General features: G+C 71.3%; 60 protein-coding genes (2 of these 60 cut by a window edge). 23 read left to right on the top strand and 37 right to left on the bottom strand.

Annotation, left to right across the window (positions count from 1 at the left end):
- Window positions 1-145 carry the beginning of a WS/DGAT domain-containing protein gene (locus AC3DEV_RS01890; protein WP_488371135.1) on the bottom strand. The gene continues 1,346 nt to the left of window position 1, outside the view, so the window shows 145 of its 1,491 coding nt (coding positions 1-145); the start codon lies at window positions 143-145; its stop codon lies beyond the left edge, outside the window.
- A 159-nt stretch (window positions 146-304) separates the two neighbouring features.
- On the opposite strand from AC3DEV_RS01890, the gene AC3DEV_RS01885 reads away from it, so the two are divergent.
- Entirely contained in the window at window positions 305-895 is a 591-nt protein-coding gene (locus AC3DEV_RS01885; RefSeq protein WP_488371134.1) for a flavin reductase family protein, read from the top strand.
- Between the two features lie 219 nt (window positions 896-1,114).
- Here the strand turns inward: AC3DEV_RS01885 and AC3DEV_RS01880 are convergent, their stop codons facing one another.
- Window positions 1,115-2,212, bottom strand: a complete 1,098-nt coding sequence (locus AC3DEV_RS01880) for an o-succinylbenzoate synthase (protein ID WP_488371133.1) — start codon at window positions 2,210-2,212, stop codon at window positions 1,115-1,117.
- A gap of 23 nt (window positions 2,213-2,235) precedes the next feature.
- On the opposite strand from AC3DEV_RS01880, the gene AC3DEV_RS01875 reads away from it, so the two are divergent.
- The 3 genes from AC3DEV_RS01875 to AC3DEV_RS01865 are packed head-to-tail and all read left to right on the top strand — an operon-like array spanning window position 2,236 to window position 5,428.
- Window positions 2,236-3,222, top strand: a complete 987-nt coding sequence (locus AC3DEV_RS01875; RefSeq protein WP_488371132.1) for a 1,4-dihydroxy-2-naphthoyl-CoA synthase — start codon at window positions 2,236-2,238, stop codon at window positions 3,220-3,222.
- A gap of 20 nt (window positions 3,223-3,242) precedes the next feature.
- Window positions 3,243-4,478, top strand: a complete 1,236-nt coding sequence (gene menE, locus AC3DEV_RS01870) for an o-succinylbenzoate--CoA ligase (RefSeq protein WP_488371131.1) — start codon at window positions 3,243-3,245, stop codon at window positions 4,476-4,478.
- Window positions 4,475-5,428 carry a 1,4-dihydroxy-2-naphthoate polyprenyltransferase gene (locus AC3DEV_RS01865; RefSeq protein WP_488371130.1) on the top strand — a complete coding sequence of 318 codons (954 nt, stop codon included), beginning with the start codon at window positions 4,475-4,477 and terminating at the stop codon, window positions 5,426-5,428. Before menE ends, AC3DEV_RS01865 begins: the two co-directional genes overlap by 4 nt.
- A gap of 175 nt (window positions 5,429-5,603) precedes the next feature.
- Here AC3DEV_RS01865 and AC3DEV_RS01860 read toward each other — a convergent pair whose 3' ends face one another.
- The 4 genes from AC3DEV_RS01860 to AC3DEV_RS01845 all read right to left on the bottom strand — a co-directional run bounded on the left by AC3DEV_RS01860 (window position 5,604) and on the right by AC3DEV_RS01845 (window position 10,042).
- Window positions 5,604-6,233, bottom strand: a complete 630-nt coding sequence (locus AC3DEV_RS01860) for a hypothetical protein (protein ID WP_488371129.1) — start codon at window positions 6,231-6,233, stop codon at window positions 5,604-5,606.
- Between the two features lie 150 nt (window positions 6,234-6,383).
- On the bottom strand, window positions 6,384-7,733 hold the full coding sequence (locus AC3DEV_RS01855; RefSeq protein WP_488371128.1) for a hypothetical protein: 1,350 nt from the start codon (window positions 7,731-7,733) through the stop codon (window positions 6,384-6,386).
- A gap of 287 nt (window positions 7,734-8,020) precedes the next feature.
- Window positions 8,021-8,860, bottom strand: coding sequence for a hypothetical protein (locus tag AC3DEV_RS01850; RefSeq protein WP_488371127.1), 840 nt, complete (start codon window positions 8,858-8,860; stop codon window positions 8,021-8,023).
- A gap of 135 nt (window positions 8,861-8,995) precedes the next feature.
- Window positions 8,996-10,042, bottom strand: coding sequence for a hypothetical protein (locus AC3DEV_RS01845; protein WP_488371126.1), 1,047 nt, complete (start codon window positions 10,040-10,042; stop codon window positions 8,996-8,998).
- A 174-nt stretch (window positions 10,043-10,216) separates the two neighbouring features.
- Here AC3DEV_RS01845 and AC3DEV_RS01840 point away from each other — a divergent pair, with 174 nt between their 5' ends.
- The 4 genes from AC3DEV_RS01840 to AC3DEV_RS01825 all read left to right on the top strand — a co-directional run bounded on the left by AC3DEV_RS01840 (window position 10,217) and on the right by AC3DEV_RS01825 (window position 14,525).
- Window positions 10,217-10,972: an ABC transporter ATP-binding protein gene (locus tag AC3DEV_RS01840; RefSeq protein WP_488371125.1), complete on the top strand. Its 756-nt coding sequence runs from the start codon at window positions 10,217-10,219 to the stop codon at window positions 10,970-10,972.
- Window positions 10,969-12,021 carry an ABC transporter permease gene (locus AC3DEV_RS01835; RefSeq protein ID WP_488371124.1) on the top strand — a complete coding sequence of 351 codons (1,053 nt, stop codon included), beginning with the start codon at window positions 10,969-10,971 and terminating at the stop codon, window positions 12,019-12,021. The genes AC3DEV_RS01840 and AC3DEV_RS01835 overlap by 4 nt, the downstream gene beginning before the upstream one ends.
- Window positions 12,018-13,568 carry an FtsX-like permease family protein gene (locus AC3DEV_RS01830; protein ID WP_488371123.1) on the top strand — a complete coding sequence of 517 codons (1,551 nt, stop codon included), beginning with the start codon at window positions 12,018-12,020 and terminating at the stop codon, window positions 13,566-13,568. The genes AC3DEV_RS01835 and AC3DEV_RS01830 overlap by 4 nt, the downstream gene beginning before the upstream one ends.
- A 93-nt stretch (window positions 13,569-13,661) precedes the next feature.
- The gene (locus tag AC3DEV_RS01825) at window positions 13,662-14,525 is read left to right on the top strand and encodes a hypothetical protein (RefSeq protein ID WP_488371122.1); all 864 of its coding nucleotides are present in this window, start codon (window positions 13,662-13,664) and stop codon (window positions 14,523-14,525) included.
- 108 nt (window positions 14,526-14,633) lie between these two features.
- On the opposite strand, the gene AC3DEV_RS01820 is transcribed toward AC3DEV_RS01825, so the two are convergent.
- Complete coding sequence (locus AC3DEV_RS01820) at window positions 14,634-14,984, bottom strand: DUF4229 domain-containing protein (protein WP_120284207.1); 351 nt, start codon at window positions 14,982-14,984, stop codon at window positions 14,634-14,636.
- A 39-nt stretch (window positions 14,985-15,023) separates the two neighbouring features.
- On the opposite strand from AC3DEV_RS01820, the gene AC3DEV_RS01815 reads away from it, so the two are divergent.
- Window positions 15,024-15,185 (top strand): hypothetical protein, encoded by a 162-nt coding sequence (locus AC3DEV_RS01815; protein ID WP_167457827.1) that lies wholly within the window; start codon window positions 15,024-15,026, stop codon window positions 15,183-15,185.
- A gap of 72 nt (window positions 15,186-15,257) precedes the next feature.
- On the opposite strand, the gene AC3DEV_RS01810 is transcribed toward AC3DEV_RS01815, so the two are convergent.
- The 6 genes from AC3DEV_RS01810 to AC3DEV_RS01785 all read right to left on the bottom strand — a co-directional run bounded on the left by AC3DEV_RS01810 (window position 15,258) and on the right by AC3DEV_RS01785 (window position 19,053).
- A complete protein-coding gene (locus tag AC3DEV_RS01810; protein WP_488371121.1) occupies window positions 15,258-15,782 on the bottom strand; it encodes an arsenate reductase/protein-tyrosine-phosphatase family protein in 525 nt (174 codons plus the stop codon).
- A gap of 27 nt (window positions 15,783-15,809) precedes the next feature.
- Window positions 15,810-16,586: an enoyl-CoA hydratase gene (locus tag AC3DEV_RS01805; protein ID WP_182635517.1), complete on the bottom strand. Its 777-nt coding sequence runs from the start codon at window positions 16,584-16,586 to the stop codon at window positions 15,810-15,812.
- Between the two features lie 174 nt (window positions 16,587-16,760).
- A complete protein-coding gene (locus AC3DEV_RS01800) occupies window positions 16,761-16,895 on the bottom strand; it encodes a hypothetical protein (RefSeq protein WP_325770247.1) in 135 nt (44 codons plus the stop codon).
- A gap of 55 nt (window positions 16,896-16,950) precedes the next feature.
- Complete coding sequence (gene rfbC, locus AC3DEV_RS01795) at window positions 16,951-17,610, bottom strand: dTDP-4-dehydrorhamnose 3,5-epimerase (RefSeq protein ID WP_488371120.1); 660 nt, start codon at window positions 17,608-17,610, stop codon at window positions 16,951-16,953.
- A gap of 64 nt (window positions 17,611-17,674) precedes the next feature.
- Window positions 17,675-18,226: an LpqN/LpqT family lipoprotein gene (locus AC3DEV_RS01790; protein ID WP_067716929.1), complete on the bottom strand. Its 552-nt coding sequence runs from the start codon at window positions 18,224-18,226 to the stop codon at window positions 17,675-17,677.
- 20 nt (window positions 18,227-18,246) lie between these two features.
- Complete coding sequence (locus tag AC3DEV_RS01785) at window positions 18,247-19,053, bottom strand: SDR family oxidoreductase (RefSeq protein ID WP_082923945.1); 807 nt, start codon at window positions 19,051-19,053, stop codon at window positions 18,247-18,249.
- A 249-nt stretch (window positions 19,054-19,302) separates the two neighbouring features.
- Between AC3DEV_RS01785 and AC3DEV_RS01780 the strand changes: the two genes are divergently transcribed.
- Window positions 19,303-20,130, top strand: coding sequence for an oxygenase MpaB family protein (locus AC3DEV_RS01780; protein ID WP_488371119.1), 828 nt, complete (start codon window positions 19,303-19,305; stop codon window positions 20,128-20,130).
- Between the two features lie 588 nt (window positions 20,131-20,718).
- Here AC3DEV_RS01780 and rfbD read toward each other — a convergent pair.
- The 6 genes from rfbD to AC3DEV_RS01750 all read right to left on the bottom strand — a co-directional run bounded on the left by rfbD (window position 20,719) and on the right by AC3DEV_RS01750 (window position 26,832).
- Complete coding sequence (rfbD, locus tag AC3DEV_RS01775; RefSeq protein WP_488371118.1) at window positions 20,719-21,705, bottom strand: dTDP-4-dehydrorhamnose reductase; 987 nt, start codon at window positions 21,703-21,705, stop codon at window positions 20,719-20,721.
- On the bottom strand, window positions 21,702-22,583 hold the full coding sequence (gene rfbA / locus AC3DEV_RS01770; protein WP_488371117.1) for a glucose-1-phosphate thymidylyltransferase RfbA: 882 nt from the start codon (window positions 22,581-22,583) through the stop codon (window positions 21,702-21,704). The genes rfbD and rfbA overlap by 4 nt, the downstream gene beginning before the upstream one ends.
- Window positions 22,580-23,629, bottom strand: a complete 1,050-nt coding sequence (gene rfbB, locus AC3DEV_RS01765; protein WP_488371116.1) for a dTDP-glucose 4,6-dehydratase — start codon at window positions 23,627-23,629, stop codon at window positions 22,580-22,582. Before rfbB ends, rfbA begins: the two co-directional genes overlap by 4 nt.
- A 10-nt stretch (window positions 23,630-23,639) precedes the next feature.
- Window positions 23,640-24,593 carry a hypothetical protein gene (locus AC3DEV_RS01760; RefSeq protein ID WP_488371115.1) on the bottom strand — a complete coding sequence of 318 codons (954 nt, stop codon included), beginning with the start codon at window positions 24,591-24,593 and terminating at the stop codon, window positions 23,640-23,642.
- Window positions 24,594-24,621: 28 nt separating this feature from the next.
- Entirely contained in the window at window positions 24,622-25,680 is a 1,059-nt protein-coding gene (locus AC3DEV_RS01755) for a YihY/virulence factor BrkB family protein (RefSeq protein WP_488371114.1), read from the bottom strand.
- Window positions 25,681-25,758: 78 nt separating this feature from the next.
- On the bottom strand, window positions 25,759-26,832 hold the full coding sequence (locus AC3DEV_RS01750; RefSeq protein WP_182636011.1) for a YihY/virulence factor BrkB family protein: 1,074 nt from the start codon (window positions 26,830-26,832) through the stop codon (window positions 25,759-25,761).
- A gap of 168 nt (window positions 26,833-27,000) precedes the next feature.
- Between AC3DEV_RS01750 and AC3DEV_RS01745 the strand changes: the two genes are divergently transcribed.
- Together AC3DEV_RS01745 and AC3DEV_RS01740 are read left to right on the top strand one after the other, a co-directional pair.
- The gene (locus AC3DEV_RS01745; protein WP_119192591.1) at window positions 27,001-27,396 is read left to right on the top strand and encodes a hypothetical protein; all 396 of its coding nucleotides are present in this window, start codon (window positions 27,001-27,003) and stop codon (window positions 27,394-27,396) included.
- Window positions 27,397-27,592: 196 nt separating this feature from the next.
- The gene (locus AC3DEV_RS01740) at window positions 27,593-28,717 is read left to right on the top strand and encodes an NAD-dependent epimerase/dehydratase family protein (protein WP_488371113.1); all 1,125 of its coding nucleotides are present in this window, start codon (window positions 27,593-27,595) and stop codon (window positions 28,715-28,717) included.
- Window positions 28,718-28,769: 52 nt separating this feature from the next.
- Here AC3DEV_RS01740 and AC3DEV_RS01735 read toward each other — a convergent pair whose 3' ends face one another.
- On the bottom strand, window positions 28,770-29,597 hold the full coding sequence (locus AC3DEV_RS01735) for a 3'(2'),5'-bisphosphate nucleotidase CysQ (protein WP_488371112.1): 828 nt from the start codon (window positions 29,595-29,597) through the stop codon (window positions 28,770-28,772).
- A gap of 43 nt (window positions 29,598-29,640) precedes the next feature.
- On the bottom strand, window positions 29,641-29,856 hold the full coding sequence (locus AC3DEV_RS01730; RefSeq protein ID WP_488371111.1) for a hypothetical protein: 216 nt from the start codon (window positions 29,854-29,856) through the stop codon (window positions 29,641-29,643).
- A gap of 248 nt (window positions 29,857-30,104) precedes the next feature.
- Here AC3DEV_RS01730 and AC3DEV_RS01725 point away from each other — a divergent pair, with 248 nt between their 5' ends.
- Window positions 30,105-31,046, top strand: a complete 942-nt coding sequence (locus AC3DEV_RS01725) for a sulfite exporter TauE/SafE family protein (protein WP_488371235.1) — start codon at window positions 30,105-30,107, stop codon at window positions 31,044-31,046.
- Window positions 31,047-31,092: 46 nt separating this feature from the next.
- A complete protein-coding gene (locus AC3DEV_RS01720) occupies window positions 31,093-31,575 on the top strand; it encodes an RrF2 family transcriptional regulator (RefSeq protein ID WP_154830557.1) in 483 nt (160 codons plus the stop codon).
- Window positions 31,576-31,615: 40 nt separating this feature from the next.
- On the opposite strand, the gene AC3DEV_RS01715 is transcribed toward AC3DEV_RS01720, so the two are convergent.
- The 5 genes from AC3DEV_RS01715 to cysD are packed head-to-tail and all read right to left on the bottom strand — an operon-like array spanning window position 31,616 to window position 36,666.
- Window positions 31,616-32,302 carry a cation:proton antiporter domain-containing protein gene (locus AC3DEV_RS01715; protein ID WP_488371234.1) on the bottom strand — a complete coding sequence of 229 codons (687 nt, stop codon included), beginning with the start codon at window positions 32,300-32,302 and terminating at the stop codon, window positions 31,616-31,618.
- The gene (locus tag AC3DEV_RS01710) at window positions 32,236-32,883 is read right to left on the bottom strand and encodes a cation:proton antiporter domain-containing protein (protein ID WP_488371110.1); all 648 of its coding nucleotides are present in this window, start codon (window positions 32,881-32,883) and stop codon (window positions 32,236-32,238) included. Before AC3DEV_RS01710 ends, AC3DEV_RS01715 begins: the two co-directional genes overlap by 67 nt.
- A 57-nt stretch (window positions 32,884-32,940) precedes the next feature.
- Window positions 32,941-33,849 (bottom strand): sulfite exporter TauE/SafE family protein, encoded by a 909-nt coding sequence (locus AC3DEV_RS01705; protein WP_488371109.1) that lies wholly within the window; start codon window positions 33,847-33,849, stop codon window positions 32,941-32,943.
- A 4-nt stretch (window positions 33,850-33,853) separates the two neighbouring features.
- A complete protein-coding gene (cysC, locus tag AC3DEV_RS01700) occupies window positions 33,854-35,749 on the bottom strand; it encodes an adenylyl-sulfate kinase (protein ID WP_488371108.1) in 1,896 nt (631 codons plus the stop codon).
- Window positions 35,749-36,666 carry a sulfate adenylyltransferase subunit CysD gene (gene cysD / locus AC3DEV_RS01695; protein WP_488371107.1) on the bottom strand — a complete coding sequence of 306 codons (918 nt, stop codon included), beginning with the start codon at window positions 36,664-36,666 and terminating at the stop codon, window positions 35,749-35,751. Before cysD ends, cysC begins: the two co-directional genes overlap by 1 nt.
- 168 nt (window positions 36,667-36,834) lie before the next feature.
- On the opposite strand from cysD, the gene AC3DEV_RS01690 reads away from it, so the two are divergent.
- The 4 genes from AC3DEV_RS01690 to AC3DEV_RS01675 all read left to right on the top strand — a co-directional run bounded on the left by AC3DEV_RS01690 (window position 36,835) and on the right by AC3DEV_RS01675 (window position 42,495).
- Complete coding sequence (locus AC3DEV_RS01690) at window positions 36,835-37,773, top strand: helix-turn-helix domain-containing protein (RefSeq protein ID WP_488371106.1); 939 nt, start codon at window positions 36,835-36,837, stop codon at window positions 37,771-37,773.
- A gap of 90 nt (window positions 37,774-37,863) precedes the next feature.
- The gene (locus AC3DEV_RS01685; protein ID WP_488371105.1) at window positions 37,864-39,570 is read left to right on the top strand and encodes a helix-turn-helix domain-containing protein; all 1,707 of its coding nucleotides are present in this window, start codon (window positions 37,864-37,866) and stop codon (window positions 39,568-39,570) included.
- Window positions 39,571-39,748: 178 nt separating this feature from the next.
- On the top strand, window positions 39,749-41,278 hold the full coding sequence (locus tag AC3DEV_RS01680) for an aldehyde dehydrogenase family protein (protein ID WP_488371104.1): 1,530 nt from the start codon (window positions 39,749-39,751) through the stop codon (window positions 41,276-41,278).
- Window positions 41,279-41,382: 104 nt separating this feature from the next.
- Entirely contained in the window at window positions 41,383-42,495 is a 1,113-nt protein-coding gene (locus AC3DEV_RS01675) for an NDMA-dependent alcohol dehydrogenase (RefSeq protein WP_119192587.1), read from the top strand.
- A 116-nt stretch (window positions 42,496-42,611) separates the two neighbouring features.
- On the opposite strand, the gene AC3DEV_RS01670 is transcribed toward AC3DEV_RS01675, so the two are convergent.
- Window positions 42,612-43,550: an SDR family oxidoreductase gene (locus AC3DEV_RS01670; protein WP_488371103.1), complete on the bottom strand. Its 939-nt coding sequence runs from the start codon at window positions 43,548-43,550 to the stop codon at window positions 42,612-42,614.
- Between the two features lie 134 nt (window positions 43,551-43,684).
- On the opposite strand from AC3DEV_RS01670, the gene AC3DEV_RS01665 reads away from it, so the two are divergent.
- Window positions 43,685-43,909 (top strand): hypothetical protein, encoded by a 225-nt coding sequence (locus AC3DEV_RS01665; protein ID WP_067716967.1) that lies wholly within the window; start codon window positions 43,685-43,687, stop codon window positions 43,907-43,909.
- A 72-nt stretch (window positions 43,910-43,981) separates the two neighbouring features.
- On the opposite strand, the gene AC3DEV_RS01660 is transcribed toward AC3DEV_RS01665, so the two are convergent.
- The 3 genes from AC3DEV_RS01660 to AC3DEV_RS01650 all read right to left on the bottom strand — a co-directional run bounded on the left by AC3DEV_RS01660 (window position 43,982) and on the right by AC3DEV_RS01650 (window position 45,711).
- Entirely contained in the window at window positions 43,982-44,452 is a 471-nt protein-coding gene (locus tag AC3DEV_RS01660) for a hypothetical protein (protein ID WP_317468797.1), read from the bottom strand.
- A 75-nt stretch (window positions 44,453-44,527) separates the two neighbouring features.
- Window positions 44,528-44,893 carry a hypothetical protein gene (locus tag AC3DEV_RS01655; protein ID WP_488371102.1) on the bottom strand — a complete coding sequence of 122 codons (366 nt, stop codon included), beginning with the start codon at window positions 44,891-44,893 and terminating at the stop codon, window positions 44,528-44,530.
- A gap of 53 nt (window positions 44,894-44,946) precedes the next feature.
- Entirely contained in the window at window positions 44,947-45,711 is a 765-nt protein-coding gene (locus AC3DEV_RS01650; RefSeq protein ID WP_488371101.1) for a 3-oxoacyl-ACP reductase, read from the bottom strand.
- Between the two features lie 144 nt (window positions 45,712-45,855).
- On the opposite strand from AC3DEV_RS01650, the gene AC3DEV_RS01645 reads away from it, so the two are divergent.
- Window positions 45,856-47,490: a GMC oxidoreductase gene (locus AC3DEV_RS01645; protein WP_488371100.1), complete on the top strand. Its 1,635-nt coding sequence runs from the start codon at window positions 45,856-45,858 to the stop codon at window positions 47,488-47,490.
- A complete protein-coding gene (locus AC3DEV_RS01640) occupies window positions 47,487-47,942 on the top strand; it encodes a hypothetical protein (protein ID WP_488371099.1) in 456 nt (151 codons plus the stop codon). Before AC3DEV_RS01645 ends, AC3DEV_RS01640 begins: the two co-directional genes overlap by 4 nt.
- A gap of 49 nt (window positions 47,943-47,991) precedes the next feature.
- On the opposite strand, the gene fgd is transcribed toward AC3DEV_RS01640, so the two are convergent.
- The 3 genes from fgd to AC3DEV_RS01625 are packed head-to-tail and all read right to left on the bottom strand — an operon-like array spanning window position 47,992 to window position 50,781.
- Window positions 47,992-49,011: a glucose-6-phosphate dehydrogenase (coenzyme-F420) gene (gene fgd / locus AC3DEV_RS01635; RefSeq protein ID WP_488371098.1), complete on the bottom strand. Its 1,020-nt coding sequence runs from the start codon at window positions 49,009-49,011 to the stop codon at window positions 47,992-47,994.
- A gap of 46 nt (window positions 49,012-49,057) precedes the next feature.
- A complete protein-coding gene (locus tag AC3DEV_RS01630; RefSeq protein ID WP_488371097.1) occupies window positions 49,058-49,942 on the bottom strand; it encodes a TIGR03619 family F420-dependent LLM class oxidoreductase in 885 nt (294 codons plus the stop codon).
- A gap of 38 nt (window positions 49,943-49,980) precedes the next feature.
- Window positions 49,981-50,781: an SDR family NAD(P)-dependent oxidoreductase gene (locus AC3DEV_RS01625; RefSeq protein ID WP_488371096.1), complete on the bottom strand. Its 801-nt coding sequence runs from the start codon at window positions 50,779-50,781 to the stop codon at window positions 49,981-49,983.
- 155 nt (window positions 50,782-50,936) lie between these two features.
- Between AC3DEV_RS01625 and pgi the strand changes: the two genes are divergently transcribed.
- A complete protein-coding gene (gene pgi / locus AC3DEV_RS01620; protein ID WP_488371233.1) occupies window positions 50,937-52,619 on the top strand; it encodes a glucose-6-phosphate isomerase in 1,683 nt (560 codons plus the stop codon).
- On the opposite strand, the gene AC3DEV_RS01615 is transcribed toward pgi, so the two are convergent.
- Window positions 52,616-53,092, bottom strand: a complete 477-nt coding sequence (locus AC3DEV_RS01615; RefSeq protein WP_096906955.1) for an SRPBCC family protein — start codon at window positions 53,090-53,092, stop codon at window positions 52,616-52,618. The genes pgi and AC3DEV_RS01615 overlap by 4 nt on opposite strands.
- A 79-nt stretch (window positions 53,093-53,171) precedes the next feature.
- Window positions 53,172-53,387, bottom strand: coding sequence for a hypothetical protein (locus AC3DEV_RS01610; protein WP_488371095.1), 216 nt, complete (start codon window positions 53,385-53,387; stop codon window positions 53,172-53,174).
- 155 nt (window positions 53,388-53,542) lie between these two features.
- On the opposite strand from AC3DEV_RS01610, the gene AC3DEV_RS01605 reads away from it, so the two are divergent.
- The gene (locus AC3DEV_RS01605; protein WP_120282947.1) at window positions 53,543-53,842 is read left to right on the top strand and encodes an EthD family reductase; all 300 of its coding nucleotides are present in this window, start codon (window positions 53,543-53,545) and stop codon (window positions 53,840-53,842) included.
- Between the two features lie 65 nt (window positions 53,843-53,907).
- Here AC3DEV_RS01605 and AC3DEV_RS01600 read toward each other — a convergent pair whose 3' ends face one another.
- Both AC3DEV_RS01600 and AC3DEV_RS01595 read right to left on the bottom strand, forming a co-directional pair.
- Window positions 53,908-54,567: a TetR/AcrR family transcriptional regulator gene (locus AC3DEV_RS01600; RefSeq protein ID WP_268098446.1), complete on the bottom strand. Its 660-nt coding sequence runs from the start codon at window positions 54,565-54,567 to the stop codon at window positions 53,908-53,910.
- A 56-nt stretch (window positions 54,568-54,623) separates the two neighbouring features.
- Window positions 54,624-54,823, bottom strand: the end of a protein-coding gene (locus tag AC3DEV_RS01595; protein ID WP_488371094.1) for a flavin-containing monooxygenase. Its footprint extends 1,639 nt past the window's final position; only the last 200 of its 1,839 coding nucleotides appear in the window; its start codon lies off the right edge, out of view — the gene reads right to left on this strand; it ends in the stop codon at window positions 54,624-54,626.

Below are 54,823 nucleotides of genomic sequence, written 5' to 3'. Positions count from 1 at the left end.
TCTGGATGGCCCGGGTGACCTCATCCCAGTCGGGGATCTCGGCGAACCACACCAGACAGTTGATGTACATGAGGTTGTCCGGGCGGTCCATGAGCAGCCACAGCTGGTCGCGCAGGGGGATCCGGATCCCGTCGTTCGCCGCCATAGCCCCGGCTCCTCTCGCTCGCCGACCAGTCAATGCCGACCGCTCACCGCCGACCGCTCACTCTTGCACCCGTCGATTCGTCCCCACGCTAGAGCAGCGTCGACATGCCCCACCGGGCTATGACCGAAACGGCAACGCAGACGGCGGCACAATGGGCGGATGCGCATCGTTCACACCCCGGATGATCCCCCGGCCAACGGCATGTACGCCCTGCTCACCGCGTCGATCACACCGCGCCCGATCGCGTGGGTGTCGACGATCTCGGCCGACGGGGTGCCCAACCTCGCGCCGTATTCGTTCTTCACCGTCGCCTGCGCCGACCCGGCGATCCTGTCCGTGACCTCGATCGGGCGAAAGGACACCTATCGCAATGTCGTGGACACGGGCGAGTTCGTGGTGAACATCGGCACCGAGTCACTGATGGAGGTCATGAACGCCACCTCGGCGCCCGTCGGCCCGGAGGTCGACGAGTTCGAGATGCAGGGGCTGACCGCCGACCCCTCGGACGTCGTCGCGCCGCCACGGGTCGCCGAGGCGCCGATCGCGTTCGAGTGCGTGCGCCATGACGTGATCGACCTGGGCACCAGCGCAATGCTGCTCGGACGCGTGGTGAGCGTGACCATCGACGACGAGATGCTCGCCGACGACGGTCTGCCCGACTTCGGATCACTGCTGCCGCCGTCTCGGTTGGGCCGCCACCAGTGGGGATACGCCCCGCGCACGCGCGAACTGCCCCGGCCGCGGAAGTAGGGCGCGGCCAGCCCGTCTGCACCGAACCCGCCACCGTCCTCGAGCGCCCCGACGCAGCCGCGCGCAACTCCTGCACACGCTCAGGATATTTCGCGTGCGGCTGCAGTGATTGCGCGCGGCTGCAGTGGGAGATTGCTCGGAGCTGGGATGAGGCTGGGCAGGCGCCGGGGCCGGCGGGGCGGCTGCGGCGGAGCGGCGGGGCAGCTGCGGCGGGGCCGCTCAGAGGAGCTCGTGGCAGCGGCGGATCCGGTCCAGCCACCAGTCGCGGACCTCACCGCTCACACGCAGGCCCTCCAGTCTTGCCGGGTCCGGCGCCACCGGGCGGACCGGGAGACAGCCGTCCTCGAGGGCGAACGTGCCCGGTTCGACCACGTCCTCGACGAAGAACCCGCCGGTGCCCAGACCTGCGGCGGGAATCGCGTTGTCGTCGTCGTCGGGTCCGGGACGGCCACGCCCGGCACCACCGGGCATCGCGGCTGCCGCGGCGACCCCCGCGGCGACGCCCACCGCCGAGTCGAGGGCGCTGGACACGGTGACCGGCACCCCGAGCTCTGCGGCCACCGCGAGCAGGCAACGCGGCCCGCCCAGCGGCGCGACCTTGACCACCGCCCGGTCGGCGCCGCCCGCCCGCACGACGCGCAGGGGGTCAGAGGCGCGGCGGATGGACTCGTCGGCGGCGACGTCCACGTGCACCCCGTCGGCGGCCAGGCGCTCCCGCAATTGCACCAGCTCCTCGACGGTGGCGCAGGGCTGCTCGGCGTACTCCAGGCCCGGCCCGTCCAGTGAGACCGGGCCGGTGCCGGGGGCCCGCGCGACGTCGTCCGCGCGCACCGCCTGGTCCAGCACCCGGATCGCGTGGGCGGCCTCGGCGACCGACCACGCCCCGTTGGCGTCCACCCGCACGCGCGCGCCGGGTCGGGCCTGGAGGACGGCGGCGACGCGGGCGACGTCGTCGACGAGCTGCTGCCCGGACTCGGCCACCTTGACCTTGACCGTCATACAGTCCGGGAAGCGGTCGAGGATCGCCGCGACGTCCCCGGCCGCGACCGCCGGGACCGTGGCGTTGACCGGGACCCGGGAACGCAGCGCCGGCGGCGGGCCCTGCCACGCCATCTCCAGCGCGGAGGCCAGCCAGTGGGCGGACTCGAGATCGTCGTACTCTCCGAACGGGCCGAACTCGCCCCACCCGGCGGGGCCCTCGATCAGCGCGACCTCACGTTCGGTGATGCCGCGGAACCGCACCCGCATCGGCAGTGCCACCACGTGCACGCGGGCGAGCAGATCGTCGATCGACTCGGGGCCCGGTACGGATGTCATGGCTCCACGCTAACGTCGAACCCATGACCGAGAGCAGCGCACCGCAGGACCAGGCCACCGGAAACCCGTTCGACCCGTCGCAGTGGCGGGAGGTCGAGGGCTTCCGGAACGGGGAGGACCTGACCGACCTGACCTACCACCGCCACGTGGGCGAGGGCCGGGTCAACGGGATCGTGCGGATCGCGTTCGACCGGCCCGACGTGCGCAACGCGTTCCGCCCGCACACCGTGGACGAGCTGTACCGGGTCTTCGACCACGCGCGCCGCTCCCCCGACGTCGGCACCATCCTGTTCACCGGCAACGGGCCCAGCTCGCGCGATGGCGGCTGGGCGTTCTGCTCGGGCGGCGACCAGCGGATCCGGGGCCGCTCGGGCTACCAGTACTCGACCGAGCACGACTCGGACGTCGCCGGCGCCACGGCCGACAAGGTCGACGAGGCGCGCGTCAAGGCCGAGGGCGGACGGCTGCACATCCTCGAGGTTCAGCGGCTCATCCGCACCATGCCGAAGGTCGTGATCTGCCTGGTCAACGGGTGGGCGGCCGGCGGCGGGCACTCGCTCCACGTGGTGAGCGACCTCACTTTGGCCAGCCGCGAGCACGCCCGGTTCAAGCAGACCGACGCCGACGTGGGGTCCTTCGACGCCGGCTACGGCAGTGCCTACCTGGCCAAACAGGTGGGCCAGAAGTTCGCGCGCGAGATCTTCTTCCTCGGCCAGGCGTACACGGCCGAGGAGATGTTCCAGATGGGCGCGGTCAACCGCGTGGTGGATCACGCCGAGCTGGAGAACACCGCCATCGAGTGGGCCCGGCAGATCAACGGCAAGTCCCCCACGGCGCAGCGGATGCTCAAGTTCGCGTTCAACCTCACCGACGACGGACTCATGGGCCAGCAGGTGTTCGCCGGCGAGGCCACGCGTCTCGCGTACATGACCGACGAGGCGGTGGAGGGCCGGGACGCGTTCCTCGAGAAGCGCGAGCCCAACTGGGACCACTACCCCTACTACTACTGACGGTCGGGGGCTTGCCGGCCATGGCCGCCACCCGCGAACTGCGCACCCTGCCCGTCCCCGGTGGCCCGGCGGTCGCCGAGGTGTTCCCCGCGCTGGCGCAGATGCTCGACGACCACGGACCGGCGCTGCTGCCGGTGCCGGCCGACGACCCGGCGCGCACCCGAATCCTCACCGACAGCCAACGCCCCGGTGACCCGATCGACGACCGGACCGCGCTGGTGGTGAGCACGTCCGGGTCGACGGGCACGCCCAAGGGGGCGATGCTCTCCGCCGCCGCGCTCGCCGCCTCCGCCGAATCGACCGACACCGTCCTCGGCGGGCCCGGCCGGTGGCTGCTCGCGCTGCCCGCGCATCACATCGCCGGCCTGCAGGTGATCCTGCGGTCGCTGCGCGCCGGGCACGAGCCGGTCGTGATGGACGTGACCCGCGGGTTCGACCCCGCGGCCCTGCCCGACGCGGTGGCCGCGTGCCGGGCGGGGGCCGGGACCGGGACCGGGACCGGGACCGGAGGGCCCGCGACCGGGGGCGGCAGCCCGCGCGCGTACACCTCGCTCGTCCCGGGTCAGCTGGCCAAGGTCCTCGACGACGGCCCGCCCGACGCCGTCGCCGCACTGGCCGAGCTCGACGCGGTCCTGCTCGGCGGGGCCGCGGCCGCACCGGAACTGCTCGCCCGCGCCGCCGACGCCGGGATCCGGGTGGTCCGGACCTACGGCATGAGCGAGACCGCGGGCGGATGTGTGTACGACGGCGCCCCGCTCCCCGGGGTGTCGGTGGAGGTCGACGACGACGAGGGCCGCGTCTGGCTGGCCGGCCCGCAGCTCGCGTCGGGGTACAGGAACGCACCGGATCACCCCGCGTTCGCCCGGTCGGGATGGTTCCGCACCGACGACGCCGGGCGACTCGACCCCGGGGGCGGGCTCCGGATCCTCGGCAGGCTCGACGAGGCGTTGAGCGTCGGTGGGCTCACGCTCCTCCCGCAGACCGTGGAGGATGCCCTCCGCACTCATCCCGCGGTGGTCGACGTCGTCGTCGTCGGGATCCCGGACGACCGGCTCGGGACCAGGCCCGTCGCGGCGGTCACGCTCCGCTCCCCCGCGTCCCCGGACGCCCTGCGCGCCCACGTGGCCGCGTCGCTGGGGGCGCATTCGGCGCCGGCGGTCGTCGCCGTGCTGGAGGCGTTGCCGACGCTGCCGGGCGGCAAGGTGGACCGACGCGGCGTCGCGGCGGGCGTCATCGATGGGACAATCGGGGCATGAGCCGCGAGACCGATCCCGTCACCCACCGCGAGACCACTCCCGCCACCGACGCCGCCCTCACCGAGCCCGGGGGCGCCACGCTCTCCCACTGGCTCGAGGGTGCCCGCCCCCGCACCTGGCCCAACGCGTTCGCCCCGGTGCTCGTCGGCTCGGCGGCCGCGGCGCTCGCGGGCGGGTTCGTGCTGTGGCAGGCGCTCCTGGCGCTCGTGGTGGCGTGGTCGTTCATCGTGGGGGTCAACTACGCCAACGACTACTCGGACGGCATCCGCGGCACCGACGACGACCGCGTGGGCCCGCTGCGACTGGTGGGCTCGGGACTGGCCCGGCCGGCGACGGTCAAGCGCGCCGCGTTCGGGTTCCTCGGGCTGGGCGGGCTCGCCGGGCTGGTGCTCAGTGCGACGTCGGCACCGTGGCTGATCCTGGTCGGGGTGGCCTGCATCCTGGCGGCCTGGTTCTACACGGGCGGCAGGACCCCGTACGGGTACCGCGGGTTCGGCGAGGTCGCGGTGTTCGTGTTCTTCGGCCTGGTCGCCGTGATCGGTACGCAGTTCACGCAGCTCGGGTCGATCACCTGGTACGCGGTGGTGGCGGCCGTGGCGGTGGGGAGCTTCTCGTGCGCGGTGAACCTCACCAACAACCTGCGGGACATCCCCTCGGACGCCGAGTCCGGCAAGATCACGCTCGCCGTGCGCCTGGGCGATTCGCGGACCCGCGGCCTGCACGCGGTGCTGGAACTGCTGGTCCCGCTGCTGGCGACGCTCGCCCTGATCCCGGCGACGCCCTGGGCGCTGCTGGGGCTGCTGGCGTTGCCGGTGGCGTGGAAGGCCAACGCGCCGGTGCGCGCACGGGCGACGGGTGCCGGACTCATCCCCGCGCTGACGATGGCCGGGATAGCGATGCTCGCGTGGAGCGTGCTGGTCAGCGCCGGGTTCGTGATCGCCTCGCTGTGACACGGCGGTGCGCGTTCACCCCGGCGGTCCGCGGAGGCCCGGCGACGAGCCCCCCGCACCCGGCGCGGTACAGACGACGGCGGCCGGCCCCCACCTCGGGGACCGGCCGCCGTCGATGTACGTGCGGACTACCTGCCGGATGTACTGAGTGCCGAATGTGCTGAGCGCCGGGTGGCTACTTGCCGAGTGAGCCCTCGGGCACGGCGTTCCAGGCGGACTGGATCCCGTTGTTGAGGGCCAGGGCGGCACCGCGGAGGGCGTCCTTGACCTGCTCGGGCACCGGCAGCGTGTCGATATCGGCGATGGTGATCGTGCCGGGGGCCGGAGGGGCCACCGGCGCGGCCACGGGCGCCGGAGCCGGGGCCGGGGCGGGACGCGGTGCCGGGGCGCCGCCGACACCGGTACCGCCGGTGGTCCCGCCCGCACCGCCGGTGACGGTGACCGTGGTCGTCTCGGTGCGTACCGGTACCCCGAAGATGAAGGCGGTCGCCACGGGCTCGTACACGCCCGCGACGGTGGGGGTGCCCCTGATCGCGGTGGTGGCCGGATCGTAGGTCAACCCGGGGGGCAGGCCTCGGAACTGGATCGAGGCGCCGGGGGGCGGGGTGACGTAGTCGCTGACCCGCCGCTCCATGTACTCGCCGACGCGCAGCGTCAGGGACGGCAGGGCCGCGGGTGCAACGTCGGTGGCCTCGACCACCAGGGGCGTGTGGTCGGGCGCCTCCGTCTGGCCGCACGCGACCCCGACCGCGGCCATTGCGGCGAGTGCGCGGGAGGAGGCGACGACAGGACGGGAGATACGCATATACGCCTTTCGTTGGATGACGTCGCGAGATCGTGACCGTCCCAAGGGAACCTAGGAACGCACCACACCCCGGGGCCATCTCACGAAGTGAGACGACCCCGGGGTGGAGGTGGTCACCGGCGACCTACCCGGCCGCCGGGAGTCTGTCGATCAGCCGCGACCGTTGGCGACCGTCGGCCCGGGGGCCTGGACCCTGTTCGGGGCGCCGGCGGCGACGGTCGGCGCACCGGCGGCCACGGTCGGGGCGACCGACCCGGAGGAGCCACCGTTGCCGGTGTCGCTCGATCCGCCGGTGGTGGTGCCGCCCGTGGTGGTCGAACCGGGGAGGGCGGGCAGGATCGCGGTCGAGCCCGGGATCGAGGAGCCGCCGCCCAGCGCGAGGCTGAGACCGGCGATGCCGAGGAGGGCGGCGCCCGTCAGTGCCAGCCCGGGGGCCAGCGCCCCGAGGGAACCGGTGTCCGCGGGGAAGGACGAACCCGGGACGGTGATCTCGCCACCGCCGGTCAGGTCCCCACCGGTGACCATCTCGGCGCCGGTCTGGGTTCCGCCGGTGGTGGTGGATCCGGGGATCGTGGATCCGGTGGTCTCGGTGTCGCCGTCGGTGGTCGAGCCGGTCTGGGCGTCCGAGTCGATCAGCGAACCGAGCGGGGCCAGCGGGCCCAGGCTCTGGGTGTCCAGGCCGCCGGTGGCGTCACCGCTGACCTCGCCCTCGGTGGTGGAGCCCGGGGCACCGAGCGAACCGTTGGTGGGCGTGTCGGTGTCGGTGTCAGTGTCCGGCATCCCCGGGGTCCCCGGCGCGCCGTTCGACAGGCTGCCGAGGCCGAGCTCACCGTTGGCCGCGCTGCCGAGCGGGCCGGTCGGCGCATCCGGGGCGTTCGGGTTCTCGGGGGTGACCCCGCCCTGTCCCGTCGAGCCGGCGGCGAGCTCGGCAACGGAACCGGCGTCGCCGCCGAGGGAGGAGACGATGCCCGCCACGGCGCCGAGGATCGCGTCCGTACCGTCGGAGCCCGTGGTGATCTGGCCACCGGCCTGCGCCTCGCCGCCGAGGCTGCCGTCCACGGCGGCCGTTCTCTCACCTGAGACGCCGGTCGGCGCGGAGCCGTCGGCGTTGTTGATCGTCAGGGTGACGGGAATCGTGACGACTCCGCCAATGCCACGCCCGGTCACCTGGATGGTGTACACGCCCGGAGTGGTCACAGTGCCCGAGATGCCACCGTTGCCGTCGTACTCCAGCCCTTCCGGAAGCCCGGTGACGTCCTCGACGACGAACCCGGTCGACTGAGTGGCCTGGACGAGCGCTCCTGCGTTGAAGGAGAACTCCGCCCCGGCGTCGAACGAGGGGGCGGCCACGGCGACGGTCTGGATGTCGTTGCGGACGGTGGGCGCATCGGGAGCGGCGATGACCATTCCGCCCACGAGCGCGACCGCTGCTGCGGCTGCGACGGGGGCGGCAAGGCGACCCCGGACGATACGACGAGGACGGGCGAGGCGAGCACGCATCGGCTGGTTCCTTCCGGAGGGGTTCAGATCGCTCACTCCGCGGAACGGGAGGGCAGACCATTACGAGTGCCACTCTAACCACATGCATACCAACTGTCTACTCCTGTCACATAAGTCACGTAGTTCTCATGGGCCACACCAGTAACACACCCCCTGGGTATATTCGCGCACGTGGATCCGCGCTCATCGCTTCGGCATGAGCAGCGCCACAAGGAGACGGCCGCGGGAAAATCACCGCGGCCCGGCCCCCGTGTCGGGGCCGGGCCGCAGGAGACCGAGAGGCGGGGTCAGGCGCCGGGGACCGGGACGGAGGTCGCGAGCGCCGCCTCACCGGCATCCGCGTCGTCCGAGTCGACACCGTCCCGGTTCGCACCGTCGGTGCTCGCGTCGTCGGAGGCGGCGATCGAAGTTCCGGTTCCAGCGTCGTCGACGGAAGTCGTGGTGGTGGCCGGGGCGGACGTGGTGGAGCTGGCGGTGGCCGTGCCGGTGACCGTGCTGACAGGATTGCCGTCACCGTCGACGATCACCGTGACCGGCGGCGGGACCATCTCGCCGCCGAAGACCAGCGTGCACAGGCCCTCGCTGAGCGAGCCGGCCTCGCCGACCAGCGCCGACCCGCGCCCCTCCCCCGCGACTACGTCGAGCAGGTTCGGGAAGGAATCCAGAGCCGAGGTGATCAGATCCATGACGCCGGTGGGGACGCCGTCGATCCCCAGCAGCGGAGAGAACTTGGCGACCGAACCGCCCAGGGCGGGCAGCTCGCAGGCCGCGTCGGTCTCGGGCACCAGGTCGCCGACGCTCGTGTCGTCCCCACTGGCGGAGTCGAGGCTGCCGGACTCGAGACTTCCCGGCGAACCGCCACCGAGAGAGCCCGCGTCGGCACCCTCGCCGTCGGTTCCGTCCTCGCCGTCGACCCCCTCGCCGGAGGCGTCGCCCGAGGCGCTTTCGGACCCTCCGGCGAGGCTGGCCGCGTCGGCGTCGCCCCCCTCGAGGCTGCCGAGCGAGATGCTGCCGGACGCGGTCTCACCGGGGAGGGCGTCGTCGTCCTGCGCGTTGACGACGGGGACGGACAGGGCGACCAGCGTGAGTGCGGCGGCGGAGGCGGTGACGACCTTGCGGGTGAACATGTGTGATGGACCCTCTTCGACGGCGACGTACGTAATCGAGCCACTGCGCCCCTCCGGGCCGCCCGAGGTCGACAGGGGGACTCTATCGCCCCGACCCGCGCCCCGTGGGGACATTGCCCGGGGGCGCGGGGAGGGTCACTGCCCGAGGCTGCCCGCGCCGGTCGTGAGCAGACCCAGCAGCGCGGCGGGGCCGTCGCCCGGAACAGCCGCACCGGTCGTCGCCCCGTCCGTGGTGGCATCGCCGCCCGCAGTGGTCGTCGCCCCGCCCGTGGCGGTCTCTCCACCGGCCAGGCCGCCGAGCAGCGACGGAGAGATCGTGCAGAGGATCTGGCCCACCGAGCCGAGGCTCTCGACCGACCCGCCCTCGCCGAGCACGGACGGGAGCAGGTTGACGACCGTGTTGAGCAGAACCATCACGAGTCCGGCCGATTCGGCGTCGTCGCCACCGGTCACCAGGGGCAGCAGCTGAGCCAGCGAGGCACCGTCCATCTGCCCGTCCCCGACGACCGCGCACAGATCCGGGGTGGCGCCGACCTCGTCGTCGTCCCCGGTCGTCTCACCGTCGCCGGCGCCCGTTCCGTCACCCTCATCGCCGGCGAGGGTGTCGTCCTCGGCGGTCGGATCACCGGGGACCGCCGAGAGTGTGGGGTCGGACTGCCTGGCGGTCGTCGCGGTCTCGTCCGTGGTGGTCGCCGTGGTTGCGGCCGGGCTCGTGATGGCCGGGCTCGTCGTCGCCTCCTCGTCCTCCGACGGGGCACCCGCGCCGTCGGTGACGGTGATGGCGACCTTCTCCGACTGCGAGATCCCCGAGTTGGAGACGGTGACGAGCACCTCGTACTCGCCCGCGCGGGTGGGCGTGCCGGAGATGACCCAGCCGTTCTGGGCCAGACCGTCGGGCAGGCCGGTGACCTGCACCGTCGTCCCGGGCGGGATGGTGCCGCCGGCGGCCTGGGCGACGACGGGCTCGAGGTCGAGGTTGACCGCCGTGCCGAGCGGGAGCTCCTGCGCACCGGCCTGGCCGGTCGCGTTCTGGGTCAGCTGGATGTCGCCGGCGTCGACGGCGGCGGGCGCGCCCACCGCGGCGACGGTGCCACCACCGACCACGGCGAGCGCGGCCAGGGCGCCGCCGAGGGCGAGGGAACGGGCACGGGGGGCGGTGCGGTGCGAGCGTCGCTGGAACATGAGGTCACCTTGTCGTCCGGGAGCTGGGCACGACCGGGTCCAGCCCAGTCACACAGGTACCATACGTCACATCAGTCACATGGGCCACAGGTGCGGTGTCGTGTCGGACCGGGTCTCCACAACCGGGGTCCCTACACTCACCTCCGGACGCCACGCCGCGACGGAAGGACCCACGTGACCCCACCCCCCGAGATCGCGATCCGGGCCCACGGCCTGCGCACGACCTATTCCCACGGGCGGGTGAAGGTACGCGCACTGGACGGCGTGGACGTGGCGATCGACAAGGGGCGCTGGACCGCGGTCATGGGCCCGTCAGGCAGCGGCAAATCCACCCTCATGCACTGCCTGGCCGGCCTGGACACGCCCGACCACGGCACGGTATCGATCGGATCGACCGAGATCACCCGCCTGGGTGACGCGGGACGTACCCGGCTGCGACGCACCCGGGTGGGCTTCGTGTTCCAGTCCTTCAACCTCGTGCCGGCGCTCTCGGTACGCGAGAACATCGCGCTCCCCGTGCGGATGGCGCTGCGTCGCCCGGACCGGTCGCGCCTCGACTCGCTGGTCGGCGAGCTCGGGATCGGCGACCTGCTGAAGCGGCGCCCGCACGAACTGTCCGGCGGCCAGCAGCAGCGGGTGGCCATCGCCCGCGCCCTCCTGCCGCGCCCGGACGTGGTGTTCGCCGACGAGCCGACCGGCAACCTCGACTCCGAGTCCGGCGAGTCGGTGCTGGGACTGCTCGGCGCGTGTGTCCGCGAGGCCGGCCAGACCGTCGTCATGGTCACCCACGACGCGCACGCCGCCGCCCACACCGACACCGTGGTGGTACTGGCGGACGGACGGATCGCCGACGAGGTACCCTCCCCCACCCCCGAGGCCGTCCACACGGCCATGCGCTCGCTCACCGGCCGCCGGCCGGCCACCGCGTGAGCCCCCACCTGGTCCTGGGTCAGCTGCGCGCACACGCGGGCCGCTACCTCGGCACCATCCTGGCGATCGCCGTGGCCGTCGGCTTCGTCCTGGCCTCGGTGGGCGTACTACGCACGATGACCGCCAGCGCCGACGCGACCTTCGGGATGCGGTACTCGGGCACCGCCGTGCTCGTGCAGAACCTCGGCGACCGCACCTCCGCCGGCACCGACGCCGCGCGCGAGGAAGCGGCCGAGGCCCAGCGGCTCGGCCTGGGGGCCATCGCCGCCACCCCCGGGGTGCGGGCCGTCACCGTGGACGCCCAGACCTACGTGCGGGTCCGCGCCGAGGGACGCGCCCAACAGGTGACGACGACGACGGCGCTCGCCACCGACGACGGTCTGCGCTGGCAACCGCTGGCCGACGGGCGGCTCCCCGCCGCTCCCGGTGAGGTGGCGATCCGCAGTGACGCGGACCTCCCGCTGGGCGCCACGTTCGAGGTGCTGCCGAGCGGCGCCGGTGATCCCGTCCCCGTCACGGTGGTGGGGCTGTTCGACCTTGCAGGGCAACCGGACATGAACTCGGCGTTCCCCCTCTACACCGTCGACGAGCAGGTACAGCAGTGGGCGCCGAACGGGGCCGGGGGCGATATCCGTGTGGCCGGCGACGGCACGGTGTCGGACGAGGCGCTGGCGGCGGAGATCGAGCAGCGCCTGGACCGGATCCCGGGCACGTCCGCCGTCGAGGTGTCCACCGGCGCGGCCGAGGCGGACGCTCTCGCGGAGTCCTTCATCGGCAGCCGCGACGTCTACACCCGGGCCCTGCTGGCCTTCACCGTGCTGGCCGTCGCGGTGGCCGCCCTGGTCATCGGCACGACCTTCGCGGTGGTGTTCGCCGCGCGCGTCCGGGAGACGGCACTGTTGCGCTGCCTGGGCGCCTCGCGGCTGCAGTTGCGACTGTCCGGGATGGCCGAAGCCTGGTCGTCGGCGCCGTGGCGACCGCCGCGGGGTTGGCGTTGGGTCGGTTCGCGGTCTCACTCGCGGCCCGGGAGGCCCCCCGACTCGGCGTGACGATTCCCCTGCAGGAGGTCAGCGTCCCCGGATCCGCCTATCTGCTCGCCGCCGCGGTGGGCGTGGGCGTCACCCTCGTCACCGCTCTCCCGCCCCTGTGGCGCGCCACCTCCGGCAGCCCACTGGAGGCGCTGCGCCCGGCCGATGTACGGCCCGACCCGTGGTGGCGGCGGCTGGCTATGGTCGCGGTGGGTGCCGTGGTGGGCGCCTTCGGCTGGCACTCGATGTCGGCGGTCGTCGAGGCGGGGGCCGTCGTCGAGGCCGGCGCGTGGGGCGTTCTCGCGTTCCTGGGGATCCTGGCCGTCGTCGCCGGTGCCCTGCCCACCCTGCTCGGGGCGCTCGGCAGCGTGGTGGGAGTGCTGCTCGGCCCGGTGGGTCTGCTCGGCGCTCGGAACATCGCCCGCAGTCCGCGCCGCACCGCCGCCACCTCGGCGGCCGTACTGGTGGGCGTGACTCTCACCGCGACGATGGTGACCGGCATCGCCCTGCTCGGACCGGCTATCCAGGCCAGGCTCGTCGACCGCGTCCCGCTGGACATCGCCGTGACCGCATCGAGCGGCGACACCCTGCCCGAGGGACTGCCGGGGACGCTGGCGGAGCTCCCGGGCGTGGACGAGTCCCTGGTCGTGACCGACATGTACGCGGAGGGCCCCAGGGGAAAGCGCACGGTCCTCAGGGTCGCCGACCCGGAGCGGGTCGGCGACGTGATGCGCCGCGACGTCGTATTGCCCGGGCCCGGGGAGATCGTGCTCCCGGAGTCCTCCCCCGTGGCCGCCGGTGCCCGCGACGGCGAGACCGTCCGGTTCACCTTCTTCTCCGACGACGACGGTCGCGACCTGGTCGTGCGTCGGACGAGCGATCAGTGGGCCCTGGCCGCGCCCGGGAGCGTGCCCGCCTGGCCCGTGGCGCAGTTGCCCGACGGGTCCCCGTGGCCGGAGGGCGTGGAGGTGCCCACCCAGTTCGTCCCACGCACCGAGGTCTGGCTGCGCATGGATGACTCCCTGGCCGGTCAGCGACTCGAGTCGGCACTGCAGGGCGTGCGTTCCGCCGTCGTGGACGCCGCGCCCGATGCGGCCGTGACCGAGAGCTTCGCCTCCCGCGAGCAGATCGCCACCTCTGTCCGGACCGTCCTCACCTCCAGCTCGTTGTTGCTGGCGGTGGCGGTCGCACTGGCCCTGGTGGGGGTCGCCAACACGCTCACGCTGGCGGTCCGGGAACGGACCCGGGAGATCACCCTGCTCAGAGGCGTCGGGGTCACCCGCTTCGGCGTGTGGCTCATGCTTGTCCTCGAGACCGCGTTGGTGGCCGCCTGCGCCGCAGCCCTGGGCGTGCTGCTGGGGGCGGCCTTCGGCACGGCCGGGGCGGCCGCGCTCACGGGGACCGGTTCCGGCGCGGGAGGCATCTTCAGTGACCTCGGTGGGGTCGGTAACGATGGTGTACCCGTGGCCGATCTGGTGAAGGTGGGGTTCGGGGGCGTCCTCGCGGCTGTCCTCGCCGCCGCCGTCGCCTCCGTCGGGGCGGTCCGATCCCGGGTCGCGTCGGACTAGATGCTCGCGCTTCCCGACCGTCCTCCGGGGTGAAAAAGATTCCACCCCGTCCGTCCGGTAGCCATCCTTTGACAGAACTGAGACACTATCGTTATGAGAACTCGGGTGCTCCTCGCCGCCGGCGCAACAGCGCTGGTGGCCGCGTCCTGCGCGCAGCCGGAGCCACAGGTGCTCTCCGAGGCTCCGCGCTCTGCGTCCGCGACGGAGATCACGTCGCCGACCACCACCGAGCGTGACGAGCAGCCCGGGAAGTTCATCGCGCGATGTGCGACCGAGGCCGACGGCGGGACGCCCGGCCTCACCATCTTCACCGACGGATCGCAGAACGTCACCGATCACTGCCTGAGCAGGTACTACATCGGGGTCCAGCCCGCTCCCGGGGCACTGTACGTACCCGACGAGGAGGCCGGCACCTACGCGCCTCCCAGCGAGACCGCACCCGTCGAGACGACGGGCGAACAGTGGACGCCCGCCCAGCCGCGAACCGATATCGGGTTCGAGGATGATCAGGAGCTCCTCGGCGACGGGGAGAGGACCGAGAATCCGGATGAGCCGGGCACCGAGGATCCCGACACGGACGATCCGGATACCCCGACGAGCCCGACCGACGGGACGTCGCCCACCGCGCCCACGACGCCGCCCACGACCGAGCCGGGCGGTACCGAGCCCGTCGTGACGGATCCGACCACTCCCGGGACCAGCACTCCCGGCACCACCGAACCCGGCGACACCACCCCCACGGGGACCGGCTCGTCCGAGCAGCCGACGACGGTGCCCACCGTGAACGAGGCGCCGCAGGAACCGCAGCCGGGCCCGCTGACATCCGTGATGTCCGCCGCCCCGTCGGGGTCGGTCGGCCCCACCGCGTCGCAGACCCCCACCGAGTCGGGGACGTCAGTGGGGCTCCCCGCATTCCGCTGGCCCGGGTCGTTCTGGCCGGGCGGCCCGCAGGGCTGACCTTCCGAGGGCATGCCCTCCGACCGGGTGTGCACTCGGGCCGGGCATGAACTCCGGCCGGGCGTGAACTCCGGCCGGACACCGCGCGCCGGCCTGGTGCGACGAGCGTCAGGCCTCGTTCATCCGACGGCGCAGGTCCTCGCGCTTCTCCCGTCGTCCGGCGTCGACCGCCGCGATATCGGAGTTGATCTGCGCGCGCATCCGGCTGAACAGCACCATCGACAGGGGCAACGCGATCAACACAGAGATGATCGCGGCGACGAGCACGGGGACCTGCACACCCGCCAGGCTGCCGATCCCGATGATGAGCAGCGTCAACGCCACCACCAGGAGAAGTCGGACGACGGTGTAGACGACCATGTTGCGGGCCAGTCGCGCGCCGGGCGCGGACCCCTCCGGTGTGGCCGCCGGGCTGGCCGTCCCCTCCGCGGGGTGTGTTGTCTCGTCTCGCTCGCTCATGGTCCCCAGGATACGTATCGTGGCGGGAAGGAGGTTCGAGTGATCTGGCTGTTCGCACTCATCGGAGTGGTGACCGTGGCGATCCTGCTGTGGCGGGCCTTCGGGCCCGGGTCACGGCCGGCTCCCCCACGGGTGATCGCCCCGGACGACGACCCTGATTTCCTACGGGATCTGGACCGTCGCAAACCGCTGGACCCCTGACGTCGGCAGCGCACGGGTCCCGGCGCAGCCCTGCCCGATGCAGCCCTGCCCGGACAGGTCTCGTCGGCCGGGTCAGCTGCGTGACAGCAGGCGGACGATGGAGTCCACGGCGTCGCTGATCTGCGCCCCCGTGCGGTCGAACACCTCCGGCTCCCGGCCGATCGGATCCTCCACGTCGAGCGCGGGATCGTCGGTGTCGATACCCAACCTCGCCCGCGACAGACCCGCGAGCGTGACGGACTCGTCGGAGTCGGCGAGCCGGTCGGCCTCCAGGATCGTGTAGGTCTTCTTCCACAGCAACGGCGCCAGTTCCTGCACGGCATCGCGGTGCGCCCGGGTCGCGGTGAGGACGAGGTCGCGTCCTGTCAGCAGCCGAGCTGTGAGCAGTCGCGACGCGAAGCCCCCGCCGTCTCCACCGTGCCCCTGCAGCACCCGCAGGGTCTCGCGGTGGATCTCCACGCCATTGGCCGCCCGCGTCCCCGCGGAGTCGACCGACACATCGAGTCCGGCTGCCATGGCTCGCGCGGCCAACAGACGCTCGGCCAGCGGCGACCGACACATGTTGCCCGTACACACCGTCATCACCGAGATCGCCATGGCGACGATCCTAGTGCGCGCTGCGCGTCACTCCCCGCGCCACTGCGGGGCGCGCTTCTCGAGGAACGCGGACATGCCCTCCTGGGCGTCGCAGGTGACGGCGTTGGTGGCCATGGTCTCGGCCATCTCCCGGTACGCCTCGTCCTGGGGCAGATCGATCTGCCGGTAGAAGGCCTGCTTGCCGATCTCCAACGTCAGCGGGCTGGAGTCGGCGATCTGCAGCGCCAGCTCATCGACCCGGGAACGCAGGTGGTCCTCGGGCACCGCCTCGTTGATCAGCCCCCAGTCCACCGCGGTGGCGGCGTCGATCGTCTCACCGGTCAGCAGCATCTGCATGGCCCGCTTACGGCCGATAGAGCGGGAGACCGCCACCATGGGGGTCGAGCAGAACAGGCCGATCTTCACGCCCGGGGTGCCGAAACGCGCGGTGTCGACCGCCACGGCCAGATCGCAGGTGGCGACGAGCTGACAGCCGGCGGCGATCGCGTGGCCCTGCACCTCGGCGATGACCGGCTGCCGGATCGCCTGGATGGTCTCCATGAGCTGCACGCACGTGGTGAAGACCTCGCGCTCCTGCGTGAGGGTGCGGTCGACCATTTCACTGATCTCGTGCCCGGCGGACAGCGCGGGGCCGGACCCGGTGAGCACGACGACCCCGCAGTCGGGGTCGTCACCGAGGTCGCGGATCGCCGCCGTCGCCTCCCGCATCATCTGCAGGGAGAGCGGGTTGCGACGCTCGGGCCGATCGAGTGTGACGCGGGCGATCGGGCCGCTGCGCTCGACGAGGACGAAGGGGGTGCTCATGGGGCCTCCGGAGGGGATGAGGGGCTAGCCTCCCCTGGTTCTACCCCGCGGCGCCCGTCGACGGGCAGGGACGGGGCCGGGGCGCCCCCACCGGGGCGTGGCGAGGGGCGTGGGGCTCCCCTCTGGTCACCCCGGGCCCCGGGCCGGGCCCGGCCCGGCCCGGACCGGACCGGGTCAGTTCGCGGCGGCCTGGTGCGTGCCGTCGCACCACTGCTCGGCGGGGACGGTGTCCTTCACCTGGTCGACATGCTGACCGCAGCCGTCCCACGTGGTCTTGCCGCAGACGGGGCAGGTGACGGGGTAACACATAAGAATCTCCTCAGATCCGACGTCATACCCTAGGGGGTATACCCGTAAGGGTATGTCAGTTCTCGTCCGGCCGCCACTCGGCGTCGACCCTGGGCGTGGCCTCACGCAGTCGTTCGACGTGCGCCTGACACTCCTCCCACTGCGGGAGCCGGCCCGCGGCGGCGACGTCGAGCAGGCTCGGGGCGTCGCGGTCGCGCTCGCTCATGACGTGCTCGATCGAGGTGCCGTCGAGGGCCGATCCGGGCCAGTCGATCGCGATCTTGGGATCGAAGGCGTCGATGACGTGCTCGGCCCCGGGCCGCCAGCCCTCCGAACAGAAGTACATCACCGTGGATTGCGGCTCGAGGGCCAGGAAGCCGTGCGCCACGCCCTCGGGGATGTAGATCGCCCGCTGCTCCACGGAGTCCAGGATGACCCCGGCCCACTCGCCGAAGGTCGGCGAGCCCACGCGGACGTCCACGACCACGTCGAAGACCGTGCCGGACGGGCACAGCACGTACTTGGCCTGACCGGGCGGGACCTCGGCGAAGTGCAGGCCGCGCAGGACCCCCTCCCCCGAGACCGACGCGTTGACCTGCGCGAGATCGAAACGGTGGCCGGTCATCCGACGGAAGGTCTCGTCGGTGAACGCCTCGTGGAACACCCCGCGGTCGTCAGAGATCTGCCGGGGGGTGATCTCCCACGCCCCCGACACGCTGAGCTCGCGTAGTTGCACTCCGGTCCCGCCTTCCCGTTGTCTATCGATCCCGGTCGCCCCCGGCGCCCGGGTCACGACCACCCTAGCCGCGCATGGCGTCCACGATCTGCGCTGCCGTCCACTCGCCGATCAGCAGGCAGCCCATGGCGTCGTCGTGGACGGAGGCGTCCTCGTCCCAGCCGGTGACGACGAACTGGAAGATGTAGGTGGCCTCGTCGTCGCTCCATCCCACGATCAGACTCGAGGTCGCCATCCGGCCCGGCTCGGCCGTGTACATGCCCCGCAGGTAGCGGTAGACGCTGCGGACGGCGCCGGCGGACTCGTCCCCTTCACCGGCGACCTGCTCGAGCAGTGTCCAGTCGGGCAGTGCGTCGGCGGTGGCGACGATCATCTCGACCGCCTGCTCGGTGTCCATCGCGGGCGCGACACGGGCGCAGGTGGCCACCGCGTTGGGTGAGAACCCGTCACGGTGCGCACCCGGGTCCACATAGATCACCGCGGACGGCTCGGGCGATTCGATGCGCTGCCACGGCGGGCTGTCCACCCAGGTCAGCGGCTGTGCGGCCACGGCCATCGGTGGGCTCGCCTCGAGAATGCGACCGGTCGACGCGCAGTACTCCTGGATAGAGGTCATGTCCGGGTCCCCGCGCCCCGTCAGCCCTGTAGTCCCGCGCCGACGATGTGCGCGCCACCGTCGACGACGAGGGTCTGCCCGGTCATCCAGTGCGCGTCATCGGACAGCAGGAAAGCCACGGGACCGGCGATGTCGTCGGGCACCCCCAGTCGCCCGGCCGGCAGCGCCGCGGACATGGCCTCCTCGCGGCCGGAGTACAGCGCCTCGGCGAACCTGGTCTTGACCACGCCCGGGGCGACGGCGTTGACGCGCACGGCGGGTCCGACCTCTACGGCGAGCTCCTGGGTCAGCCGCATGACCAACGCCTTGGTGGCGCCGTACCAGCCGATCCCCGGCGACGGTGCCAGGCCGGCGATGGAGGCGATGTTGACGACGGCGCCGCCGCGCTCGCCGAGGCCCGAGTGGTAGACCTTCTGCGTCCAGGACAGGGTGCCGAGGGCGTTGACCTCAGTGATCTTGCGGGCCGCGGCGAGGTCGATGTCCACCGTGCGGCCGAATGCCGGGTTGATCCCGGTGTTGTTGACCAGCAGGTCGATGGGCCCGAACGACTCTTCGGCCCGGGCCACGACCTCACGCTGGTGGTCCTCGTCGTCGCTCTTGCCCGCCACCGCCAGCACCCGCTCCGGTGTGCCGAGATCGGCGACGGCGTCGTCGAGCCCCTCCTGGCCGCGCGCCGTGATGACCACCGACGCGCCCTCCGCGAGCAGGCGACGGGCGATGCCCAGGCCGATCCCGCGGCTCGCGCCGGTGACGAGCGCGGTGCGGCCGGCGAAGCGGTCCGGGACGACGGGGCCGGTCCGGGGGGCGGGCAGGGGGGTAGCGGTCACAGCCGTCTCCTTGCGAGGGTCGGAATGCGTCTGGCGTGCGTCGCCCAGCCTAGAGGCCATGTCGGTGTGCCAGGCCGCGCCGGGGCCTCACGGCATCTCCTCAGCGGACCCTCCGGCTTTCCTTCACTACGGCGCCGCCGGGCGCTAGAGTTCGTGACAGGTCCCATCCGGCCGCCCCCTCGGGCGGCTCCACTACCCCGGGGTGTGTGCATGTCACCACTAATTCCACGCGCTGGCGCGGACTCACCCGTGTGCTCGATCCTCGATATCCCGGGCCCGCGGTGGTTCACGGCGAGCGATCCCATCTGGCGGGTCCACGGCGACGTGTCCACCCCGATCGGCATCACGACCGGTCTGCTCATGCTCGCCGCCGACCCCGCCTACTCCGCCGTGATGGTCGCGTGCGGTGCGGACGCCAAGCCGTGGACGATGGACGACTACCTGCACGACCTCGTGGAGATCTCGACGTTCGGCACGGTCGATGACGCAATGGTGACCATCGAGCACGCCCGCCGTGACCACAATTCGTTCTCCGGCACCACGGAGTACGGCGACTACTTCTACGGCTCCGACCCCGGGCTGATCGAGTGGTCGCAGGCCGCCATGACGTGGGCCCTGCTCGTCGCCTTCCAGCGCTTCTCGGGGCGTCCCCTGTCCCCCGCCGAATCCGACCGGTACGTCTACCAATGGGCGGGCCTCGCGCGGCTCCACGGTGCCCGCAGCTTCCCCTCGACCGTCCGGGAACTCGAGCAGCTCCTGCGCAGGTCCCGCGGCCGCGCCCGGCCCACCGATGCCGGTCGCCGCGCCGCGAGGAAGCTCCGGGAGGACGCCCGCGCCTGCCCAGGGGTCGCGGAGAACTCGGTGATCGCGCACAGGTCGTGCACCACGGTCGTGGACGCCGCGGCGAGCCTGGTGCCGTCGGAGGTACGCCGCGCGCTGGATCTCCCGCACCGGCCGATCGACCGCACGGCCGTGTTCGGGCGGATTACCAAGGCGCACCAGGGCCTGTCCTCGCCGCGGCTCACGACCCGGTCGCCCATCGCGGCCCCGTCGGCGATACAGGCCCGGACCGCCTGAGTCCCGCTTCGCGCGGAACACCCGGGCCGCCCGGGGTAACCCGTGGCCGTTGACGCGGCCCTTAATCTATCCGGCGGACTGCCACACCAGATGAACCGGCAGCATCGCGCGGTCGAACTGTTCGACGGGCACCAACCGCACGTCCAGTACGGTGGCGGGGCGCATCAACGTCCTCGCGCGCAGGGTGTGGGGCCGGTTGGCAAAATCCGGGATCCGCTACCACCCGCGCGATCGATGCGACCGTCTGAGCCTCGCCCCGGGGGGTGCGCGGGTCGGGCGAGAACCACACGACCTCGGCGCCCGCAGGTCGGGCGATCCCGGCGCACAGGCGCCGGGCCACCGTCTCGGAGTTGCCGCCGGGGCTGCTCACGAGCAGCGTGTCGGCATACCCGGCCTCCACGAGGTCCCGGGCGTACAGGTGGCGACCGTGGTCGCCGTCGGCGAGCAACACCACGGCGCCGGTGCGGACGGGTTCGTCGGCGCGCGGCTACAGCAAGAACGCGCCCCGCGCGGCGAGGGCGAGCGCGGCGACGGCGGCGGCCGCCACCGCGGCGCTCCCGGCCGCGAGCACTCCGCGGCGTGTCCGGTTCACGACCCGGGTCCCGCGAGGTCGCCCCGCTCCCGCTGTCGCTGGGCGATCCAGCCCTCGTGGGCGATCGCGCGGACGAGATCCTGCGTCCAGTCGTCCATCGGCTCCAGCCCGACGGCACGCCACGAGGCATCGGAGAGCACGGAGAAGGCCGGCCTCGGGGCGGGGCGCGCGAACTCCTCACTGGTGCAGGGTCGCACCCGCTCGGGATCCGCCCCGAACCACGTGAACACCGCCCGGGCGAGGTCGAACCACGTCGCGCGGCCTCCCCCTGCCAGGTGCAGGGTCAGGCCCCGCGCGTCGAACTCGCCCCAGGCCTCCCCGCCGACGAGGCCGAGCAGTTGATCGGCCAGCGGCGCCGTGTAAGTGGGCGAACCCCACTGGTCGTCCACCACCGAGAGCGTGTCCCGCTCGCGCTCGAGGCGGACCATGGTGTCGACGAAGTCCGAGCCGCGCAGCCCCTGCCCGTGGCGCACGGGGCCGGTGTACACCCACGCGGTGCGGACGATCGTCGTCTCGGGGTACACCGCCAGCGCCGCCCGTTCCCCCGCGAGTTTGGTGCGCCCGTACGCGGTCACCGGCGCGGTCGGGTCGTGCGGCTCGAGCGCCGGAGCGGTGGCCGGGTCACCCCCGCCGGGGACCTCGCCCGAGAAGACGTAGTCGGTGCTGATGTGGACCAGCCGGATCCCGCGGTCGCGGCACGCCACGGCCAGCGATTCCACGCCGTCGGCGTTGACCGCGTGCGCGGTGGCCTCGTCGGCCTCCGCGCCGTCGACGTTGGTGTACGCGGCCGCGTTGATCACGACCTCCGGTGCGTGACGGTCCAGGGCGGAGGCGATCGAGGCCGGGTCGGTGAGGTCGAGCTCGTCGCGGCCCACCGCGACCGCGCCACCGCCGAGCTGACGCCTCGATTGCCTGTCCAGGTAGTGCCCGAGCTGTCCGCGGCCGCCCGTCGCGAGGATCCGCGGCCACCGGCCGGCGGTCACAGGCTGCGCCCCTTCTCGCGGCGCAGAATGTCCAGGAGGTACAGGCCGTACCCCGATTTGCGCAGGTCATGGGCGCGGACGGTGAGCTCGTCGTCGTCGATATATCCCATCCGCCATGCCACCTCCTCCGGGCAACCGATCTTCAGGCCCTGCCGGTCCTCGATCGTGCGGACGTAGGTGCCCGCGTCGAGCAGCGAGCCGTGCGTACCCGTGTCCAACCACGCCGTGCCCCGCGGCAGCACCTCCACCTGCAGTCGGCCCTCGCGCAGGTAGTGACGGTTGATGTCGGTGATCTCGTACTCACCCCGGGCGGACTTGGCGAGCCCGCGCGCCACGTCGACCACGTCGGCACTATAGAAGTAGAGTCCGGGGACGGCGAAGTCGGAGGACGGGTTCTCGGGCTTCTCCTCCAGGCTGATCGCGCGGCCGTCGGCGTCGAAGTCGATCACCCCGTAGGCACTCGGATTCGATACCCGGTAGGCGAAGACGGCGCCGCCGTCGAGCTCGGCGAAGCGGCGCAACTGTGTACCCATCCCCGGCCCGTAGAAGAGGTTGTCGCCCAGGATGAGGGCCACCGACTCGTCGCCGATGTGCTCGGCACCCAGCACGAACGCCTGCGCCAGCCCCTCCGGCGTCGCCTGCTCGACGTAGCTCAGGGCGATGCCGAACTGGCTGCCGTCGCCCAGCAACCGGCGGAACTGCGGAGCGTCCTGAGGGGTCGTGATGATGAGGATGTCGCGGATCCCCGCCAGCATGAGCGTGGACAGCGGGTAGTAAATCATCGGCTTGTCGTAGACCGGCATCAACTGCTTGCTCGTCGCCAGGGTGAGCGGGCTCAACCGGGTGCCGCTGCCGCCGGCCAGGACGATGCCCTTCACAGCACCGTCTCCGTCCGCGCGTACTTCGCCTCGACGCGCTCCTTGACCGGCTCCCACCAGTCGCGGTGGTCGGCGTACCACTCGATCGTCTGCCGCAGGCCCTCGCGCAGATCGGTGTGCCTCGGCTCCCAGCCCAGCTCCTCCCGGGTGGCGGTGGCGTCGATGGCATACCGCAGGTCGTGGCCCGGCCGGTCGGTGACGTGGTCGAATCCGGGATCTCCTCCGGTGCCGGCCCCGTTTCCGCTTCTGCCCGCGACCCCCATGAGGTCGCAGATCATCTGCATCACCTGCAGGTTCGAGTGCTCGCCGTCCGCGCCGATGAGGTACGTCCTGCCCGGCTCCCCCGCGGCCAGGATGCGCAGGACCGCCGCGTTGTGGTCGTCGACATGGATCCAATCCCTCACATTGGCCCCACTGCCGTAGAGGCGGGGCCGGCGACCGTCGAGGATGTTGGTGATCTGACGCGGGATGAACTTCTCAACGTGCTGGAACGGCCCGTAGTTGTTCGAGCAGTTGCTGATGGTGGCCCGCACCCCGAAACTGCGGACCCACGCGCGCACGAGCATGTCCGCCCCGGCCTTGGTGGCCGAATACGGGCTCGACGGGTTGTACGCCGTGTCCGGGGTGAATTTGGCCGGATCATCGAGCTGCAGGTCCCCGTACACCTCGTCCGTCGACACGTGGTGCAGACGGACGTCGTGCCGTCGGCACGCCTCGAGCACGGCGTAGGTGCCAACGATGTTGGAGTGCAGGAAGGGCCAGGGGGTGGCCAGCGAATTGTCGTTGTGGCTCTCCGCGGCGAAGTGCACCACGGCGTCGTCCGGCCCCGTCAGCTCGGAGACCAGCCGGTCGGTGACCACCGGGTCCGCGCAGTCCGCCTCGACCAGCTCCACCCGCTCGCCAAGCAGTCCGTCCAGGCTGGCGCGGTTAGCGGCGTAGGTCATCGAGTCCAGCACTGTGACATGGGCGTCCGGGTCCTCGCGGACCGCGGTGTGGACGAAGTTGGCGCCGATGAACCCGGCTCCCCCGGTGACGACGAGGCGCATGGGCGCAACCCTACCGCCCGGACCGCTCTCCGTCTGGCCGCTTGTCGCCCATCTCCTCATCGCCTTGTCGCTGGTTTCCAGGCCGCCAATAGTCGGCGGGCTTACTGTGCTCGCTTGCGCCCCACCGTCGCTTGATCTCCCTCGAACGCCGTGAGTGGCGCACCGCCAGCACCGCGATCGCCACACCCGCCACCGTCGGTACCCACACCTTGCTGTACTCGAGCAGGAACTCGACCCACCCCGGCACCGTGACCTCGGGCAACGGAATCGACGGCAGGGAGATGCCGGGCCACGGAATGCTCGGCAGGGAGATGTCCGGCCACGGGAGGTCGATGTCCGGGAGCCGCTCGAGGATCCACTCGACGACCGGTTCGAGGACCCGGCCGATCAGCGGCAGTAGGACGAGCACGGCGATGGACCACCCGGACCGGCCCAGACCGGCCGCGACGGGATAGGCCACGCGCTTCCACGGCGAGGCCGCGATCGCGTCCTGCCGCGCCTCGGCCGCCGACCCCGGCGGCGGATCGAAGTGGACGACGTCCCTGCCCTCGCGGAAGACCACCTGCCGCACGGCGGTGTCCGTGATGCTGGTCCGTACGTGCACCCGCGGACCCGTCCGGGTCGGGATCGCGGTGCTGTGCTCGCCCGGCTCGGGCGGGTCCGCGTCGAGCGAGAGCTTCGTGTCACTGATCTGCCGCGCCCTGGCCACCGTCACCCCGTCCCTCAGGAGCGCGCAGGCAGGGCTCTGCAGTGGCGAGGACCCTGCCGTCTCCCCCTCGGGTTTGCGCCGGAGGGGGTAACCGGGGTCGACCGCGTGCACCTCGTCGGATCGGCCGACAGCGAACTCGAGCCTGCCGTACTGCGGGTGGTCCAGCCGCCAGATCTCCGGTCGCGTGCCGGAGGCGGGGCCCCCCGGCACGCCCTCTGCGGGTTTCGGTCCGGGGTCTCGGTCTCGATCAGACACTGCCGGCACCCTACCTCCCTCCCGCGCGCTACTTCTGCGCGTCGGCGAGCTCGGTGTCGGCAGGCTCGGCGTCTACGGCTCGGGAGTCGGCGTCCTCACGCCGCAGCTCGCGGTACGCGGCGAGCATCTTGGCGCGGCGTCGGTTGTGCGCCTCAAAGGCCGAGTTGTCGCGCGGGGTCACCCGGACCGCCTCCTCCGCGGGGATCCCGGCGCGCAACTGCCGCACCCGCAGTACCTCCGCGTCCAGGCGAGCGCCGTACACCACTGCCATGTTGACCAGCCACAACCACAGCAGGAACATGATCACGCCGGCGAGCGAACCGTAGACCTCGTTGAAGTTGCCGAACCGGGAGACGAAGAAGTCGAAACCCGCCGTAGCCACCCCGATGATCGCCAGGGCCGCCACCGCCCCGAGCGAGACCCAGCCGAGCTTGCGCTCCGTGACGTTCGGCGCGAACCGGTAGAGGAATGCCAGTGCGAGGATCGCCGAGACCAGCCCGGCCGGCCACTTGGCGATCTCCCACGTCGCCAGGGCCGTGTCCCCCAGCCCGATCCATCCGCCGACCGTCTCCGCCACCGGCCCGGTGAACACCAGCGCGAGGCCGCCGACCGCCACGAGAAGAATGAGCAGAGCCGTGAGGATCACCGCGGAGGGCAGCAGCCGCCACAGCGGGCGCCCCTCCTCCACTCCGAAGACCGCGTTGATCGCCCGACCGAGCGCCCAGACGTACCGCGAGGCCGACGCCAGGGCGACCACCGTTCCGACGATGAGCGCGGTCCCGGCGGCGGGCGTGGTCACCAGCGTTTCGATCGGCCCGCGCACCGGGTCCAGGATCTCCGGCGGGGCGACGTCCGAGAGCATGTCCATGACCGCGTCGACCGTCCGGTCGCCCTGGCCGAACACGCCCAGCAGCGACACCACGACCAGGACCGCGGGGAACAGCGAGAGCACCCCGTAGAAGGTCAGCGACCCCGCGAGGTCCGGGCCCCGATCACGCAGGAACTCCGACACCGACCTCGTGAACACCATCCGCACCGTTCGCAACCGTCTGCGGATGGTCGCGACGGGCCCGCCAGAAGTGCTCATGCACTGATTGTGACCTCCCGGGCGGGGCATGGGGCGGACGCCGCGCCCACTGGCTGATCCGTCGGGGCCGGGCGGGCGTCAGTCGCGGTGGCGGGCCTGGTCGACCTGGGCCTCGCGTCGGACGTCTGCAGCCTCGTCGATGGCCTTCTGCTGCTTCTCGGCCGCCTTGTCGCTCGCGGTGGTGTCGCGCGGCGGGAGCTGGATGGTCTCCTCGGCGTGCATGCCCGCCTGGAGCTCACGGGCGCGCTCCATCTCGGCGTCCACCTCGGCACCGAACAGGAAGGCGTTGTTGGTGATCCACAGCCAGAGCAGGAAGACGATGACGCCGGCCAGCGAACCGTAGGTCGCGTTGTAGCTGCCGAAGTTGGACACGTAAAAGAAGAAGCCGACGGTCGCGAGGCCCCACACCACCAGCGCGACCACCGCGCCGAGCGAGATCCAGCGGAACTTGGGCTGCTTCACGTTGGGGGCGAACCCGTAGAGGACCGCCAGGATGACGACGACGACGAGGACCAGCGCCGGCCACTTGGCGATGCCCCAGACGGTGACCGCCGTCGAGCCGAGACCGATGAGATCCCCCACCCACTCGGCGATCGGCCCGCTGACGACCAACATCACGCCGGCCAGGGCGACCAGGATCAGCAGCACGGCGGTGAGAAGGATCATCAGCGGCTTGAGCTTCCAGAAGGGGCGCCCCTCCTCGACCTCGTAGATGCGGTTCATGGCGCGACCGAAGGCGCCCACGTATCCGGAGGCCGTCCAGAGCGCGCCGAGAATACCGGTGATCAGGGCGATCCCGGCGGCCGGAGTGTTGACCAGTCCCTCGATCGGCCCGCGGAGTTCGTTGAGGGTCTGCTCCGGTACCGAACCCTCGACGAGGCCCATCACCGCGTCGACCGTGGCCTGCCCCTGGCCGAACACACCGAGCAGCGAGACCACGGCGAGAAGCGCCGGGAACAACGAGAGAACGGCGAAGTAGGTGAGCGACGCCGCGAGGTCGGTGCAGTTGTCCTTGGAGAACTCCCCTGCGGCGCGTTTGAGGCCGACTTTCCAGGCTCCGCCGGTGAGCTTGGTGGGCGACTCGGGCTTGCCGGTGTCGGGGTCGGCATCCGTGTGGGGCTTGTCGGTGATGTCGCGGCTGCTCGTACTCATACCAAGCACCTTTCCACCACCGGGCCTCCCCCGCATCCGGCCCGGCCGTCCCCCCGCGGGATTACGGACGCCGCTCTGTGCGTTACCCTCTTTGATGTCACGTCACCAAAGTGTCGTATCAACAACTTCGATTTCGTCGACCGTCACCGCACCAGAGGGAGAAACACAGTGAGTCTGTCCAACGCCATCCTCCGTGGAGTCACCGGGGCCTTCGTCCTCAACTCCGGCCTGAGCAAGCGCGGCATGCCGACCGAGGCCGCCCAGGGTCTACAGGGCTTCGCCGCGACGGGAGTGCCCGCCGTGAACAACATGGATCCCGATTCCTTCGGCAAGTTCGTCGCCTACTCCGAGATCGGCATCGGCGCCGCCCTCCTCACCCCGGTCGTGCCCCGCCAGATCGCCGGCGCCGCCCTCGGCGTCTTCTCCGCCGGCCTGCTCGCGATGTACTTCCGCAACCCCACCATGACCGAGGCCGACGGCATCCGCCCCAGCCAGGAGGGCATGTCCCTGGCCAAGGACGCGTTCATGGCCGCCATCGCCGGCGCACTGGTCACCGACCGGTAGCCTCCCCCGCCGGCGGGCACGAGCCCCCACGGCGCCCGGCCCTGCCGGCGCTACGGCACCCGGCCCTGCCGGCGCGACGGCCCGGTCCCGCAGCACGCGGGGCCGGGCCGCTCGCGTTCCCGGCACATGCGCGGACACCTGCCACACGCACCCCGGACCGGATGCGCGGCCCACGCGGGTCGCCGACCATGGTGCGATGACGCAGAACCCGGAATCCGATACCCCGGCCCGCCGGATGCGGATAGTCGTCACCGGTGCCAGCGGCAACGTCGGCACCCCGCTCGTGCGGCGTCTGCTCTCCGACGGGCACGACGTGGTGGGACTGTGCCGCCGGATCCCCCCGGCCACGCCGCCCTACGACGGCGCGCGGTGGCATCGGGTGGACCTGTCGTACGCCCGCGCGGAGGACCTGGTGGAGGTCTTCCGCGGCGCGGACGCGGTGATCCACCTGGCCTGGGGCTTCCAACCGACCCGCGACGTCGACCACCACCGCCGACTGGGCGTCGGGGGGACCGCCGCGGTCGTCAACGCCTGCCGTCTGGCGGGAGTGCCGCATCTCGTGCACCAGTCCTCCGTGGGCGCCTACGCCCCGGTGTCCGACGGCGGCCCCGGGGTGTCCGTGGACACCCGCGTCAGTGAGGGCGCCGAGCTGGGTGGCGTTCCGACCGCCGCCTACAACCACCACAAGACCGCCGCCGAGCACCTGCTCGACCAGCACGAACGCGAGCACCCGGGCACGCCCACCATCGCCCGGATGCGTGCCGCGTTCATCGTCCACGCCGAGGCGGCGTCGGGACTCGCCCGGTACTTCAGCCCCGCTCTCGCGCCCCTGCGGCTGATCCGGGCCCTGCCGGTCCTGCCCGTGGACCGTCGCCTCACGGTCCCCCTGGTCCACGGCGACGACATGGCCTCGGCACTCGCCGCCGCGGCCACGACCGGCGCGCAGGGCGCGTTCAACATCGCGGCCGAACCGCCCGTCACGCGCGACATGATCGCCCGCGAGCTCGGTGCCGTTCCGGTCGGGCTCCCGTTCGGGATCCTGCGGAGGTTGGTGCACGTCAGCTGGCTGCTCCGCCTCCAGCCGCTCAGCATCGGCTGGGTGGACCTCGCGTTCGGCGTCCCACTCATGCACACCACCCGGGCCCGCGCGGAGCTCGGCTGGCACCCCACGGTCGCGGCCGACGAGGCCCTGCGCGAGATCGTCGACGCCATCGCCGCCGGACGGGCCGGGACGTCCCCGCCCCTGCGCCCGCGGACCCTGCGGGACGCGCTGGCCTCACTGCGCCGCGGCGGCCCCGTCGACGTCAGGCGCCTCCCCTGACAGACGCGGGCCCGCCGTTGACGACCGTCCGCACAGGCCCGCCGCGTCGTGACTAGCGGTTCGCGGCGCCCTCGTCCGCGATCGCACCGAGGATCGCGTCCGCCAGGTCGGCGCGGCACACGACGAGGTCCGGCAGGTAGGTGTCGGACACGTTGTACTCCAGCGGGGTGCCGTCGATCCGCACCGCGACGAACCCACGGGCCAACGCCACCCCGGCCGGCGCCGCGGAGTCCCACTGGTATTGCCCGCCGGCGTGGATGTAGGCGTCCGCCTCACCGCGGACGACGGCCGCCGTCTTGGCCCCGGCCGACCCCAGCGGCACGAGATCCCCGCCCACCGCCTCGGCGACCGCATCCGCGAATCGAGGCGGACGGGAGGCCGAGAGGACGATCCGCGGTCGGGAGCCCGTTCGCGGGGGAAGAAGGCCACCCCCGTCGACCCCGCCGTTGCCCACGGGTGCGGCGTAGACCTCGTCGTCGTCGACCCCCGACACCACTCCGAGCGCCGGGAGCCCGACCGCCGCGGCGGTGAGTCGCGACAACGCCGGGTCCCCCGCGCGCTCCCACAGGGCGACGTGGACGGCCCAGTCCGGCCGGTCGCCGAGGCCGTACTCGCGGGTGCCGTCGACGGGGTCGATGATCCACACGCGGTCGGCGTCCACCCGGGCGAGATCGTCGGCGGACTCCTCCGACAGGACCGCGTCGTCCGGGCGGGCGGCGGCGAGCCGTTCAAGGAGCAGCGTGTTGGCGCGGCGGTCGCCGATGACGCCGAGCTCCCGTCCGGTGGGGCCGGAGGAGCGCAGGTCCACCAGCAGTCTCCCGGCCTCGATGGCGAGGTCGACGGCGAGTTGCTGGTCCGGGGTACGTGTGGCGGCGGTCATGCCCCCAGCCTAGGAGGCGCACTCCGGGCGCGGCGCGGAACGCCTACCGTCGGCGCGACCGCAGCCCCCGGCGCCGGCCACTCCCGTACTGGCGGACGACGCGGGCGGGCTCGTCCGGACACCGGTGCGCGTCGGCCGCGACCCGGGCCGCACCCCGGGACGGCAGGACACCGCTGCGGGCGGCGCAGCGGTGGCAGCCCCAGACCGCGCCGTCGGTTGTTTCCTCGACGTAGCACTGCCGCTTTCCGACCTCGTTCATCGTTCCCCCCGAGAGAAACTGCGCCAACCTCCAGCCGGCCGTAGATCGCTATTGTGTCATAAATTTTTACTACTAGACAGCGAGAACATCACCGGGATCGGCACCCTGCCTCCGTGACGCCCGACCGCCTCCTGGACGCATGACCGGTAACGGCCCGACGCCCTATAGACAGGTCGGTCTAGACAATGCGCCGACCTTATGTCTACTGTACTGATCGACTTAATCGATTCACTATTCGAGGGATGCTCGTGAAGACAATCATCGTGCTCGGCGTCGTCGGCGCCATCGCCCAACTCATCGACGGCTCCCTGGGCATGGCCTACGGCGTCACGTCCACGACGCTGCTGGTCGCGGCCGGTATCGCGCCCGCCGCCGCATCGGCGTCCGTGCACTTCGCAGAGATCGGCACCACCCTCGCCTCCGGCGTCTCCCACCACCGACTCGGCAACGTCGACTGGCGGATCGTGCGCATCCTCGCGGTGCCGGGCGCGATCGGAGCGTTCGCCGGTGCCACCCTGCTGTCCAGCCTCCCCGCCGACGTCGCCAAGCCCGTCGTGGGGGCGATCCTGCTCAGCCTGGGCCTGTACGTCCTGTACCGGTTCCTCGCACTCGGCGGCCGTCGCCCCGAGTTCCGCGGGCGGGTCCGCACCGGGTTCCTCGTCCCGCTCGGACTGGTCGGCGGCACCCTCGACTCCCTCGGCGGAGGAGGGTGGGGCCCGGTCGGCACCACGTCGCTGCTGTCCTCGGGCCGGGTCGAACCGCGCAAGGTCGTGGGCTCCATCGACACCTCCGAGTTCGTGGTGGCCGTCGGCGGATCGCTCGGCTTCCTCGTGGGCCTGGGCGCCGCCGGTATCAACTGGGGCTACGCGCTGGCGCTGCTGGTGGGAGGTGTGCTCGTCGCACCGCTCGCGGCGTGGCTCGTCAAGCACCTGCCCGCCCGGGTGCTCGGCACGGCAGCCGGCGGCCTGATCGTCGTCACCAACTCCCGCACCCTGCTGGTGTGGGCCGAGGTGCCCTCGTCGGCGACCACCCCGATCCTGTTGGCGCTGGTCGCCGTGTGGATCGGCCTGGTCACGTGGGCCGTGCTCGCCGAGCGGAAGGCCTCCGGCGGCGACGACGACGAGGCCGGCATCGACCCGGCCGGCCCCGCCCCTGCCGCGGCCGCCGAATCCGCTCCGGCGCAGGCCTGATCCGGGCCGACGCCCGGTGAGGCGGCCGCTCTGGGAGACTGTCGGCATGAGGGTCACCGCCAAGTCCGACTATGCGTTGCGCGCACTCGTCGAACTCGCGGCGGCACAGCTCGCCAGCCCCGACGACGATCCCCGCGACAATCCGCTGAGCGCCGAAGAACTGGGGCGGCGGCAGGACATCCCGCACGGGTTCCTCCAGGCGATCCTGTCGGACCTGCGGCGGGCCGGGATCGTCACCAGTCGCCGGGGCAAGACGGGCGGATGGTTCCTCGGCCGGGAGGCGGGGGACATCTCGGTCGCCGATGTCCTGCGGGCGGTCGACGGTCCCTTGGTGAGCGTCTACGACGTCCGCCCGGAGGCGGTGGTCTACAACGATCGCGCCGCGATCCTGCAGCACGTGTGGATCGCCTCGCGCGCGGCCCTGCGCCGGGTGATGGACGCCGTGACGATCGCCGACCTGGCCGCCGGGCACCTGCCGGGCGAGGTCCACGAGTTGACCCTCGACACCGACGCGTGGGAGCCCCGCTGACGGGAGGCCGGTTCCGCCACCCGCTCCGCTCCCGTCGGCATCAGGGCGCCGGCGTGCGCCCGCGCCCGCGGTGGCGGTCGAGCCAGGACACGGCCGGGGACGACGCCGCGCCGTGCAGGACGATGGACGCGACGATGACCAGCGACACCGCGGGCCACAGCGACCAGCCGTCCTCCTTGGAGAAGTACCCCATGGCGTAGCAGAGGTAGAACAACGACCCCACGCCCCGCACCCCGAACGCCGAGACGAACAGGCGCTCCGGCGAGCGCAGTCTGCCGTCGCCGATCAACGCGATCCAGGCGGTGAGGGGCCTGATCACGAACAGCACCCCGGCCGCGACGACCGCGTGCGACCACTCGAGCCGGAAGACCGCGTCGGAGATGAACGACGCCCCGATCACCAGCAGGATGAGCAGGGTGAGCAGGTGTTCGGTGTACTCGATGAACTCGTGGAAGTGGGCGTGCCGCTCATCGGAGCGCTCGGCCGACCGCGCACCGAGGGCGGCGAAGAACACGGCGAGAAAGCCCCAGCCACCCACGAGTTCGCCGACCCCGTAGGCGAACAGCAGCGTGGCCACCGCGGCCGCGGGTTCGGCGTAGCCGATGAGCTGGTATCCCCCGACGCGGTGTCGGTAGAGCACGGTGGCGATCATCCGGCCGATCACCCACCCCGCCACGGCACCGATGACGGTCTTGCCCACCAGATCCCAGGCCAGCCAACTCCACAGCCAGTCCCCCGGCCCGCCCTTGGTGGCCAGGTAGATGGCGAGGTAGACGAGGGGAAGGCGAACGCGTCGTTCAGGCCAGCCTCGGAGGTGAGGGCGAAACGGGCCTCGTCGTGCTCGTCGTCGGCGGCCTCGCCCGTCCCGGGGCCCGCCACCTGCACATCGGAGGCGAGGACCGGGTCGGTCGGGGCGAGCACGGCGCCGAGCAGGACAGCGACGGCGGGGGTCACCCCCAGCACCCACCACCCCAGGACCGCGACGCCGGCGATGGACAGCGGCATCCCGATGGCGAGCAGACGCCACGTGGTGGTCCAGCCACGGAAGGACAGGGGGCGGTCGAGGGCCAGCCCGACGCCGAAGAGCGCCACGATCACCGTGATCTCGGCAATCCGCTCGGCCAGCTCCGCGTGTTCGATCACGTCCACGAGTTGGGACTCGTTGGGCATGAGCCAGCCGATGAGCATGCCGACACCCACCACGATGATCGGGGCGGACAGGATGCGCTCCCGGAGCAGTCGCGGCAGGAGCGAGCCGAGGAGCAGCGCCGCGCCGACGACCGCGTAGATGAGGTCGGTGTTCGTCACGAACGAAAGTGTGGGCGCTCACAGTGGCGCGGCGCCACCGAACCGGTCGGGATCCCGTCAGGTGCAGGAGACGGCGGGCTCGTCGGCGCGCGCGGAATACCTGCTGACCAGCAACCGCCACACCAGCGGCCCGCCCACCACGAGCACCAGCGTGATCACGCCGATCAGCGCCGGCGAGGCGCCCAGCATCGCCGAGGCGGTCACGGCCAGCACGATCGTGACGCCCCTGCGGATGAGCCCCTGCGGGACGCGGCTGGCGAACTTCGAGCCGAAGAACGTGCCGACCGCCCCACCGATCAACAACGGGACCAGCAGGTTCCAGTCGACACCGGTGACCATGACGTGCCCGATCGCCGCCGCGATCACCAGTGGGACCGCCTGCACCAGGTCGGTGCCCACCAGTCGCAACGCCGCCAGGGTCGGGTACAGCAGCATGATGCACATCATGATGACGGTGCCCGAGCCGACCGACGTGATGCCGACCATCAGGCCGCCGATCACGCCGACCAGCAGGGTGATGAGCGGCTTGACCGGCGGGTCCGGGTCATCGCCTGTGCGGATGCGCCCGGACATCTCGAAGAACGCCCGCAGGAAGTAGGCGGTGGACGCCACGATCAGCGTCGCACCGATGGCCTTCTTCAGCAGCCCCTGCACGTCGTCGGCGCCGATGGCGTGGACGAGCCAGGCCCCCAGGTAGGCCGTCGGCACGGATCCCAGGATGAGCCAGAACGCGATCTTGAGGTTGGGTTTGCCGTGCCGCCAGTGCACGCCCGCGCCGATGACCTTGTTGACCGCGTTGACCACCAGGTCGTTGGCGACCGCCGCCGTCGGCGGGATGCCCACGAGGATGAGCGCCGGCGTCATCAGGGCGCCGCCGCCCATCCCCGTCAGACCGATCACCACGCCGATGACTGCGCTGACGACCAGCAGCCCGAGGGAGTCGTAGGTCCAGAGCGCCTCCGGCACCGGCTCAGACCCCGAGGATCGAGCTGACGATCCTCTGTGCAACCTCTTCCGCGGTGCCGTCCTCCGGCCGGAGGTGCAGGTCGGGGGTCAGCGGCGGCTCGTACGGCGCGGAGACGCCGGTGAACTCGGGGATCTCTCCGGCGCGCGCCTTTGCGTACAGCCCCTTGGGGTCGCGCGCCTCGCACTCGGCCAACGGGGTGTCCACGAACACCTCGGCGAACGGCAGGTCGGCCGCGGCGTGGACGCTGCGCGCCTTCTCGCGGTCGGCGCGCATCGGGGAGATGAGGGAACAGATGACGACGACGCCCGCATCCGCGAACAGCGCCGCCACCTCCGCGGTGCGGCGGATGTTCTCCGCCCGGTCCTCGGCCGAGAAGCCGAGGTCGGCGTTGAGGCCGTGCCGCAGGTTGTCGCCGTCGAGGATGTAGGCGGGGTGCCCGGCCTCGATGAGCAGCCGCTCCACCTCGGAGGCGATCGTGGACTTGCCCGAGCCCGACAGTCCCGTGAGCCACAGCGTGCGGCCCTGCCCGCGGTCTCCGCGCTGGACCGCGCCGGCGTGCCAGACCACGTTGGACCCCGTGGTGGCGGGCCCGATGATCATGCCCGCGCCCACGGTGTTGCCGGTGATCTCGTCCACGAGGATGAACGCGCCGGTGTCGCGGTTACGGCGGTACGGGTCGTACATCAGCGGCGTCTGTGTGCGCAGGCCGATGCGGCCGATCTCGTTGAGCCCCAGCTCGGTGGGGTCGGGGTCGCGGTGCAGGGTGTTGATGTCGAGCCGGTACTCCAGCCCCGTGACGATCGCCTTGGTGTCGCGGGTGGTGTGCTTGACGACGTACCGCCTGTTGGGCGTCAGTGTGGAGTCGTCGGCGAACCAGCAGACCATGGCCTCCAGCTCGGCGCCCTGGTGCGGGCGGTTGCCGGGACGGGCGATCATCTCGCCGCGGACGATGTCGATCTCGTCGTTGAGAGCGATGGTCACCGCGGCTGGCGCCGCCGCCTCGTCCAGTTCCGCGCCGCCCGGGCCCCAGATGGCCTTGATGGTGGACTGCCGGCCGGACGGCATGACCACGACCTCGTCGTCGACCTTCATGATGCCCCCGGCGACGGTGCCGGCAAAGGACCGGTGGTCCATGCCGTCGGCGCGCTGGGGGCGGATCACGTACTGCACGGGGAACCGGACGTCGGTGAGGTTGCGGTCCGAGGCGATGTGCACGTTCTCGAGGTGGTCGAGCAGCGCCGGGCCCGTGTACCAGGGCATCGAGTCGGTGCGGTCGACGACATTGTCGCCCTTGAGTGCCGACAACGGCACGAACGTCACGTCGTGGACCTCGAGCTTGGCGGCGAAGTCGGTGAACTCGGAACGGATGGCCTCGTAGGTGGCCTCGTCGTAATCGACCAGGTCCATCTTGTTGACGGCCACGACCAGGCGCGGGATGCCCAGCAGCGCGGAGAGGAACGCGTGGCGGCGCGTCTGCTCCAGCACGCCCTTGCGGGCGTCGACCAGGATGATCGCCACGTCGGCCGTCGAGGCACCGGTGACCATGTTGCGCGTGTACTGCACGTGGCCCGGGGTGTCGGCGATGATGAACTTGCGCCGCGGGGTCGAGAAGTAGCGGTAGGCCACGTCGATCGTGATGCCCTGCTCGCGCTCGGAGCGCAGGCCGTCGGTGAGCAACGCGAGGTCGGTGTACTCGTCGCCGCGCTTGGCGGAGGTGGCCTCGATCGAGGCGAGCTGGTCCTCGAAGATCCCCTTGGAGTCGTAGAGCAGGCGCCCGATGAGGGTCGACTTGCCGTCGTCCACGGACCCCGCGGTGGCGATGCGCAGCAGTTGGGCCTGCTCGGACATGGTGTGCAGCTGCTCCGGGGTAAGAGTCGAAGCGGTGGTGACGGTGCTCATCAGAAGTAGCCTTCCTTCTTGCGGTCTTCCATACCGGCCTCGGAGATCCGGTCGTCGGCACGGGTCGCGCCGCGTTCGGTGACGCGGGTGCCCGCGACCTCGGCCACGACGGCGGCGTTGTCGGCGGCGTCGGACTCCACACAACCGGTGCAGGTGGCGTCGCCGACGGTGCGGAAGCGGACCAGTTCGGTGCGCGCCTCCTCGCCGGGCAGCGTCTCGAGGAACCGGGTGTTGGCCAGGAGCATCCCGTCGCGCTCGATGACCTCGCGCTCGTGGGCGTAGTAGATCGGGGGCAGGTCGATGTCCTCGCGCTCGATGTACTGCCAGATGTCCAGCTCGGTCCAGTTGGACAGCGGGAACACCCGGATGTGCTCGCCCTTGCGATGGTTGCCGTTGTAGAGCTTCCACAGCTCCGGGCGCTGTGCGCGGGGGTCCCAGGCGCCGAAGGCGTCGCGGAACGAGAAGACGCGCTCCTTGGCCCGAGCCTTCTCCTCGTCGCGGCGGGCTCCGCCGAAGACCGCGTCGAAGCGGTTCTCCTGGATACCCCGCAGCAGGGCCGTGGTCTGCAGCCGGTTACGGCTTGTGCCGACGCCGGTCTCCTCAGCCACGCGGCCGGCGTCGATGTCGTCCTGCACGTACGACACGAGCAGCTGGACGCCGGTCTCCTCGACCACCCTGTCCCGGTACTCGATGACCTCATCGAAGTTGTGCCCGGTGTCGACGTGCATGAGCGGGAACGGCATGGGCGCGGGCCAGAACGCCTTGCGGGCCAGGTGGAACATCACCACGGAGTCCTTGCCGCCGGAGAACAGCATCCCCGGGCGTTCGAACTGCGCGGCTACCTCGCGGAAGATGTGGACGGACTCGGCTTCGAGTGCGTCGAGGTGAGAGAGCGTCACCGCCGTCCTCGCTGTCATGCGACCTCCAATGTCGTGGGCTGGTCCGGCGTGGCCGGACGGTAGACGGCAGACCATTCTGTCTGCGATCTGGTTCGGTCACCATCGTGCGCCTCGGTGGCGGCGATTTACATCACAGTGAAGGCAATCGCGGCCTATTTGTCCGTATATCGACATAAGGTGTCGGCTATGCGACATGACCCCACCTATCGTGTGCTCTCCGTGATCGAGGCGCTGTCGATCGGGGGCCCGCCGTTGCCCCTCGCCGAGATCGCTCGTGCCACCGGGGCCAGCCGCTCGACCCTGCACGCCGTGCTGGTCGGGATGCAGGACGAGCAGTGGGCGGAGAAGCTCGAGAGTGGGTGGCGCGCCGGGCCCCGGATGCGCTCTGTCGCCGCGTCGCTGTCCGCCGAGGTCGACCTGGCCCGGGCCGCCAGACAACCGCTCGAGCAGCTCGTCGACGCCACGGGCATCGCCGCCGTGGTCTTCGAGACCCGCGACGGCATGAGCGAGGTCGTGGACGTGGTCGGGGCGGGCATGCGCACCGCCTCACGACCGGGCATCGCCGTCGGCCACGTCGTCCCGGTGCGGGCGCCCTTCGCCCGCGAGCTCGTCGCGCGGCTTCCGCTGGTCGACCAGCGGCGGTGGTTGTCGGATTCCGGCGGGCTCACCGGGGCGGCCAGGGAACGGCTGGAGCTGGTGATGCCACAGATCGCCCGGCGGGGCTGGTCCATCGAGCGCCTCACCCCCGCGCGCCGCGAGCTGCTGCGGATGGCCGACTTCCTGGAGTCCTCGGGCGTGGGAGCCCTGGTGCGCGACCGCGTCTCCGAACTCTTCGTGGAGCTGTCCGAGATCGATGTGACCGACGCCGAACTCTCCTCCGCCGCCGACCTCGCGGTGACCTCGGTGTCCGCTCCCGTGCTGCGGGCCGACGGCCGGGCCATCGGCTCGGTGGCCGTGACCCCGGGGCGGCGCATGACCGGCCGGTCCGTCGCGCGCGCGGTCGAGGCCGTGACCGGGTGCGCGGGCGAGGTCTCCTCCCGACTCGCCGCGCATCCGCGCCCCGCCCGTGCGCCCGAGCTCCCCGCGCACCCGGTACACCCGGCCCACGCCGCCCGCAGCCACTGAGCCCGGACCCGCCTGCCGCCGCCCTCACACCCGCCCGCCCCGGCGTCCGTGTGATGTAGATCACACCCCTCGACCGGCCGGAGGCGCCCTGTGACCCAGACCGTCCGCCCGCCCTCCCCTGCCCCCGGTGAGGACCACATCGATCTGTCCTGGCGCAGATCCGCATCGTGCGGACTCACCCCGAAGAGCGCCCGGCCCGGCGCCCCCGACCCGCGCGCATCGCGCTCCCACCGGCTCGCCGAGGCCGCCCGACCGGTGATGGACGACCTGGACGAGGTCCTCAAGGACACCGGGGCCATGCTCCTGCTCGCCGACCGTGAGGGCCGGGTCATCCGCTCGGTCCGCGACAACGCCCGGATCTCCCGCATGTTGCTGCGGCGCGGGGTCGACGACGGGGCGACCCTGACCGAGGACGCGGTGGGCAACAACGGAATCGGCACGGCCCTCGAGACCCGCGCCGGGGTGTTCATCCACGGCGAGCAACACTTCGCCGAGGTGTTGCGCGACTTCGCCTGCTACGGGCACCCGATCATCGACCCGCTCACGCGACGCCTGGTCGGCGCGGTGGATCTGACGGGCATGAGCGCCGACGCCTCCCGCATGTTCGCGCCGTTCGTACGGAAGATCGTCGCGGACATCGAGGCCCGCTATGTCGACACCGCCCGTGCCGACGACCGCGAACTGTGGCACCGCTTCGTCGAACGCACCCGTACCTCCGACACCGCGACCTGCGCGTTCGGTGACGAGGTCGTCCTGGCCTCGCACTCGAGCCTGGAACGGCTGGACTCCCGCGACCTCGGCAGGCTCCGGCGCCTGGTCGACCGGGACGAGTTGGGAGACTCCGTGGAGCTGTCGGTGGGTACGGTCGGGGTGCTCTCGAGCCGCGTCGGTCGTCGTGGGCACCTGCTCGACCTGGTCTTCCCCGACCATCAGCACCCGGCCGTGCCCGTCCTGGGCAGCACCCGGCCGGCCTCCACCTCTCCCCTGCCCGCTGCCATCCCGGGGGTGTCGGCGACGCCCGCCGCCCCCTCGCCCGGCTCCTCCAGCGGGGCCACCGGGCGGGCCCACGCCGTGGTCGGCCCTTCCGGGTCGGGACGATCGACCACGGCGCGGGACATCGCCGGCCCGGGCGCCCTGCACGTCCGCCTCGCGGAAGCCGACAGCGCAGACGCCGCGTGGATCGGGCTCGCAGTGCCCGCCCTACGTGACCAGGGCGATGAGGGCAGACCGCTGGTCCTGGACGACATCGACCTCCTCGACGACGCCGACCTGCGCCGCCTGGCAGCACGCCTACGGTCGGCGGGGGCCGCCCTCGTCGTCGTCACCAGTCGCGAGGACCCCCGCGCGGCGGTGACGGAGGCACTGGACGCCTGCGGGACGAGGACCGTTCTGCGGCCCCTGCACGAACGCGGGGCCGAGAGCTCCGAGATCGTCGCCCGGATGGTGGCGGAGCTGACCGCCGAGAAGGGGCTCGGCCCGACCGTGCCCACGGCGCGCTTCACGGACGCCGTCTGCGCCCTGGACCTGCCCAACGGACTGATCTCCCTGCGGTCGATCCTGAGCGAATGCCTCACCGAGTCCGGGCACAGGGGGTCGACGACCCTCGACGTGGACTCACTGCCGTCCCGCGCCCGCACCGGACGCCCGCCCCGGGCCGGGGAGCTGGCGAGAGGCGAGTACGACGCGATCGTCGCCGCCCTGGCCGACTGCGACGGCGTCCGGTCACGCGCCGCCAAACGGCTGGGCATCAGCAGGACCACCCTGTACGCCCGGATGCGCGAGTTCGGCTTGTCCTAGCGGGCGGGCGTCGGCCCGGCCTCGGCCCGGCCTCGGCCCGGCCTCGGCCCGGCGTCGTCGATGCTGTCGGTGTTGTCCATGTTGTCCAGAATCTGAACACTCAGCGTGCCGCCCACGACCCCATGATGGGTTGTGACCGGTATCACAACCAGAGCCGGTCGGAATTCTGGAGGACATCATGACCGGCACACTCTCCCGCGACACCGGCACCACCGGCCGATTCGACGAGCGGCTCAGCGCCGAGGCCCGCGAGTTCCTCGCCCGCCCGCACCAGCTGTTCATCGACGGCCAGTGGGTGGACGCCGCCGACGGCCGCACGTTCGGCACCTACGACCCCGCCACCGGCGCCGAGATCACCCAGGTCGCCCACGGCGGGCCCGAGGACGTCAACCGGGCCGTGGCCGCCGCACGCCGCGCATTCGACGACGGCGCCTGGGCCACGATGAAGCCCAACCAGCGCGAGCAGATCCTCTGGCGCATCGGCGACCTGCTGGACGCCAAGGCCGAGCTGTTCGGCCAGATCGAGGCGCTGGACAACGGCAAGTCCGTGGCGATCGCGACCGCCGTCGACGTGGCATGGGCTGCGGACGTGTTCCGCTACTACGCCGGCTGGTCCACCAAGATCGAGGGCTCCACCGTCAACGTGTCGATGCCGTTCGCCGGCGACAAGCAGTTCCACGCCTACACCCAGCGCGTCCCCGTGGGCGTGTGCGGGCAGATCATCCCCTGGAACTTTCCCCTGCTCATGGCGGCGTGGAAGCTCGCCCCCGCCCTGGCCACCGGCAACACGCTGGTCCTCAAGCCGGCCGAGCAGACGCCGCTGACCGCGTTGCTGCTGGGCGAGGTCATCGCCGAGGCCGGGGTTCCCGACGGCGTGGTCAACATCGTCACCGGCTTCGGCGACGCCGGCGCGGCCATCTCGGCCCACGACGACGTGGACAAGGTGGCCTTCACCGGCTCCACCGAGGTCGGGAAGCTGATCGTCGACGCCGCCAAGGGCAACCTCAAGAAGGTCTCCCTCGAGCTGGGCGGCAAGAGCGCCAACATCGTCTTCGCCGACTGCGACTTCGAGGCCGCCGTCGCCGGGTCCGTGGCCGCGTGGATGTTCAACCACGGGCAGGCCTGCACCGCCGGCACCCGCCTGTACGTCGAGGACTCCATCTACGAGGAGTTCACGCAGGCCGTCGCCGACGCCGCCGCCCAGGCCACCATCGGGCACGGCCTGGACCCCGCCACCGAACTCGGCCCGCTCGTCGACCAGGACCAGTTCGACAAGGTCTCCTACTACCTACGAGCCGGGATCGAGGACGGCGGACGCGCTCTGACCGGTGGCGGCCGACACGGTGACACCGGCTTCTTCGTCCAACCGACCGTCTTCGTGGACGTCGAACCCGACCACCGGGTGGTCACGGACGAGATCTTCGGCCCCGTCGTCTCGGCCCTGCGGTTCACCGACATCGACGACGCGGTCCGGCAGGCCAACGACTCGATCTACGGCCTCGCCGCGGGCGTCTGGACGAAGGACATCTCCAAGGCCCACAAGGTCGCCAGCCGTCTGCACGCCGGCTCGGTCTGGGTCAACCAGTACAACGGCTTCGACACCGCCATGCCGTTCGGCGGGTTCAAGCAGTCCGGATGGGGCCGCGAACTGGGCCAGGGTGCGCTGGACCTCTACACCCAGACCAGGTCGGTCAACATCCAGCTCTGAGTGATCGAGCTCCACGAACCGGGACCCGGCGTCCCCGTGCCCCCTCCGGGGACGTCGGCGACTCCCCTCTCTTCCCACCCTGCACTACCTGAAAGGAACACGCCGTGAAGACCAAAGCAGCAGTACTGTTCGACCTCCACAAGCCGTTCGAGATCATCGAGCTCGACCTGGACGATCCCGGCCCCGGTGAGGTGTTGATCAAGTACACGGCCGCGGGCCTGTGCCACTCCGACCTGCACCTGTCCGACGGCTCACTCCCGCCGCGCTTCCCGATCGTCGGCGGGCACGAGGGAGCCGGCGTCATCGAAGCCGTGGGCGTGGGCGTCACCAAGGTCAAGCCGGGCGACCACGTGGTGTGCTCGTTCATCCCCAACTGCGGGACCTGCCGCTACTGCTCGACCGGGCGGCAGAACCTCTGCGACATGGGAGCGACGATCCTCGAGGGCCATATGCCCGACGGGACCTTCCGCTTCCACTCGGACGGCAAGGACTTCGGTGCGATGTGCATGCTCGGTACGTTCTCCGAGCGCTCGGTGATCTCGCAGCACTCGGTGGTCAAGGTCGACGACTGGCTGCCGCTCGACAAGGCCGTCCTGGTGGGCTGCGGCGTGCCGTCGGGCTGGGGCACCGCCACCTACGCCGGCAACGTGCGCCAGGGCGACACCGTGGTGATCTACGGAATCGGCGGCCTGGGCATCAACGCCGTCCAGGGCGCCGTCCACTCCGGTGCCCGCCACGTGGTCGTGGTGGATCCCGTTCAGTTCAAGCGCGACGAGGCGTTGAAGTTCGGCGCCACCCACGCCTTCGCCGACGCCGCCGAAGCCCACGCCGAGGTGGAGAAACTGACCTGGGGCCAGATGGCGGACCAGGCGCTCATCCTGGTGGGCACCGTCGACGAGCAGGTCGTCTCGAGCGCGTTCGACGTGATCGGCAAGGGCGGCACGGTGGTGATCACCGGCCTGGGCAACATGACGGACAAGACCGTCCAGGTCAGCGGCACCATGATGGCCCTGTTCGGGAAGACCATCACAGGCACCCTGTTCGGTTCCGCCAACCCGCAGTACGACATCGTCAAGCTCCTGCGCCTGTACGACGAGGGCAAGCTCAAGCTGGACGAACTCATCACCACGACCTACACGCTCGACCAGGTGAACGAGGGCTACCAGGACCTGCAGGACGGCAAGATCATGCGCGGGGTGATCATCCACGACAACTGATCCCGGCCGGCGAGGCCTGGCGGCGCGCGCCATCCCGGTATTCCGGGGCGGCGCGTGCTGTCGTTGGCCCGGTCATGGCCGGCAGACGCTCCTGCGGTTGGCGGCGCTGGGCCGGCTCAGGGCGTGGGCGCACCGCCTGTCACCGACAGCGTGTTGCCGGTCGTGTACGACGACTCCTCGGATGCCAGGTAGACGTAGGCGCCGGCCATCTCGACCGGCTGACCGGGCCGGCCCAGCGGGTTCTTCTGACCGAAGTACGGCAGCTTCTCCGGCTTCTGCCCGCCGGAGACCTGCAGCGCGGTCCAGAACGGCCCGGGCGCCACGGCGTTGACGCGGATCCCCCGGGGCGCGAGCTGCTGGGCCAGCGCCTTGGACATGGTGTTCACGGCCGCGCGGGAGGTCGCGTAGTCCACGAGGCCCGGTGACGGGGTGTAGGCCTGCACCGACGAGGTGAAGATGACACTCGATCCGGGCTGGAGGTGCCCCAGCGCCTCCTGCATCATCCAGAACGGCGCCGAGATGTTGACGTTCATCGTCTCGGCCCACTGCTCGGAGGTGAGGTCCTCAAGGTTCTCCACGTAGGTCTGCCGGGCGGCGCCCAGCACCAGCACGTCGACCCCACCGAGCCCGGCGACGGCGTCGCGGACGATCGACCGGGCGACCTCCTCATCGCCCACATCGCCGGGCAGCAGCACGCATGTCCGCCCGGCCTCGCGGACCAGTCGCGCGACCTCGTCGGCGTCGGACTGCTCGGACGGCAGGTAGCCGATCGCGACATCGGCACCCTCGCGGGCGTAGGCGATCGCGACGGCCCGACCGATTCCCGAGTCACCGCCGGTGATGAGCGCCCGCCGGCCGGTGAGCCGACCGTGGCCGACGTAGGACGTCTCGCCGTGGTCGGCGGGCGGGTCGAGCTCGGACGCCAGCCCGGGGACGGGCTGCGACTGCATCGGTATCTCCACCTCGTACTTGAAGGTGGGGTCGATCAACACCGCGTCGTCGGGCTGGACGGCGTCGGGCTGGTCGGAGGGTGTGAAGGTGGGGTCGGTGCTCACTGGCGGGCCTCCTGGGTCGTGTAGCTGCATCGACGGTACGCGCCACGGGCGGCCGCCCGTCCGGATGCGAGTCGGCGCCGAATCCCCCACACTGCGGAAGAGAACTCAACTTCCCTCGAGACGAAGGAGCACGCATGCCCCGTTACCGCGTGATTGACCCCGAGCAGAACGTGATCGACGAGAAGGAGTTCGCCGACGACACCAAGGCCTACGACTGGTTCAAGACGGTCGAGGTCCCGGAAGACTCGCTCGGCTACGCCATGGAGGTCGACATGGACGGCAAGTGGACGCGATTCGAGATCAACGACGGTGGCACCAACACCTCCCCCGCGGCCGACGAGGGCACAGGCATCGCCTGAGCCCACCCCGCGGACACCGCTACTCCGCCTGCCCGTCACCCGCCACGCGTGGGTGGGGCGAGGCGGAGTCGGTCATTTCGGCCGACCCGCGCGGTGGACGCGTTCGCGGAGGGCGAGCATCAGTGAGTCCATGCGTGCGGTCTCCTCGAGCAGGTCCGGGACCGCATCAGGGTGGCCGGAGCGGTTATCGAGGCAGGCGGTGTTCGCCCGCTCCAGCAGCGCGGCGAACTCCGGATCGGCGTCGGTGCGGTCCCTGACGTCGGGATAGGTGTCCTCGAGCGGGGTGCCGATCCCGAGCGTGGGTCGGAGCGCGTACCAGCGATCGAGGGTCTCGGTCAGCGCCTCCAGCGCCAGGAAGTAGGAACGACGGGCTGAATCCACCGCGCGCTCGGCGGTGAGCTGGACCGGGTCGGAACCCCGCCGTAGCCGGCGGCGGCGGGACAGATCCTCCAGCCCGGACCGCGCGATCCAGCCGGTCGCCGCGACCCAGGCGGCGAGCCCGGCGATCACCGTGAGCAGTAGCAACGCAAGGATCAGGGGCATACCGTCACCGCCCCACGGCCGATGCGCCGAGCCGCCGAGACCCCGGCCCCGACCCCAGCCCCGACCCCGGGGCCGTCATGATCCCACCAGTGCGTGCAGGACGAGCGTCAACGGCACGGACAGCAGTACCGCCGCCGAGATGCCGGCCCCGATCAGTTTCCCCAGGCCCGCCCAGCGGAGCTCCAAGCATTCCGCCTCGACGGCGGCCGGTGACAGCGGCGCCGCGAGCCGACCGGCCGCGGACGCCCGCGCCTCCGCGACGGTCGGCCAGGTCGCGGGCACGTGGGCGTGGGGGTCGTCGCCGAGCTCGGCTGCGGCGACAAGGGCACGCTGGTCGTCCCACTCGGTCAGTCGCTGGTCGAGTTCGGCCACCGCCGCCTCGGCCGCCTCGATCCGCCGGCCCTCGGCCGTTCGCGAGGCGGTGACCGAGGGCAGTTCCATTCCTCCAGCTTCCCCCACCCGAGCTCGCCCGGGCAAGGGTGACCGCCGCGCCGTCAGCCCTTGACCAACCCGCCGTCCACGATGAGGTTCTGTCCGGTCACGGCCCGTGCCCATGGGGAGGCGAAGAGCAGCACCGCGTCGGCGAGTTCGGCAGGGGTGATCACACGCCGCAGCGGGGTGCCGGAGGCGATGATGTCGAATACCTCTTCAGGTGTAGCGGCGCTGGCTTCCGTGGTGCGCAGCAGGCCGCCGGAGACCATGTTGACCGTGATGCCGTCCGGCCCGAGGTCGGTGGCGAGGGTGCGGGTCAGCGAGAGCGCGGCGGCCTTGGCGGCGGTGTAGTCGTGGTACGGCACGACCGGGTGTTGGAACAGGTTGGTGCCGATGGTGACGATCCGACCGAACCCTGCCTCGCGCATCCCCGGTAGCGCGGCCTGGGTGGTGGCGAGGGCGCCCTTGACCGCGCCACGCAGCTGCGAGTCGAAGTCCTCCCAGGTGAGGGTCTCCGGCCGCGGCCGGGCGCCGCCGTTGAACTGGAAGTCGACCAGCGCGCTGTTGACCACCGTGCTGATCGGCCGACCGAAGTGGGCGCGGGCCGTGTCGAAGAGGGCGCACACCTCGTCGTCGTCGGTCACGTCGGCGCGCAGTGCGACGGCGCGGTCCTCGCCGAGCTCACGGACGAGGTCGGCAGCGGCGGCCTCGCTGCGTCGATAGTTGACGACGACGAGCGCACCCTTGCGGGAGAAGGCGCGGCTGATCTCCACGCCGAGTCCGCGGGCTCCGCCGGTGACCAGGACGACCTGCTCGTTGCTTCGCATGCTGTTTCCGGTACTCACTGTCACTCACTTCCCGGTGGTTCCCCAGGGGGACGCGATGCCCACCTTCCCGCCGCGCGCAGACCGCACCAAGCCGCCCTCCCTGATCCGCCCCGCGAACCTGGACAACCGTCCTAGGATCGGCGCATGCCCCCCGGCCCGCCGCGCGATCCGCGCCCCTCGAACACCGCTGATGTCATCGTGATCGGCAGTGGTTTCGGTGGCGCGGTGTCGGCTCTTCGGCTGGCCGAGCAGGGGCGCTCGGTCCTCGTGCTCGAACAGGGTCGTCGTCACTCCCCCGCCGATCTCCTCGCCGCCCGCACAGACCCGCGCAAGTATCTGTGGCTGCCCGAGCTGGGGTTGAAGGGGTTTTTCTGGCAGCGGGTGCTGCGGCACGTCGGGATCATCGGCGGTGCGGGCGTGGGCGGCGGCAGCATCGTGTGGGCCGGCGTGCTGCTCGAACCGAAGGACGAGTTTTTCACCGACCCGGCCTGGCCCGCGGTCACCGACGGGTGGCGCGCCCAGCTGGCCGAGCACTACCGCACCGCCGCCCGCATGCTCGGGCGCGAGACCACCAGCCACGTCGGCGAGATGGACCGGCACCTCGAGGCCACGGCCCGGTCGATGGGTGCCGGTGGGACGTACGGCCCGACGCCGATGGCGATCTGGTTCGGCGCACCCGGTGAGGAGGGCGTGACCGTGCCGGATCCGTTCTTCGGCGGCGAGGGGCCTGATCGCACGGGGTGCCGGCTCTGCGGGGCGTGCCTGGTCGGCTGCCCGTACGGCAGCAAGAACACCCTCGATCTCAACTACCTGTGGCTGGCCGAGCGCCGCGGCGCACGGATCCGCCCCGACACCAAGGTCGACACGATCGCCGAACACCCCGACGGTGGATTCGAGGTCCGCACCGCGGGCGGTGAGACGCTCCACGCGGCCGAGGTGGTGGTGGCGGCGGGCGTCCTCGGCACCGTCGAATTGCTGTTCCGCTCGCGCGAGCAGGGCCGGCTCCCCCGCGTCTCGACCCGGCTCGGCGAGGGCGTGCGCACCAACTCCGAGGCCATCACCGCGGTCCTGGCCGACGACCCGGACGCCGACCTCACCCGCGGCCCCACCATCTCGAGCGAGTTCTACCCGGACGCCGCCACGCACGTCACCCAGAACCGGTACGTCGGCGGCTGGCACATGCGGCTGCAGCTCGGACCGCTGATCGACGGCGCGGATCCCGCTCGACGCCGGCGCGCGGCCCTGGCCGAGCTCGCGCGGCGGCCTCTACAACAGGTGCGGCTGATGACCGCCCGCAACTTCATCGAGCGTCTGAGCGTGTTCACGGTGATGCAGAACGAGGAGAACGAGATCCGGCTCGTGTTCGACCGCTCCCCGATCACGCCGTGGCGGTGGGTGGTGCGGTCGCGGGCCGGGGAGGGCGAGCCTGCCCCCAGCTATCTGCCGCAGGCCAACGAGGTCGCGCGGCGATTCGCCGAGTCCGTGGGCGGTCGGCCCCTCAACCTGCTGCTCGAGAGCGTGGGCGGCAAGTCGATCACCGCCCACGTGCTCGGCGGCGCGGCGATGGGCACAAATGCCTCCGACGGCGTGATCGACACCGATCACCAGGTCTTCGGGCATCCGGGACTGTACGTGGTGGACGGGTCGTCGATCCCGGCTAACCTCGGCGTCAACCCGAGCCTGACCATCACCGCCATGGCCGAGCGGTTCGCCACCCGCTACCGGGCCCGCCGCGCCGTGTCCCCCAACCCCGCGTCCCCCACGATCGGAGCCCCGTGACCGCCGCCCTGCCGACCTCGCTCGGCCGACTGCGCGCCCTGTTCTCGCAGGCCGCGCCGCCGACCGACCCGCCCGCCCCGGGCGACTACCTCGTCACCTTACTCGGCCCGGCACCGCTGAGGGTGGTGGCGCCGCGCGCGATCGCCCTCGGCGGGATGCCGGGCTGGCAGGGCAAGCGTTTCGCCCCCGGGGGCGGCGCGATGAACCTGGTCGACGACGACGAGGGCCGCCCGCCACGGGAGACCCTGCCGATGCGGGTGACGCAGGAGTCCTCGTGGCTCGACGGCGGTCAGGTGATCGTCTGCTCGTACGGCGCCTCGAGCCCGGTGCCGTGGCGCTGGGTGCGGGACGAATTCCGGCCGCTCGACGACCGGCGCCTGATCGGCCTGACCTTCGCGGGCGGGCCCTGGTCGCGGGTCGCGGCGGCTCCGCTGCTGCTCACCCGGGCCTAAGCGCGGGGTGGGCGGCCGGGCGGGCGGGTCACCTGCCCGCCCGCGGTGCCTACGCGAGGCGACGCAGTCGCGGTTCGAGGTCGGATGTGAACAGGTCGAGGAAGCGTTTCTGGTCGTGGCCGGGGGCGTGGAAGACCAGGTGGTTCAGGCCCGCGTCAACGTATTTCTTGACCTGCTCGACGGCCTCGTCGGGGTCGGAGGCGACGATCCACCGCTTGGCCACCTGCTCGATGGGCAGCTCGTCGGCCAGCCGCTCCATCTCCCGCGGCGAATCCACCGAATGCTTCTGCTCCGGTGTCAGGGACAGCGGGGCCCAGAAGCGGCAGTTCTCCAGCGCGGCGGCCGGGTCGGGGTCGTAGGAGATCTTGATCTCGATCATCCGATCGATCTTCGACGAGTCACGCTCGTTGATCTGCGCGCCCTCCTCGACGGCCGGCAGCAGCTTGTCGGTGTACAGCTCCATCCCCTTGCCGGAGGTGCAGATGAACCCGTCGCCGACGCGGCCGGCGTACTTGGCCACCACCGGACCGCCCGCGGCGACGTAGACAGGCACGCCACCCTCGGGCACGTCGTAGAGGAATGCGTCCTTGGTGGAGTAGTAGTCGCCCTCGAAGTTGGTGGTCTCACCGGTCCACAGTTCGCGCATGAGCCGGACCGACTCACGCAGGCGCGCGAACCGCTCCTTGAACTCCGGCCACTCACCCTGGTGGCCGGTGGCGATCTCGTTGAGCGCCTCACCCGTGCCCACCCCGAGGAAGATGCGGCCCGGGTACAGGCACGCCATCGTCGCGAACGCCTGCGCCAACACCGCCGGGTTGTACCGGAACGTCGGCGTCAGCACCGAGGTGCCCAACTGCAGCCGCTCGGTACGCTCACCCACCGCCGTCATCCACGCCAACGAGAACGGCGCATGACCACCGTCGTGGCGCCAGGGCTGGAAATGATCAGACACCGTCGCCGAATCCATCCCCGCCCGCTCCGCCAACACGGCGAACTCCACCAGATCACGCGGACCGAACTGCTCGGCCGACGCCTTGTAACCGAGCTTCAGGGACGGGGTGTCGGGCATGTGGGGCTCCTTGGGGCCGTAGAGGTGTGCTTGATGTGTGTCGAGGTCAGCCGCTGATGTACTTCTCGCCGAACCGGGCGATAGAGTCGCGCTTGGCGTCCAGGGGGGCGTCGTATCCGTGGCCCTCGATCAGCCACGGGATGACGATGACATCGGTGACCCCCGCCTCCTCGAGTTGGGCGAAACCGCGGGTGCCGTACCGGTCGGTGCAGGCCACCTGAATCTCGAACGGCCGGCCGTCCCCGCGGTCGGCGAGGGAGCGGCCGTCGGCCTCGAGCAGTTCTCCGAGGCGGGTGATGGTGGCGGCGATCTCATCGAATCCCATCATCGCCGAGGTCCACCCCTGGCCGACCCGGACGGCTCGGCGTAGCGCCGGAGCGGTGTGGCCGCCCACGTAGAACGGCACCTGGGCCACGGGCGGCGGATCCAGTGTGAGGCGGTCGAAGTCGAAGTGCTCACCGTGGTATTCGAACCACCCGCCGTCACCGGCCAGGCGGATGATCTCGAGCATCTCGTCGACCCTCTTGCCACGCCCCGGGTAGGGGACTCCACACCACGCGAACTCGTTGGGGTCCCATCCGATCCCCACCCCCAGGTCGATGCGTCCGCCGGTCAGGTGGGAGACCGTGGACAACTGCCGCGCCAGCAGCAGGGGCTGACGGGGTCCGAGTTTGAGGACCTGCGGGCAGAACCTGATGGTCGAGGTGGCCACACCCATCGCAGCGATCGCGGTCAGGGGTTCGACCCACGGGGTGTGCTCGTCCCACATCCGCGCCCCGTCGGGCGTGTACGGGTAGTCGGTGTCCTGCCGGTGGGGCAGGAACAGCGAATCGGGAAGCGTGACGCGGGCGAAGCCCGCGTCCTCGGCCGCGCGGGCCAGGCCGAGGAGTTGGTCGATCGGGCTGAACGCGACCGGAACGGAGAACTGCATGATGTGACCTCTTCTGTCGGAAACGATGGACGCGGTGGTCAGCCCCAGCGGGACTGACCGCCGTCGAGCGGAATGGTCACGCCGGTGAGGTAGGACGCCTCCGCCGTGCACAGCCACGCCACGGGCCGGCCGATGTCTGCCACGGGGTCGCCCACCCGCCCGGCCGGTATGCCGGCGATGAACTGTTCGCCCTCCTCCGGGTTGTGGCGCATCCACCAGTCGAGGCCGGGGCTGTGGGCGTGGGGGGCGACAGTGAGGGCTCGGATCCCGTCCGCACCCCATTCACAGGCGGCCGCCCGCGTGAGCGCCCGGATCGCCTCCTTCACCGCCGCGTAGACGCCGTAGTCCGCCGCGTCCCACCGGACCGCGGCCGAGGAGACGAGATTGATCACCACCCCGCCACCCCGCGCGACCATGTACGGGCGGGCCTGCTTCATGAGGCTTAGCGAGGCCCGGGGTCCGGCCTCGAAGGCCGTGCGGAACGCGGCGTCCGAGTACTCGTCCAGCGGCATCGGTTCCGCGAGGTTCGCGTTGTTGACCAGGATGTCCACCGAGCCCAGCCACCTCGCCGCGGTCGCGATGATCGACTCCGCCGCGGTCTCGTGGGTGATGTCGACGACCAGGGAGTCCGCAGTGCCGCCGGTGGCGCGGATCTCCTCGGCCGCCGATTCGAGCGTGCGCAGTGTCCGGCCCACCAGCAGCACCGCGGCTCCGGATTCCGCCAGCGCGAGGGCTATGCCCCGGCCCACACCCTGACCGGCGCCGGTCACGACAGCCACCTTGTCCGACAGGCGGGCCGCGGCACGGGCGGGGAGCATCGTCGTGCTCGTGGTGGTCATCGAGGCCTTTCACGTCGGTGCAGCCGAGCGGGGGCGTCAACCCGCCACCGCCACTGTAGTCACCTGTGTACGGAAACTGTAGTCAATTGTGTACACCACGGTATCGTCAGCCTCGCCCCCTCCGCCACCACACCGAAGGACTGCCCGTGAACAGCATCGAGATGGACATCAGCACCACCGATGAGTGGCGAGCGGTCGAGGCGCTGGCCGCCTCGACGGGTGAGACCACCCTGCGTGAGCTGTTCGACCGAGACCCCGACCGCGGGAGCCGACTGGGCGTGACGGCAGGCGATCTCTACATCGACCTGTCCAAGAACCTGGTCACCGATGAGGTCGTCTCCGCGCTCCTCGGCCTCGCTCGCGTTGCGGACCTGCCGGTCCGCCGAGCAGCCATGTTCCGCGGCGACCGCATCAACACCACGGAGGACCGTGCCGTCCTGCACACGGCCCTCCGACGAGATGCCGATGACACGCTGACCCTGGATGGTCGCGACGTGGTCGTCGACGTCCACGAGACCCTCCGGACGATGACCGCCTTCGCCGAGCGGGTCCGGAGCGGGGAATGGACCGGGTACACCGGCAAGAAGATCACCACCGTCCTCAACATCGGCATCGGCGGATCGGATTTCGGGCCCGCGATGGTCGACCGGGCCCTACGCCCCCTGCAGACCGGCGGGATCACCGCCCACTACGTGTCGAACGTCGACCCCCGCGACCTCGACTCCACCCTGGCCGGGATCGACCCCGAGACCACCCTGGTGATCGTCGCCTCCAAGACGTTCACCACCCAGGAGACCCTCGCGAACGCCCACGCCGCCCGTCGATGGTTTCTCGATCGCCTCGGCGCGGAAGACGCCGTGGCCGCTCACTTCGTCGCGGTCTCGACAGCCTCCGACGAGGTGGCCGCGTTCGGCATCGCCGAGGAGGCGGTGTTCGGCTTCTGGGACTGGGTCGGTGGCCGTTTCTCCGTGGGGTCCGCGATCGGGCTCAGCTGCATGATCACCCTCGGGCCCGGGGTCTTCACCGAGTTCCTGGAGGGCATGAACTCGATGGACGAGCACTTCGCCACCGCGGCGGATGACCGCAACGCGCCCCTGCTCATGGGGCTGCTCGGCGTCTGGTACACGAGTTTCCTGGGGGCCCAGTCCAAGGCCGTCATCCCCTACGCGCACGATCTCGCCCGCTTCCCCGCGTACCTCCAGCAGTTGACCATGGAATCGTTGGGCAAATCGGTCCGGCTCGACGGCTCCCCGGTGGACCACCCCACCGGGGAGATCTACTGGGGTGAGCCGGGGACGAACGGCCAGCACGCGTTCTTCCAACTCCTGCACCAGGGCACCCACCTCGTCCCCGTCGACTTCATCGGCATCGCCCGCCCCTCGGACGGAACGATGGCGGCCGATGACCGTGTGGCCATGCACGACCTGCTCGTGAGCAACATGTTCGCCCAGTCCCGGGTGCTGGCTTTCGGCCGGAACGACGCCGAGTTGCGCGCCGACGGCATCGAGGCCGCTCTACTCCCTCACCGGGTGATGCCCGGAAACCGTCCCTCGACGACGATCCTCGCGCCCTCGCTGTCCCCCGGCGTCCTCGGGCAGCTCATCGCCCTGTACGAACACGTCGTCTTTGTCCAGGGGGCGATCTGGAACATCAACGCCTTCGACCAGTGGGGAGTCGAACTGGGGAAGAAGCAGGCCCGCGACCTCTACCCGGCACTCGGCTCCGACGAAGCCAGTGGTGCCGACTCCAGTGGTGCCGACACGGATTCCTCCACAGCGGCCCTCATCGCCCGCTACCGGGCCGCACGCGGCCGGGACCGGGCGACGGACCGCGGTTAACCCGCGGTCTCGTACTTCGCGGCCAGGCGCGAGAGCGTCTCGGTGATGCCGGACGCGTTCTGGTCGGCGACGCCGATCTTCTCGAAGACCTTGCCGATCTTCGAGGGCCGGGGATCGAAGCACTCGGTGACCTCGGTACGCCCGTCCGCGGTCGGGGTGAACTCCCAGCGCCAGCGGTGGCCCGCGGGGTGCGCCCACTCGATGACCTTCTGGTCGGGCGTGTCGATGTACTCGGTGACCGTGCTGGTGATGCGGTACGGGACGCCGTACATGCGCATCGAGGTGGTGAACTTGGCGCCCTCGGACAGGGTCGACGGCCCCTTGACGTTGCTCTTGACGGTCCCTGAACCGTCGACGAGCCCGTGCTTGCGCGGGTCGGTGACGAGCCCGAACAGCTCCTCGGCGGGGGCGTTGACGGTGACACTGCGGGCGACGACGCGGGGGCCGCGGTCGACGGTGGTGATGGCGGTCATGGCAGATCGGTCCTTCCGGAGTTCGCGGGATCGGATCACACCACGATAGGGCCGCAGCCGGTACCGCGGTGGCCTGTGATCAGTGCGCGGTGGGCGTGGGTCCGGGAGCTGTTCGTCGTGCCACGTCACGCCACAGTTCGGCGACACTCCCCACGACCACACCGATGCCTGCGCCCATCACCATCCAGGTGGCCAGGTTCGGGGCGCCGGCGATCACGACTCCGAGGACGGTGCCCACCCCGGCCCCGTGGAGGAGCCCCAACCCGACCAGCGGTCCCGCCGCGTGCGACCTCATGGGTGCCACGCTAGAACCAGCCCGGGACGGGATCAACGGATCAGTGCGGGCTCGCCTGACGGACCGGGCCCGTGGCGCCGTGGTCTGCGGCATCATCACCGCTACGACACCCCACGGCCGGCCATCGGGCCGGGCGCCCCTCGGAAGGATGCACATTGATCGCCCTCACCGTTCTGTACCCCACGCCCGACGACGTCGAGAAGTTCGACGAGTACTACATCGGCACCCACATCCCCCTGGCCCACAAGGTGCCCGGCCTCGCCGACGCCAAGGTCACGCGCTTCCTGCCCGGCCCGGATGGATCGGCCCCCGAGTTCCACCTGATGGCCCAGTTGTTCTTCGCGGACGCCGAGGAGATGGGAGCGTCGATGGCCACCGAGGAGGGGCGGGCACTGGTGGCGGACGCCGCCAACCTCGGCGTCACCCCGTCCATGCTCGTCGGCAGCATCGAGTAGCCGGCAGCATCGAGTGACCACCCGGACCCGTCCCGTCAGCGCGGACGGGCACCGGGGCTCGCTCCTCACCGGACCTCCGCCACTCCCCACGCCCCCAACCAGATCGCCTTGAGGGACGCCAGCATCCGGGCGGACTCGGCTTCGGCGGGCTTGAGCGACCGGTCCTGGTAGAAGGCCATGACGATCATGTCCGTCAGCCTGTCGACGATCGCCCCGTGGTCATCGGACAACGGGGCGATCAGCCCGGCCTCCGAGTCCTGCCCCATCTGCTCCGAGAGGTGGGCGTTCAACCCCGTCACCAACTCGGTCCAGCGGGACCTCACCTCGTCGTCGTATCCGGTCGCCTGTACTCCGGCCACCATCACCTGGTCGTGTTCCACCCACGCGGCGTAGGACTGGCCGAAGAGCCGGTCGAAGTAGTCGGAGTGCGATTCCCCGGCCCGCCGGTGGTAGCTCCCGACGGTGTCGATCCAGGCGTCCCAGGCCCGCCCGACCAGCTCCCCCAGCACCTCGTTCTTGGACTCGAAGTAGAAGTAGAAGTTCGGCCGCTTGATCCCCGCGGCCTCGGTGATGTCCTTGACCGAGATGTCCGATGCCGGCATCTGCTCGAGCAGTCCCTCGAACCCGTCCAGGATGACCTGCCGCTGGACCTCGCCCTTCGGCACACGCCTGCGACGGCCGTCGACAGCGTCGGAGGCCGGTGTCGGTGACGGGCCGGAAACCATGATCGCCACTCCTAGGGTCGCGGGGCGTGGGGCCCGACAGGCGTGCGGCCCGTCGCTCAGGCGACCGGGACCGCGGTGTGGGACGACTCGAAGACCAGGCCCTCGAATCGACCCGAGTTCCACCAGTCCTCGATCATGTTCCAGAAGTCGATCTCCGACGAGTTGTACACGTCGCGGAACACGGCCTTGGACACCTCGCCCTGCCCGTTGTAGTACCCCGGAGTGCACCCACCCCAGTACGCCTCGCGCGGCTCGT

This window comes from Dietzia sp. IBK-p2-15D (genome assembly GCF_057773105.1).
This window is presented reverse-complemented; position numbering and strand designations above follow the sequence as displayed.

Coding starts and splice junctions, on each gene's coding strand:
- AC3DEV_RS01825 (WP_488371122.1), top strand. CDS start 13,662: ATGAGAACTCGGGTGCTCCTCGCCGCCGGCGCAACAGCGCTGGTGGCC.
- AC3DEV_RS01885 (WP_488371134.1), top strand. CDS start 305: ATGCGCATCGTTCACACCCCGGATGATCCCCCGGCCAACGGCATGTAC.
- AC3DEV_RS01650 (WP_488371101.1), bottom strand. CDS start 45,711: ATGCGAAGCAACGAGCAGGTCGTCCTGGTCACCGGCGGAGCCCGCGGA.
- AC3DEV_RS01845 (WP_488371126.1), bottom strand. CDS start 10,042: ATGTTCCAGCGACGCTCGCACCGCACCGCCCCCCGTGCCCGTTCCCTC.
- AC3DEV_RS01735 (WP_488371112.1), bottom strand. CDS start 29,597: ATGACCGCCGCCACACGTACCCCGGACCAGCAACTCGCCGTCGACCTC.
- AC3DEV_RS01665 (WP_067716967.1), top strand. CDS start 43,685: ATGCCCCGTTACCGCGTGATTGACCCCGAGCAGAACGTGATCGACGAG.
- AC3DEV_RS01805 (WP_182635517.1), bottom strand. CDS start 16,586: ATGAGCACCCCCTTCGTCCTCGTCGAGCGCAGCGGCCCGATCGCCCGC.
- AC3DEV_RS01600 (WP_268098446.1), bottom strand. CDS start 54,567: ATGGTTTCCGGCCCGTCACCGACACCGGCCTCCGACGCTGTCGACGGC.
- AC3DEV_RS01730 (WP_488371111.1), bottom strand. CDS start 29,856: ATGAACGAGGTCGGAAAGCGGCAGTGCTACGTCGAGGAAACAACCGAC.
- cysC (WP_488371108.1), bottom strand. CDS start 35,749: ATGAGCACCGTCACCACCGCTTCGACTCTTACCCCGGAGCAGCTGCAC.
- AC3DEV_RS01820 (WP_120284207.1), bottom strand. CDS start 14,984: ATGAGCGAGCGAGACGAGACAACACACCCCGCGGAGGGGACGGCCAGC.
- AC3DEV_RS01625 (WP_488371096.1), bottom strand. CDS start 50,781: ATGACCACCACGAGCACGACGATGCTCCCCGCCCGTGCCGCGGCCCGC.
- AC3DEV_RS01655 (WP_488371102.1), bottom strand. CDS start 44,893: ATGGAACTGCCCTCGGTCACCGCCTCGCGAACGGCCGAGGGCCGGCGG.
- AC3DEV_RS01740 (WP_488371113.1), top strand. CDS start 27,593: ATGACGCAGAACCCGGAATCCGATACCCCGGCCCGCCGGATGCGGATA.
- AC3DEV_RS01645 (WP_488371100.1), top strand. CDS start 45,856: ATGCCCCCCGGCCCGCCGCGCGATCCGCGCCCCTCGAACACCGCTGAT.
- AC3DEV_RS01610 (WP_488371095.1), bottom strand. CDS start 53,387: ATGAGGTCGCACGCGGCGGGACCGCTGGTCGGGTTGGGGCTCCTCCAC.
- rfbB (WP_488371116.1), bottom strand. CDS start 23,629: ATGCGCCTCGTCGTCACCGGGGGAGCCGGGTTCATCGGCGCCAACTTC.
- AC3DEV_RS01690 (WP_488371106.1), top strand. CDS start 36,835: ATGCGACATGACCCCACCTATCGTGTGCTCTCCGTGATCGAGGCGCTG.
- AC3DEV_RS01860 (WP_488371129.1), bottom strand. CDS start 6,233: ATGCGTATCTCCCGTCCTGTCGTCGCCTCCTCCCGCGCACTCGCCGCA.
- fgd (WP_488371098.1), bottom strand. CDS start 49,011: ATGCCCGACACCCCGTCCCTGAAGCTCGGTTACAAGGCGTCGGCCGAG.
- AC3DEV_RS01790 (WP_067716929.1), bottom strand. CDS start 18,226: ATGACCTCTATCCAGGAGTACTGCGCGTCGACCGGTCGCATTCTCGAG.
- AC3DEV_RS01630 (WP_488371097.1), bottom strand. CDS start 49,942: ATGCAGTTCTCCGTTCCGGTCGCGTTCAGCCCGATCGACCAACTCCTC.
- AC3DEV_RS01720 (WP_154830557.1), top strand. CDS start 31,093: ATGAGGGTCACCGCCAAGTCCGACTATGCGTTGCGCGCACTCGTCGAA.
- AC3DEV_RS01855 (WP_488371128.1), bottom strand. CDS start 7,733: ATGCGTGCTCGCCTCGCCCGTCCTCGTCGTATCGTCCGGGGTCGCCTT.
- AC3DEV_RS01680 (WP_488371104.1), top strand. CDS start 39,749: ATGACCGGCACACTCTCCCGCGACACCGGCACCACCGGCCGATTCGAC.
- AC3DEV_RS01850 (WP_488371127.1), bottom strand. CDS start 8,860: ATGTTCACCCGCAAGGTCGTCACCGCCTCCGCCGCCGCACTCACGCTG.
- cysD (WP_488371107.1), bottom strand. CDS start 36,666: ATGACAGCGAGGACGGCGGTGACGCTCTCTCACCTCGACGCACTCGAA.
- AC3DEV_RS01880 (WP_488371133.1), bottom strand. CDS start 2,212: ATGACATCCGTACCGGGCCCCGAGTCGATCGACGATCTGCTCGCCCGC.
- AC3DEV_RS01660 (WP_317468797.1), bottom strand. CDS start 44,452: ATGCCCCTGATCCTTGCGTTGCTACTGCTCACGGTGATCGCCGGGCTC.
- menE (WP_488371131.1), top strand. CDS start 3,243: ATGGCCGCCACCCGCGAACTGCGCACCCTGCCCGTCCCCGGTGGCCCG.
- AC3DEV_RS01800 (WP_325770247.1), bottom strand. CDS start 16,895: ATGTGTTACCCCGTCACCTGCCCCGTCTGCGGCAAGACCACGTGGGAC.
- AC3DEV_RS01750 (WP_182636011.1), bottom strand. CDS start 26,832: ATGAGTACGAGCAGCCGCGACATCACCGACAAGCCCCACACGGATGCC.
- AC3DEV_RS01755 (WP_488371114.1), bottom strand. CDS start 25,680: ATGAGCACTTCTGGCGGGCCCGTCGCGACCATCCGCAGACGGTTGCGA.
- AC3DEV_RS01865 (WP_488371130.1), top strand. CDS start 4,475: ATGAGCCGCGAGACCGATCCCGTCACCCACCGCGAGACCACTCCCGCC.
- AC3DEV_RS01615 (WP_096906955.1), bottom strand. CDS start 53,092: ATGACCGCCATCACCACCGTCGACCGCGGCCCCCGCGTCGTCGCCCGC.
- AC3DEV_RS01810 (WP_488371121.1), bottom strand. CDS start 15,782: ATGGCGATCTCGGTGATGACGGTGTGTACGGGCAACATGTGTCGGTCG.
- AC3DEV_RS01875 (WP_488371132.1), top strand. CDS start 2,236: ATGACCGAGAGCAGCGCACCGCAGGACCAGGCCACCGGAAACCCGTTC.